The sequence below is a fragment of the Arthrobacter ginsengisoli genome, from assembly GCF_031456935.1.
Taxonomy (GTDB): domain Bacteria; phylum Actinomycetota; class Actinomycetes; order Actinomycetales; family Micrococcaceae; genus Arthrobacter; species Arthrobacter ginsengisoli.
The window spans coordinates 115,344-173,014 of the sequence record NZ_JAVDVQ010000002.1 but is presented as its reverse complement, the minus strand read 5'-3'; the positions used below and the strand labels follow the sequence as shown (position 1 = coordinate 173,014).

Annotated in this window: 41 protein-coding genes and 1 tRNA gene (2 of these 42 cut by a window edge); 14 read left to right on the top strand and 28 right to left on the bottom strand. The window is 68.7% G+C overall.

Features of this window, described 5'->3' with window-relative positions:
- Window positions 1–1,853, bottom strand: partial view of a peroxidase family protein gene (locus J2X01_RS02905; protein ID WP_310050423.1) — the 5' portion only. Its footprint begins 3,199 nt before the window's first position; 1,853 of the gene's 5,052 nt are visible here — the first part of the coding sequence; the start codon lies at window positions 1,851–1,853; its stop codon lies off the left edge, out of view.
- 273 nt (window positions 1,854–2,126) lie between these two features.
- Between J2X01_RS02905 and J2X01_RS02900 the strand changes: the two genes are divergently transcribed.
- From J2X01_RS02900 to J2X01_RS02890, 3 genes are read left to right on the top strand one after another with little or no spacing between them, the layout of a single operon-like run.
- Complete coding sequence (locus J2X01_RS02900; RefSeq protein WP_310050422.1) at window positions 2,127–3,623, top strand: SDR family oxidoreductase; 1,497 nt, start codon at window positions 2,127–2,129, stop codon at window positions 3,621–3,623.
- A gap of 50 nt (window positions 3,624–3,673) precedes the next feature.
- Complete coding sequence (locus J2X01_RS02895; RefSeq protein WP_310050421.1) at window positions 3,674–4,171, top strand: DUF2505 domain-containing protein; 498 nt, start codon at window positions 3,674–3,676, stop codon at window positions 4,169–4,171.
- 3 nt (window positions 4,172–4,174) lie between these two features.
- Window positions 4,175–4,396 carry an SCO4848 family membrane protein gene (locus J2X01_RS02890; protein WP_310050420.1) on the top strand — a complete coding sequence of 74 codons (222 nt, stop codon included), beginning with the start codon at window positions 4,175–4,177 and terminating at the stop codon, window positions 4,394–4,396.
- Window positions 4,397–4,444: 48 nt separating this feature from the next.
- On the opposite strand, the gene sufU is transcribed toward J2X01_RS02890, so the two are convergent.
- The 11 genes from sufU to J2X01_RS02835 form a co-directional block, all read right to left on the bottom strand.
- Window positions 4,445–4,915 (bottom strand): Fe-S cluster assembly sulfur transfer protein SufU, encoded by a 471-nt coding sequence (gene sufU, locus J2X01_RS02885; RefSeq protein ID WP_310050419.1) that lies wholly within the window; start codon window positions 4,913–4,915, stop codon window positions 4,445–4,447.
- 12 nt (window positions 4,916–4,927) lie between these two features.
- A complete protein-coding gene (locus J2X01_RS02880) occupies window positions 4,928–6,235 on the bottom strand; it encodes a SufS family cysteine desulfurase (RefSeq protein WP_310050418.1) in 1,308 nt (435 codons plus the stop codon).
- Window positions 6,236–6,322: 87 nt separating this feature from the next.
- Window positions 6,323–8,932, bottom strand: coding sequence for a helix-turn-helix transcriptional regulator (locus tag J2X01_RS02875; protein WP_310050417.1), 2,610 nt, complete (start codon window positions 8,930–8,932; stop codon window positions 6,323–6,325).
- Between the two features lie 68 nt (window positions 8,933–9,000).
- Window positions 9,001–11,745: a helix-turn-helix transcriptional regulator gene (locus J2X01_RS02870; protein WP_310050415.1), complete on the bottom strand. Its 2,745-nt coding sequence runs from the start codon at window positions 11,743–11,745 to the stop codon at window positions 9,001–9,003.
- A 936-nt stretch (window positions 11,746–12,681) separates the two neighbouring features.
- Window positions 12,682–15,405 carry a LuxR C-terminal-related transcriptional regulator gene (locus J2X01_RS02865; protein ID WP_310050414.1) on the bottom strand — a complete coding sequence of 908 codons (2,724 nt, stop codon included), beginning with the start codon at window positions 15,403–15,405 and terminating at the stop codon, window positions 12,682–12,684.
- The gene (locus tag J2X01_RS02860) at window positions 15,383–18,118 is read right to left on the bottom strand and encodes a helix-turn-helix transcriptional regulator (RefSeq protein WP_310050413.1); all 2,736 of its coding nucleotides are present in this window, start codon (window positions 18,116–18,118) and stop codon (window positions 15,383–15,385) included. The genes J2X01_RS02865 and J2X01_RS02860 overlap by 23 nt, the downstream gene beginning before the upstream one ends.
- 190 nt (window positions 18,119–18,308) lie before the next feature.
- Window positions 18,309–18,896 carry an aminoacyl-tRNA hydrolase gene (pth, locus tag J2X01_RS02855; RefSeq protein ID WP_310050411.1) on the bottom strand — a complete coding sequence of 196 codons (588 nt, stop codon included), beginning with the start codon at window positions 18,894–18,896 and terminating at the stop codon, window positions 18,309–18,311.
- A 115-nt stretch (window positions 18,897–19,011) separates the two neighbouring features.
- Window positions 19,012–19,614, bottom strand: a complete 603-nt coding sequence (locus J2X01_RS02850) for a 50S ribosomal protein L25/general stress protein Ctc (RefSeq protein WP_310050410.1) — start codon at window positions 19,612–19,614, stop codon at window positions 19,012–19,014.
- 274 nt (window positions 19,615–19,888) lie between these two features.
- On the bottom strand, window positions 19,889–20,869 hold the full coding sequence (locus J2X01_RS02845; protein WP_310050409.1) for a ribose-phosphate diphosphokinase: 981 nt from the start codon (window positions 20,867–20,869) through the stop codon (window positions 19,889–19,891).
- A gap of 5 nt (window positions 20,870–20,874) precedes the next feature.
- Window positions 20,875–22,365: a bifunctional UDP-N-acetylglucosamine diphosphorylase/glucosamine-1-phosphate N-acetyltransferase GlmU gene (gene glmU / locus J2X01_RS02840; protein ID WP_310050408.1), complete on the bottom strand. Its 1,491-nt coding sequence runs from the start codon at window positions 22,363–22,365 to the stop codon at window positions 20,875–20,877.
- A 211-nt stretch (window positions 22,366–22,576) separates the two neighbouring features.
- A tRNA-Gln gene (locus J2X01_RS02835) sits at window positions 22,577–22,648 on the bottom strand.
- Window positions 22,649–22,862: 214 nt separating this feature from the next.
- On the opposite strand from J2X01_RS02835, the gene J2X01_RS02830 reads away from it, so the two are divergent.
- Window positions 22,863–23,462: a TetR/AcrR family transcriptional regulator gene (locus J2X01_RS02830; RefSeq protein ID WP_310050918.1), complete on the top strand. Its 600-nt coding sequence runs from the start codon at window positions 22,863–22,865 to the stop codon at window positions 23,460–23,462.
- A 477-nt stretch (window positions 23,463–23,939) separates the two neighbouring features.
- Here the strand turns inward: J2X01_RS02830 and J2X01_RS02825 are convergent, their stop codons facing one another.
- From J2X01_RS02825 to J2X01_RS02805, 5 genes are all read right to left on the bottom strand, one after another.
- On the bottom strand, window positions 23,940–25,769 hold the full coding sequence (locus tag J2X01_RS02825) for an ABC-F family ATP-binding cassette domain-containing protein (RefSeq protein WP_310050406.1): 1,830 nt from the start codon (window positions 25,767–25,769) through the stop codon (window positions 23,940–23,942).
- Between the two features lie 94 nt (window positions 25,770–25,863).
- The gene (locus tag J2X01_RS02820) at window positions 25,864–26,826 is read right to left on the bottom strand and encodes a 4-(cytidine 5'-diphospho)-2-C-methyl-D-erythritol kinase (RefSeq protein WP_310050405.1); all 963 of its coding nucleotides are present in this window, start codon (window positions 26,824–26,826) and stop codon (window positions 25,864–25,866) included.
- 81 nt (window positions 26,827–26,907) lie between these two features.
- The gene (gene rsmA / locus J2X01_RS02815; RefSeq protein WP_374724919.1) at window positions 26,908–27,831 is read right to left on the bottom strand and encodes a 16S rRNA (adenine(1518)-N(6)/adenine(1519)-N(6))-dimethyltransferase RsmA; all 924 of its coding nucleotides are present in this window, start codon (window positions 27,829–27,831) and stop codon (window positions 26,908–26,910) included.
- 166 nt (window positions 27,832–27,997) lie between these two features.
- On the bottom strand, window positions 27,998–29,173 hold the full coding sequence (locus tag J2X01_RS02810; RefSeq protein ID WP_310050404.1) for a resuscitation-promoting factor: 1,176 nt from the start codon (window positions 29,171–29,173) through the stop codon (window positions 27,998–28,000).
- Window positions 29,174–29,454: 281 nt separating this feature from the next.
- Window positions 29,455–30,342 carry a TatD family hydrolase gene (locus tag J2X01_RS02805; protein ID WP_310050403.1) on the bottom strand — a complete coding sequence of 296 codons (888 nt, stop codon included), beginning with the start codon at window positions 30,340–30,342 and terminating at the stop codon, window positions 29,455–29,457.
- A 276-nt stretch (window positions 30,343–30,618) separates the two neighbouring features.
- On the opposite strand from J2X01_RS02805, the gene J2X01_RS02800 reads away from it, so the two are divergent.
- From J2X01_RS02800 to J2X01_RS02790, 3 genes are read left to right on the top strand one after another with little or no spacing between them, the layout of a single operon-like run.
- The gene (locus J2X01_RS02800) at window positions 30,619–31,650 is read left to right on the top strand and encodes an AAA family ATPase (protein WP_374724918.1); all 1,032 of its coding nucleotides are present in this window, start codon (window positions 30,619–30,621) and stop codon (window positions 31,648–31,650) included.
- A 13-nt stretch (window positions 31,651–31,663) separates the two neighbouring features.
- Complete coding sequence (locus J2X01_RS02795; protein ID WP_310050400.1) at window positions 31,664–33,175, top strand: DUF58 domain-containing protein; 1,512 nt, start codon at window positions 31,664–31,666, stop codon at window positions 33,173–33,175.
- Window positions 33,172–35,766: a transglutaminase TgpA family protein gene (locus tag J2X01_RS02790; RefSeq protein ID WP_310050398.1), complete on the top strand. Its 2,595-nt coding sequence runs from the start codon at window positions 33,172–33,174 to the stop codon at window positions 35,764–35,766. Before J2X01_RS02795 ends, J2X01_RS02790 begins: the two co-directional genes overlap by 4 nt.
- 49 nt (window positions 35,767–35,815) lie before the next feature.
- Here the strand turns inward: J2X01_RS02790 and J2X01_RS02785 are convergent, their stop codons facing one another.
- Window positions 35,816–37,315 (bottom strand): NAD-dependent succinate-semialdehyde dehydrogenase, encoded by a 1,500-nt coding sequence (locus J2X01_RS02785; RefSeq protein ID WP_310050396.1) that lies wholly within the window; start codon window positions 37,313–37,315, stop codon window positions 35,816–35,818.
- A 188-nt stretch (window positions 37,316–37,503) separates the two neighbouring features.
- Window positions 37,504–38,415, bottom strand: coding sequence for a 16S rRNA (cytidine(1402)-2'-O)-methyltransferase (gene rsmI, locus J2X01_RS02780; RefSeq protein ID WP_374724930.1), 912 nt, complete (start codon window positions 38,413–38,415; stop codon window positions 37,504–37,506).
- A gap of 137 nt (window positions 38,416–38,552) precedes the next feature.
- Between rsmI and J2X01_RS02775 the strand changes: the two genes are divergently transcribed.
- Window positions 38,553–40,265, top strand: coding sequence for a dolichyl-phosphate-mannose--protein mannosyltransferase (locus J2X01_RS02775; RefSeq protein ID WP_310050395.1), 1,713 nt, complete (start codon window positions 38,553–38,555; stop codon window positions 40,263–40,265).
- A gap of 58 nt (window positions 40,266–40,323) precedes the next feature.
- Complete coding sequence (locus tag J2X01_RS02770) at window positions 40,324–42,147, top strand: AMP-dependent synthetase/ligase (protein WP_310050393.1); 1,824 nt, start codon at window positions 40,324–40,326, stop codon at window positions 42,145–42,147.
- Window positions 42,148–42,164: 17 nt separating this feature from the next.
- Here J2X01_RS02770 and J2X01_RS02765 read toward each other — a convergent pair whose 3' ends face one another.
- The 5 genes from J2X01_RS02765 to J2X01_RS02745 all read right to left on the bottom strand — a co-directional run bounded on the left by J2X01_RS02765 (window position 42,165) and on the right by J2X01_RS02745 (window position 47,473).
- Complete coding sequence (locus tag J2X01_RS02765; protein ID WP_374724917.1) at window positions 42,165–43,481, bottom strand: TIGR01906 family membrane protein; 1,317 nt, start codon at window positions 43,479–43,481, stop codon at window positions 42,165–42,167.
- 185 nt (window positions 43,482–43,666) lie between these two features.
- Window positions 43,667–44,929 carry a L,D-transpeptidase gene (locus J2X01_RS02760; protein ID WP_310050392.1) on the bottom strand — a complete coding sequence of 421 codons (1,263 nt, stop codon included), beginning with the start codon at window positions 44,927–44,929 and terminating at the stop codon, window positions 43,667–43,669.
- Window positions 44,930–45,126: 197 nt separating this feature from the next.
- The gene (ahcY, locus tag J2X01_RS02755; protein WP_310050391.1) at window positions 45,127–46,614 is read right to left on the bottom strand and encodes an adenosylhomocysteinase; all 1,488 of its coding nucleotides are present in this window, start codon (window positions 46,612–46,614) and stop codon (window positions 45,127–45,129) included.
- A gap of 123 nt (window positions 46,615–46,737) precedes the next feature.
- The gene (locus tag J2X01_RS02750; protein ID WP_310050389.1) at window positions 46,738–47,013 is read right to left on the bottom strand and encodes a Trm112 family protein; all 276 of its coding nucleotides are present in this window, start codon (window positions 47,011–47,013) and stop codon (window positions 46,738–46,740) included.
- 70 nt (window positions 47,014–47,083) lie between these two features.
- Complete coding sequence (locus tag J2X01_RS02745; RefSeq protein ID WP_310050388.1) at window positions 47,084–47,473, bottom strand: DUF3499 domain-containing protein; 390 nt, start codon at window positions 47,471–47,473, stop codon at window positions 47,084–47,086.
- Window positions 47,474–47,579: 106 nt separating this feature from the next.
- Here J2X01_RS02745 and J2X01_RS02740 point away from each other — a divergent pair, with 106 nt between their 5' ends.
- On the top strand, window positions 47,580–48,116 hold the full coding sequence (locus J2X01_RS02740; RefSeq protein ID WP_310050386.1) for a metallopeptidase family protein: 537 nt from the start codon (window positions 47,580–47,582) through the stop codon (window positions 48,114–48,116).
- Between the two features lie 51 nt (window positions 48,117–48,167).
- On the opposite strand, the gene J2X01_RS02735 is transcribed toward J2X01_RS02740, so the two are convergent.
- Genes J2X01_RS02735 through J2X01_RS02725 form a run of 3 tightly spaced genes read right to left on the bottom strand, consistent with a single transcriptional unit; the run spans window position 48,168 to window position 53,819 of the window.
- Window positions 48,168–49,847, bottom strand: a complete 1,680-nt coding sequence (locus tag J2X01_RS02735; protein ID WP_310050384.1) for a DUF5719 family protein — start codon at window positions 49,845–49,847, stop codon at window positions 48,168–48,170.
- Window positions 49,840–53,247 carry a glycosyltransferase family 2 protein gene (locus tag J2X01_RS02730; RefSeq protein WP_310050383.1) on the bottom strand — a complete coding sequence of 1,136 codons (3,408 nt, stop codon included), beginning with the start codon at window positions 53,245–53,247 and terminating at the stop codon, window positions 49,840–49,842. Before J2X01_RS02730 ends, J2X01_RS02735 begins: the two co-directional genes overlap by 8 nt.
- Before the next feature lie 29 nt (window positions 53,248–53,276).
- On the bottom strand, window positions 53,277–53,819 hold the full coding sequence (locus J2X01_RS02725; protein WP_310050381.1) for a WhiB family transcriptional regulator: 543 nt from the start codon (window positions 53,817–53,819) through the stop codon (window positions 53,277–53,279).
- 351 nt (window positions 53,820–54,170) lie between these two features.
- Here J2X01_RS02725 and J2X01_RS02720 point away from each other — a divergent pair, with 351 nt between their 5' ends.
- Complete coding sequence (locus J2X01_RS02720) at window positions 54,171–54,875, top strand: TIGR03089 family protein (protein WP_310050380.1); 705 nt, start codon at window positions 54,171–54,173, stop codon at window positions 54,873–54,875.
- A gap of 39 nt (window positions 54,876–54,914) precedes the next feature.
- Here J2X01_RS02720 and J2X01_RS02715 read toward each other — a convergent pair whose 3' ends face one another.
- The gene (locus J2X01_RS02715; RefSeq protein ID WP_310050379.1) at window positions 54,915–55,508 is read right to left on the bottom strand and encodes a GtrA family protein; all 594 of its coding nucleotides are present in this window, start codon (window positions 55,506–55,508) and stop codon (window positions 54,915–54,917) included.
- Window positions 55,509–55,720: 212 nt separating this feature from the next.
- Between J2X01_RS02715 and J2X01_RS02710 the strand changes: the two genes are divergently transcribed.
- The 3 genes in view from J2X01_RS02710 to J2X01_RS02700 are tightly spaced (at most 10 nt apart) and all read left to right on the top strand, a layout consistent with a single transcriptional unit that may run on beyond the window.
- Window positions 55,721–56,869, top strand: coding sequence for a 5-(carboxyamino)imidazole ribonucleotide synthase (locus tag J2X01_RS02710; RefSeq protein ID WP_310050910.1), 1,149 nt, complete (start codon window positions 55,721–55,723; stop codon window positions 56,867–56,869).
- Entirely contained in the window at window positions 56,866–57,474 is a 609-nt protein-coding gene (gene purE / locus J2X01_RS02705; protein WP_374724916.1) for a 5-(carboxyamino)imidazole ribonucleotide mutase, read from the top strand. Before J2X01_RS02710 ends, purE begins: the two co-directional genes overlap by 4 nt.
- A 10-nt stretch (window positions 57,475–57,484) precedes the next feature.
- Window positions 57,485–57,671: the 5' portion of an LCP family protein gene (locus tag J2X01_RS02700; RefSeq protein WP_310050377.1), read on the top strand. Its footprint extends 1,448 nt past the window's final position; the window shows 187 of its 1,635 coding nt (coding positions 1–187); the start codon lies at window positions 57,485–57,487; the stop codon falls past the right edge of the window.

Below are 57,671 nucleotides of genomic sequence, written 5' to 3'. Positions count from 1 at the left end.
GTGGGGTTCAGGAAGGCGTCCAGCAGCGGCATGCCGATGTCCGTGCCGTTGTTGGTCTTCCGGTCAATCGTTTCGGTCAGCATCGAGTGCCCGAACCGGTAGGTGGCGTGGGCGAACTCTGCCTTGATCGCGGGGTCGATTCCGGTGTCCGACTGGGTGAACACATTGAAGCCGTTGATTCCGGGCTGGATTTTGCGGGCAAAGTCCTCGAAGACGATGTGCTGGTATTCCATCTCCGTGACATAGCGTGCGGCCTGGAACAGGCGTTCACCGTTCCACTGGCCGTTCGGCAGCTTCCACTCGCTCAGGTCGACGTTCTGCGTCGTGAGGAGATCCTGCATGTAGCCGATCAGCCGGTTGTGCTCCGAGTGGAACACCTGGTGGATCGCCGTCAGGCCGATGTTCTCGTTGACGCGTCCGTCGCCGGCGACGAAGTGCGCGGCCAGCTGCTCATTGTCGTAGGTTCCCGGAGTGGCCAGTGGCTGGGCGACCGGGTTGAGATCGCCGTCGCCGTCGGCAGCCAGCGGAAGGCCGGTCTGGGAGTTGAACGGCGCCGCGTTGTGCGCGATGTCGTCGAGGAAGGCGATGCCGATGCGCTTGACGTTTTCCGGCGGCGCGACCGGGGCCGCCAGGTTGCCTTCAACCCTGCCCGTGGCGGTTTCGTACTGCGGGAGCCCGTTGGGTCCGCGCAGGAAGCGGCCGTACTGGTCGGTCGCGATCCTGGGGATGTCGGCCACGTCAAAGTCCGACAGGTCCAGGCCGAGAAGTTCCCGGGCCTGGCTCTTGATGTCCGCCCACGTGGCCATGCCGCCCGGCTCGCCTTCAATCAGCTCGCCGCTGGCGACCGGATCGCCGTTCTCGTTCAGCACGTATTCCCGCAGGAACACCTGGTGCGAGGGGTGGGACGCGTAGGTCTGGCTCTGGTCCACCCACGGCGAATCCGTGTTGGTGGCGTCCTGGACATCGTCGGCGTTGCCGAGGATGCCATCGGGGCCGGCCTGGTTCTCCGCCCGGTTCAGCAGCATGAAGTTCGTGCGCCCGCCCGGGACGTAGAGCGGATCGTCCTCGGCCAGCGGCATCATGACGACGTTCTTGGTCTTCTTGGTGAAGTCCACACCGTGGTCGAAGAACTGTCCGAACAGAGCGAACATGCCGTTGTACGGCGGCGAGAGCCCGAAGTCGGTTGTGACGTTCGGGATGTCGAGGGTCGAACCCTCCGGCACACAGTTTTCCGGCAATCCCGCACCATCGCAGGGCACCGCCGTCGGGCTGTCGTTCACCGTGCGGTGCGCCTGGCCGGAAGCGGCGACGGCGGCCGGGTTGGTCACCGTCTGGTCCACGATCACGTTGCTGACGAAGCGCGGGGTGCTGTCGGTGACGTTTTCATTAACCGACTTGTAGCTTTGCCCGCCGGAGGAGGTGCGCCACTGCGGATCCGAGAGCCGCGGGAACATCCGGCTTGCGGACCCGAAGGCATTCTGGCCCTGCACCAGGTTGTTTTCCGAGCCGTCCACGGTGCGGAGACCGTAGGGCAGCAGCGGGTTGGCAATCTGGTTCGGGCCGGTACCCAGGAGCGGCTGGCCGGGTACGTCATTGCCCTGGCCGTCCTCCTTGGTGGCGTGGTTTTCGGCGATCTTGATCTGCTTCAGGATGAAGCGCATGTCGCCTGCGTTGAGCGTGAATCCCTGGCCGGTCGGCGCCGCGGAAACCGCCGGCGCCAGCACGGACGGGACGACGCCGGCACTGAGCACGAGCGCGAGGGCACCGGCCGCGATTTTTCGCGTGACACCTGGTGCCAACCCGAGAGCCTGCGGGCCGCCGTCCCTCCTTCGGGTCTTACGATGTTTCGCCATAATCTGTTCCTCCATCGAGTCGCACCGGCTCCCCCCTCAACGTGGTCGCTCGGTTCACTGGATAGCCGAAGTGTGGCCCTGGGGCCTTTGGAATTTCTTGGGACTCCTGAGCCTGATCATGCGGAAGGATGCAGGAGGGGGCGGTTGGGCGGAATGTTATCCGCGTGACAGAAAAGGCAACGCGGGGCCACTGGGAGCCCGCCCCGGGGCGCGGGGACGAAAATTGCTAAGCTTGCTGTCCAGGCTGTGCTGCACACCTTCCGAGGAGACTTCATGAGCATCAATCCACGAACGGTGCTCGTCACCGGCGCCACCGGCTATATCGGCGGTCGGCTGGTCCCCCGCCTGCTGGAAGCCGGGCACAAGGTCAAGGTCCTGGTCCGGACCCCGGCGAAGATCGCCGGCGTGCCGTGGCTCGACGACGTCGAGGTTATCCAGAGCAGCCTCGACGACGGCGCGGCGCTGGGCGCGGCGCTAAGCGGCGTCGACGTTCTGTACTATCTGGTCCACTCCATGGCCACCGGGTCGGGCTTCGAGGCCAAGGAAAAGGCGATGGCAGAAACCGCCGCCCAGGCGGCGGCCGGCGCCGGCGTGGGCCGGATCGTGTACCTGGGCGGCCTGCACCCCGCCAACACCGAACTCTCCACCCATATGCGGTCCCGCGAAGCCGTGGGCAAGGTCTTCCTCGACTGTCCGGTGGACGCCATCGTCTTCCAGGCCGGTGTGGTGATCGGCTCTGGTTCGGCCTCGTTCGAGATGATCAGGCACCTGTCCGAGACGCTTCCGGTGATGCCGGCCCCCAGCTGGGTGCGCAACAAGATCGAGGCGATTGCCGTGCGCGATGTGTTGCACTACCTCGTTGGGGCGGCATCACTGGACGGCCCGATCAACCGCACCTTCGACATCGGCTCGCGCCAGGTCCTCAGCTATGCGGGGATGATGCAGGAATACGCCGCGGAGGCCGGGCTGCCAAAGCGCTGGGTCCTTGCCCTGCCCGTCCCCGCCCCCAAACTCGCCGGGCTCTGGGTGGCGCTGGTGACGCCCATCCCGCTGTCGATGTCCCTGCCGCTCGTGGAATCCCTCCAGCACGACGCGGTCTCCCGCGAACACGGCATCGATTCCTATATTCCGCTGCCCGACGGCGGGCTGACCCCGTACCGTCGTGCTGTGGCGCTGGCCCTGGGCAAGGAGCGCGACGGACAGGTCGAGACGACCTGGGCCAGTGCCGGGGCCGACGCCGATCCGCTCCCCAGCGACCCGGACTGGGCCGGGCACCGGGTGTACGTCGACGAGCGCACCTACTCCAGCGCGGTGGACCCGGGGCACGTCTGGACCATCATCGAAGGGATCGGCGGCCGCAACGGGTGGTATTCACTCCCGCTGGCGTGGCGCGTCCGCGGCTGGCTGGACAAGCTGACCGGCGGCGCCGGGCTGCTGCGCGGCCGGCGGCACCCCCACCTGCTCGCCGAAGGCGAAGTGGTGGACTGGTGGCGGGCCGAGCGGATCGAGCGCGGCCGGCTGCTCCGGCTGCGGGCCGAAATGCGGGCACCGGGCCGGGCCTGGCTGGAGCTGTCCGTGGAGCCGGACGGGACGGGCAGCCGCTACCGCCAGCGCGCGATTTTCTTCCCGAGGGGACTCAGCGGGCGCCTGTACTGGCTGGCCGTGCTGCCGTTCCACAGCCTGATTTTCCCCGCCATGTCACGAAACATCACGGCCGCGGCGAAGATGCTCCAGGATCTCGAATCGGATCCGGCCCGGCACACCGCGTAGGATGTTGGGAGCCCAAATCGAACAGTTCCACCCCACGGAGGACCCCCCCAATGGCATTGAGTGCATCCACCAACCTTCCGCACAGCGTTGACCGCGTCACCGCAGTGTTCGTAAATGAGGACTTCCTGCGCCACACGAGCGAACTCGTTGGCGGCACCCTGGAGTCATTCGCCGTCGACGGCGACACGGCCGGCGCCTTCAGCACCACGACCGTGCGGACCATTCCGACCACCCGGATGCCGGAAATGGCCCGGAAGTTCGTCGGCGAAAGCCTGAAGGTAACGCAGCTCGAGACCTGGGATGCCCCGGCAGCCGACGGCTCGCGGCGGAGCAGCATCACCCTGAAAGTTTCCGGTGCGCCTCTGGACGTCAACGCCGTCCAGCGGCTCGTCGCCGACGCCGGCAGCACCCGGATCGAGCTGGAGGGCACTGTCACCTCCTCCGTGCCGTTCCTGGGCGGAAAGATCGCCGAAGCCGCCGAGCCGATGGTGGGCAAGGCCCTGAACATCCAGTCCACCCAGGCTCAGGCCTGGCTCGAAAGCCACTAGCACATGGAGCTGCCGGCAATCCTGGCCGTCGTCCTGATCGTGGCCGGCCTCTGGTCCCTCGCCGTCTGGCCGCAATTCCTGCGGCGGGTCATGAAGGATCCACGGGCCCGTGACACGAACGGCAAAGCCACCCGCTTCCTCACCGTCCACGTCGTCCTGGTCAGCATTTCCATGCTGCTCGGGGCGGCGACGGCGGCGGTCGGGATTGCCGGCCTGCTCGGTTAGTACCAGCGGGCCTGCCCGGTTAGTACCAGCGGGCCTGCCTGGTGGGTACTAGCGGGCCGGGGTGCCCGGTGCTACTGCCTGGGCCAGGGCGTCTTCGGCCGCCACCCAGGAGATCATGGCGCACTTGACCCGGGCGGCGTATTTGGAAACGCCTTCGAAGGCTGATGCGTCGCCCAGGATTTCGGGATCCGCGGCGAGTTTCCCCCGGGACCGCAGGACTTCGCGGAAGTTGTCGATGACGTTGGTGAAGCTGCCCACGTCCATGCCTTCGGCAAGGTCGGCGAGCACCGAGGCCGAGGCCATGGAAATCGAACAGCCGGCCCCGTCCCAGCGCAACTGGGCGACCTTCCCGTCAGACACCGCGACCCGGACGGTAATCTCATCCCCGCAGACCGGGTTGAGCTGGTGGGACTGCCCGGACGAGGCCCCCGCCGGAACCGGCGCCTCCGTCAGTCCGCTGCCGGTACGCAGTTTCGCGTGTTCCAGAATGATCTGCTGGTACAGCTGTTCAAGGCTCATGCGGGAAAATCCTTAGGCTCCAAAGTAGGCTCTGACCCCGGCGACTGCCGCGAGGAAGGCGTCCACGTCGGACGTTGTGTTGTACAGGTAGGTGCTGGCGCGAGTACTCGCTGTCAGGCCCAGACGTCGGTGCAGCGGCTGCGCGCAGTGGTGGCCGACCCGGACCGCGATTCCCTTGCTGTCCAGGAACTGGCCGACGTCGTGCGCGTGCACACCGGCCACGTCGAAGGAGGCGAGCCCGATCCGCTCCTGACCGGCGGCCGGCCCAAGCACCCGGATGCCGGGGATCGATGCGAGACCTTCGACCAGGCGCTGCCCGAGCAGGGATTCCCAGGCATGGACGCGGCCCATCCCCGTTTCGGTGAGGTAGTTCGCCGCGGCGGCGAGGGCGATGGCCTGGGAGACCTTTTGGGTGCCGGCTTCGAAGCGCTGTGGCGACGGCAGGAACGCGGCCCGCTCCATCGTCACCGTGGTGATCATCGATCCCCCGGTGAGGAACGGCGGCAGCGCGTTCAACAGTTCGGACCGGCCGTACAGCACGCCGATGCCGGTGGGACCGAGCATCTTGTGTCCGGACAGGACCGCGAAGTCCACGCCGAGGTCCTTCACATCCAGCGGCAGGTGCGGCGCGGACTGGCAGGCGTCCAGCACGGTCAGGGCACCCGCCTGCCGGGCCATTCCCACCAGCGTCTTGACCGGGTTGATGGTGCCCAGGACATTTGAGGCGTGGCTGAAGGCCAGGACTCGGGTAGCCCCGGTGATGATGCGTGCGGCGGCCCCAAGGTCCAGCACGCCGGCGTCGTCGACGGGAATGAACCGCAGGGTCGCGCCGGTCCGCTCGGCGAGCTGCTGCCACGGGATGAGGTTGGCGTGGTGCTCCATTTCGGTGACCACAATCTCGTCGCCGGCGCCGAGGGTGAATCGTGCCGCCGCCGACCCTGCGCCCGGCAGGGACGCGTTCAGGAACGCGTAGCTGAGCAGGTTCAGGCCCTCGGTGGCGTTGGAGGTCCAGATGACTTCGTCGGAGCCAGCTCCCAGGAAAGCCGCAAGGGTTTCGCGGGCGTCCTCGAAGGACTCCGTCGCCTCGACAGCCAACAGGTGGGCTCCACGGTGAACGGCGGCGTTCCGCTGTTCGTAGAATTCCTGCTCGGCCTCAATGACGCTTACCGGGTTCTGCGAGGTTGCCCCGGAATCGAGGTAGATCAGGGGTTGACCGCCTACGGACCGCGAGAGGATGGGGAAGTCATTGCGGATCCGCAACACCTCGTCGTCGCTCAGTGCGGGCAGGGTCCGGGACTCTGACGTCGCCACAAAAGCCACGCTGGCCTCCTCAAATCGGATGAAATGGACTACAGTCCATCATCCCACGGAACGGCACCCCCTGGATTTGGCCGGTCATTGGGCAGCTCAGGGCCGGTGTGAATCGCCGCCCGTATCGATGAGGTCGACCCGCCGGCTGACGCCCAGTTTGGCGAAGACCCGGTAGAGGTGTCCTTCCACCGTCCGCTGGGACACGCAGAGCCTGCTGGCGATCTCGGCGTTCGTGGCACCGCCGGACACCAGATCCAGGATTTCGGTCTCCCGGGCGGTAAGTTCGGCATCCTGCTCAGGGCGGACGAGGTCAATGTGCGCAGCCATCCCGGCGGCAGTCATCCGGTTCTGGATCTTGCGCTGGACGGCCAGGAGTTTTCGTTTGTCCGTGGTTTCGGCCAGGCACCGTTCGGCCTGCTGCGCCGCTTCGAGGGCCAGCAGCACGTAGCCGGCACGCAGTGCCTTGTCACTGAGGTGGACCAGTTCGGCGTCGTCAGCATGCAGCACGGCGAGCGCGTAGTCGTGCAGCATGCCCGCTTCGCGCCCCTCGACCGCGAGGCTGCTGAGGGCGAGACCGTCCGCGGCTTCGGTGTCTCCGCGGCGCACGGCAAGCCGTCTGATGTCCGTCTCGATCCCCCGCAGTCCCTGCCGTTTGGCTTCCGCGGCCAGGCCGGTGAGCCTCTTGGCGACATCCCCGGCCCCTTCCGGCGCTCCGCCGGCCGCGGTGGAGTACGCGTCCGCGAGCAGCGGAACCGCCCCCTGTCCGCGGTATCGGAACAGCCGGAAGGCGACCGCATGCTCCTCAGCCTCCCGCACATGGCCCACCACGGACTCGGCGTATGCTGCCACGGCATGGGCCAAGGGCAGTAGCTCCCAGGGGTCGGCGATCGTGAGTTCCTCAACGCTGTGAACGAGTTCGGCGATGCCCTCGGGCATGCGCCCCTGACGGACGCGGGCGAGGCCCCTCATCAAGTGCAGGATGCCGCCGCTGAGCAACAGCCTCGAGGTGTGATGGGCCTCGTACTCGTTGAGGGCAGCGGCGAGCGCCTCCCATTCCCCCGCCCAGTTCAAGCTCAGGCTGTAGCGCACCAGTTGGTCTTCGTAGACGAGCGGCAGGGCCATGCCCCAGCCTTGGGCCTCGTGCCAGGCCTCGCGGGCCAGCCCAACGCCCTCTGCCACCCTGCCCTGGGCGCAGAGCAGCTCGGCGAGCAGCGACTCTGCCGGAAGCTTGATCTCGAGCCGCTCCCCGGCGGCCGCGACCAGCTGGTTTAACCTGCCCTCACGGTCCGTCTGGCCGCCCTTCAGCTGGCTGCCGGCCATCCCCGCCGCGACCGCAACCGGGGTCGGATCCAACCACGACGGCCCCCCAGCGGCGCCGCTGTGAGACGCCGGCTGGCCGTTCCGCAGCCGGCCGGACAGCAGAGCCGCCAGATAGCGGGACCCTTGGTTCGCGAGGGGTTCAGCGAGCTGCAGGAATTTCGCGGACTGCTCGCGGTCACCCAGCAGATACCGCGCATAGGCCATCTGCAGCCGGGCCTCGGGAATCATCGCAACGTCGGAAATTGCCTCCGCGGCCCTCAGCGCGACCGGCGCATCGAGGGCGGCATTGGCCGTGCATGCCGCTTTCAGCAGCTGTTCCGCCGGGACGGCGGCTCCGCAGTCCAGGGCCCACCGAACCCGGTTCAGGAATGCGTCCGGGGGCACAAAGGTTCCCGAGGGCAGTGACACAAAGCTGGCACGCAGGCCCGCGCTCCTGCCTGCCGGAATCCACCGGCGGATGATCTCGCCGATCAGGGGACTCGCGGGACGCACCGTCCGGTCAGCGCCTCGTGACACGCTGATGATACCGGCCCTTTCCAGGGCGTCGACAGCCTTAGGGCCACCGAATCCCAGCAGCTGGCCGAGTGGAAGCGGGCCGGCCAAGGCAACGATGGCGGCAGCTGTCCGTTCCTCGGGTGACATCGAACGCAGTTCGTGGCCGATCAGGTCAGCGCCCGGGATATCGGACAGGCCGGGACGTGAGAGCAGGAACCAGATGCCGTGGCGCAGCCCCAGGGCCCCGGTTTTGCGGGCATGTTCGATCAGCGAAAGCAGCATGTACGGGTTCCCGGCGGAGGCATCCGCGAACATCGCACTGGCCCAGGGCGAGACGTCGGCCCGGAGTACCTGCTCGCAGAGCTGGTGCACCTCGGCCCGGGTCAGCGGCTCCAGGTCAAACTTTGCCAGGATCCCGTCATCCCAGAGGGCCAGGAATTCCTCGGGGATAAGCAACCCCGGCCGGCAGGTGGCCAGGACGCTGGCAGCTCCGGTGGCCACGGCCTGCGCAACAAGCTGCGTCGTCCCGCGGTCCAGGCACTGGGCATCGTCGATCACGAAGAGCGGCCTGCTGGGCTGGGACTTGATGTTGTCCGTCACGGCCGTGACGACGGCGGAAAACGAATCCAGGTCGTGCGCGGGCAGCTGGCCCAGATAGGGAGACAGCGCGCCGAACGGCACCGCCGCCAGGGCCGGGGTTGCTGCGAGTCGGATCACGGCGGTGTGCGGCCGGAGTTCCCGGATGACTGCCTTGGAAACGGCGGTCTTCCCGGTGCCCGGGTTGCCGACGATGAGGGCGCCGGACTTCCCGTCGTCGCGCAGGCACCGGACAATGTCCTTGATGACGGCGGAACGGCCAACCAGCGGTGCGGACTCAGTCAGACTTTCCACCCCGGACCTCCCTGCGCCCGCAAGCCGGCCCGCGGGCTGCCCCGGAGGATAGCAGCGGGCCGGGTCGGTCAGCCGAGCCGGGCGTGTTCCACTGGTCCGGAGATGACATCTTTGAGTTCCGACCTGCTCGCGACGTGGAGTTTCGCATACACCTGGTACAGGTGTCCCTCAACCGTGCGGACGGACACGTGCATCTCATCGGCAATCTTCCGGTTGGAGGTACCTGCTGCTGCCCTGACCGCCACCTCGGATTCCCGGGCTGTCAGCGTCGAGGTAAGCAGCGAGATTACGCCGTTCCGTGGGTTCCCGAACCGGTCCTCCAGGGATTGCTGAGTACGCTGGGCCATCCTGAGGGAGATGCGGTTTCCGGCATCGTTGGCGCAGCTGACGGCCTTTCTGGTCACGTCCCTGGCGAAGACCCCGTGTCCGGCCGCGTCGGCGTCCTTGGAGGTTGCCAGCAGTTCCTCACTGTCGGCGTCCTTCAACCCTCCGGCGAGCCGTGCGCACAGGCCGGCAAAGTGCCCGGTGACCTGGCCTGCCAGATCGCTGAGCTTCTGGCTGGCCTGGCGGTCGCCCAGCCGGGCCACGGCCGAGAGGAACTGGAGTCCGGTAGCAAGCGCGGAGGCTTCGCTGTCGATGTCGGCCTCGAGCTTCAGGGCGCGGAGGGCCTCGGTCTTCTGGCCGATTTCCGCTTTGGCGGACAGCTCGAAGTAGCGCGTGATCCGTTTTACCAGCCACGGTGCCCGGGGCAGCGGCTCTTCGACTTCGATCAGCAGGGCCGCCGCTTTGTCCTCATCACCCTGGAGTGCGAAGGCGTAGGCGCAGGCTGCGGCGGCGAGGCCGGCGACAGCATCCGGATCGTGCACGCTGAGCTGCCAGACCGCGGCCTGCAACCGCTCAAGTGCCTGGCTGAGGTGGCCGCGATGAAGGTCGATGATCCCCTGTCCGATCTCGAACATGCCGCCCAGCCTGGCCTGCTCGTCCCAGGTCTCCGAGGTGCCCGCAATGAAGTCTGCGGCCTCCCGGAACTTTGCCGACAGCAGCAGGAGCAGCAGGAACCGGCCCCTGATGTCGCGGATCGAGCCGTCGGACAGATCCAGGGCGGCAGCGGCAAGAAGGACCTGTCGGCCCAGCCCTACAGCGCCAAGGACATCGCCCGTGACAGCCCTGGCCTCACACAGCAGACTTGCCGCCATGATCTTGGCCTCGCTGCCCAGGTCGAGGGAATCCGCATGCTGGAACATTTGCAGGACGTCGCCGTACCGGCCTTCGAACACGGCCAGCTCGGCATAGGCCAGCCGCACCCGCTCAGCCACGGCCTCCGGCTCCGCCCGGGTGTCTCCGTTGTCTCCGGACATCGTGAGCCGCAGCTCGATTTCCTGCAGCCTGGCCAGGGCGCCAGCCGCCGCTGCGGGACTACGCCTGTCCAGCTCCGCCCACAGCAGCTGAAGCGAGGCCCACTCATCCAGCGCCAGACCGCCGCCGGCCTGCTGTTCAACTTCGGTCAGAATGCGGCGGGCTGCTTCGTCGTTATGCAGCGAGACATGCGCCCGGGCGGCTTCGACGGCGACTTCCGCCAGCTTCTCCCGTCCGGCTATTTCCCGGGTGAACCTCAGGGCGGAGTGCGGGTCGGAGGCCTTGTTCGCGAGGCGCGCCGCTGCCAGGGCCAGCCGTGGATCCACCTCTTCGCCGCAGTCCAGTGCCCAGGCGACCGCCGTGGAACCCGCGTATTCGTCCAGGTCCAGGTCCTGGAGCACGGCGCCCAGCCGACGGCGGAGCTCCGCACTGCGGCCGGGCGGAACGACGCTGGCGACGATTCCCGCGGTGACCGGGTTGGCGATGCTCACCATGGGTGGATGTTCATGGCTGACGCGGATGAGCGCCCGCTCCTGGAGGGTATCGATGTCCTGCGCCTTGGACACGTTCATCAGCGTCTGCAGAGGCAAGGCTCCGGCGAGCGACAGCAGTTCAAACACATCGCGCTGGCCCGGGCTAAGCCGGTTGAGGCGTGCCTTCAGCACATCCCGGATCTCACCGGCCAGCGCCACCGGGCGGTCCCCCAAAACCCAGGAATCCTCGTGGCGGACGATTGTCCCCAGCTTGATCTGCTCCCGTGCCAACGAGTGCAGGAAGAGCGCGTTGCCGCCGCTGGCATTCCAGAGGGCGCGCGCCGCAGTGTGGGAGAAGTGACCGCCGTATTCCTGGGCCAGGCTGTCCGCCGTCTCGCTGAAATCGAACGGGCCAAGGTCCACCCGGCGCAGCAGGTCGTCCTTCCAGAGACCCATGATGTCGCTGCCCAGATTGGGCAGGTCAACGCACGCGGCGAGCAGCAGGACGTGGCCTCCCGCACAGAGCTGGGCAACCATCATGGTGGAAAGTTCGTCCAGATCGTGGGCGTTATCGACGAAAAGTACGACGCTGCGGCCCTGGGCGCGGGTGTGCAGCAACTGGGTCAGCCCCCGCAGCACCATCAGCGGGTGCTCAAGGTGGGAGGCATCGAGTTCGTTAAGAAGGACGCTGAGGGCGCCGTACGGCAGCTTCGAGGAAATGGAGCTGCCCCGGACCTGTACAACCAGGAAATCATCACCGAGCTGTTCAAGGGCACGCTGGGCAATAAAGGACTTTCCGGCTCCGTGTTCCCCCACAATCACCGCCCCGCAGCCCGAGCCCGAGGTCAGGGCCGCCACAACGTCGTCGACTGTCTGGTGCCGCGTGTACTGCTTCTCGTGCCACCCCTTCCCCGGATGCTGGGTGGCTGAAATCACATCTGTTCTGCCGCTGCCCGCAGGCAGGCCGGCTTCTTGCTGAAACATGAGAGAGACCTTCGCAATCAAAGTATTGACTACCGATAGGTCCAACATATGGAAAGCGGGAATTTTCGGGATGCGTATGTGCTACTCGATTACGATCGCAGTAGTGGGCCCTGGGCTACGTAGGTGTACTCAGAATCTGGCGGCCGCGGGGGTTTCCCAAACCAAGTAGTGGGAATCGTCGCGCCGGGACCGGCGGCAGGAAGCTCTACTTTCCGCCGGCGGGACGGTCTGCTCCGCATCTGCGCCCCACGTCCGGGAGGGTCCACGTCCGGTGGGGTCCACGTCCGGTGGGGTCCGCGCCCGGGAGGGTCCGCGTCCCGGCCCGATGATGCCTTCCGGTTGCCGGCACAGTCTTGGCACGGCCGCCCGGCCTGCGGGCGGCCGAGCCAGGACTGGGACCGCTGAAACTTAGGGAGCCGACGGCGGCTGGGGGGAGGAACCTCGGTCTCAGAAGGTTCCGACGCCGTCGGCTCCGTCAAGGGGGTTCACGCCTCGGCGGGAACCATTTAGGGAGACCATTTTCGGACTGTGATTAGTATCTATTGCACCCGGGCGGACCATCGTTCCCCACGCCGGGGATCCTGGCAGCTTCATCGGAAGGGCTGTGCCGCATCCGCGTTGATGGCTCCACGTTCAAGATCCTTTGTCGGGTGGTTCCTGGTGCTGACTACAATCTAGCGAACCGGACGGCAATGGCGCACCGGTAGTCCGTACTCGAATTCGGAACGGGTAACGAACGAAATGCTGATCGAGGGTACTTGCCCCTGCGGCGGGCCTCCGACGCTGGCGCAGTCCGGCTACGCGGTGCCCGTACCCGGCCGCCCCCACGCCTACTTGCAGGCCCCCACTGGCTACGCACACCGGGGCCGGGATGTGCCGTGGATCCCGCAGCGTGCCGGGGATGCGCTGCGCAGCGGAGGTCAGCAAGGCCGCCCACTAGGAGGGGGACACTCCGGGCAGCTGGTCCCGGCCTTTGACGTTGAGCTTGGCGTAGCTGCGGTATAAATGGCCCTCGACCGTACGGATGGATACCTGCAGTTCAGCGGCAATCTGGCGGTCGCTGAGGCCCCGCACGGCCAGCGCCACGATGTCGCGCTCCCGGCGTGTCAGCAGACCAAGGGCGTCGCTCTCGGCCTCATGTTCCTGGCCGTCAACGCTGTCCGCCCGGTCCAGGCACCGCTTCCGCTGCGACATTGCCATCCGTTCGCGCAGGGTGTCCCCGGCAGACCGGTATCCGTTCGCGGCGGCATCATAGGCAAGAGCCGCGAAGCCCCAGAGCTCGGCTTCTTCGCAACTCTTGCCCGCTTCCAGATGGTCCGCGGGCAGGTCGGTGCTGATCGCCGCCGCGTAGCGACAGATCGCGGCGGCCCTGGGTCCCTCCAGCCCTTCCTCCAGTTCCAGCAACCGGGAAGCGGCATTCCGGTCCCCCAGAGCGAGGCAGAAGGCCAGGGAGTCAAACTCCAGACCGGGGGTGGAACCATCGCCAAGGGGACGGCCCAGCGCCCGGAGCTCGCCGATGGCACCGGGGTAGCTGCCCAAGCGGGCTTTCCCGTAGATGACTGCCATCTGTGAAATGATCCGCAAATAGCGTGACACCGCCCGCGGGGCTGCATCGTAGTCGGCCAGGAACGCCGCGGCGGCGTCCTTGGCACCGACTTCGGCGGCGGCGGCGAAGGCCATCGAGGCCGTCAGCGCGAAGAGCTGCTGGGGATCCGCGAGCCGCAGGGACTCCAGAGCGGCGCTGAGGGTGTTCAGCGCCTGGGCGGCCTTTCCCTGATACAGCAGGATGATGCCGTGCGCGGCGTGGACTCCGCCGCCAAAGGAGATCAGGATTGGTCCCGGCCCGGCCGCTATTTCGGCCAGGAGCACATCGGCCGCGTGCCAGTCACCACCATGGATCACGGCCGCAGCCGCCCGGGCCACAAGGAATTCCGCAAGGTAATAGAGGTCGTCGTGTCCGGTCCCTGCGGTTTCCAGGGCCTGGGACGCCGCTGCGAACGACTGCACCGCTTTGCCCTGCACCAGCAGGCGTTCCGATTCCAGGGCCAGCCTGAACGCCGCCTCAAGGGGGTTGGCCGGCGGGTCTGGCGGGCCGGCCTGTACTGCGGGATCCGTGCCGGCACCGTCCGGATACTCGCCGGCCAGCGCGAACACCATGGCGTGCATGGTGGCATACCGCTCCCTGACGGCCGCAAGGATTTCCCCGGCCTCCTCCGGGTTTTCCCTGGCCAGCCGCTCCCCGGCCGCCAGGAGGGCACCAGCGCGGTCCATGATGTCAGTCGGCGTATTGCCGAGGGCCGCCTGCACCGCCGCCCACATCAGTGTTCCGGTGAGGAGGACAGCAACGCTGCGGCCTTTGGCGAAGTCGGCCTCCAGAATGTCCCGGGCGGCCGCATAGTCCGAGGTATTGAAGTAGGTCCGTGCCGTCACGGACCGTGCCGCCACCTGCAGTTCAGGGTCCTTGACCAGGGCAGCGGCCTTACGCGCCAGCTCATCCTCATAGAGGCGGCTGGCCAGGACGGCTGCCCGCAGCAGCTGCCGGTCGTCGACCTCTGCCCCACATTCCAATGACCAGCTCACCTGGCGCAGCAGGCCCTCCGCCGACGTCGGCTCGCTGTCCATGAGCCGCAGGAGGCTCTGCCGGAGCTGGAGGCTGCGCGCCGGCGAAATCAGGTTGCGCAGGGTGTCCGCGTAGATCGAATGCCACAGCCGCAGTTGCGGGTGCGGCGCCGGCGTCACCCGGATCAACTCGTGTTCGATCAGCGCAGCCACCGGGACCACGCCCACCGTTGCCTCGATGAGTTCCCGTGACACCGGCTCGGCCAAGGCGATCAGGTTCAGGGCCTGGCGTTCGTCAGGCGAGCGCCGGAGCAACTGCCGCCGCACAACGTCCTTGAGGCGGTCCCCGTGGCTGTTGAGGGTGCGCGCGAGCAGCCACACCCCGTTGCGCTGCAGCAGCGAGCCGTCGTTCTTCGCGTCGTCGATCAGCCCGTTGAGCAGCAGGGGGTTGCCCTCTGAAGCTTCCCAGAGGATCTCGGCGACGTTCGGCAGGATCTGCGATCCCAGCGTGCGTTCCAGAATCTCGGCCGTCTGCTGCTGCGTCAGTGGGCGGAGGTCAAGGCGTTCCGCGATGCCTTCAAACCACAACTGCAGCAGTGGCTCCGGTAATCCTGGCCGGGTCGCCGAAGCCACGAGCAGTTTTGCCCAACCCGCGGCAGCGAGTTCCACCAGGATCCCGGCGGTCGACTCATCCAGGTCGTGGGCGTCGTCCACGATGAGCAGCAGGGGCTTCTGCGAGGCGCGCCGCTCTTCCTCCAGCCGGGACCAGAGGGTCCTGAGTACCGCCAGCTGGGAGGTGGCCTCCTGCACGGGCAGCCCGACAATAAAGGGACCCAGCACGCCGTACGGAACATTGGCCAGCGACGGGCTGCCGTGGATCCGGACGGGCGTGACCGCTGACTCCAGTTCGGCCACCACGGCGTCCAGCAGCGTGGATTTGCCGATCCCGCTGTCCCCGAGCAGCAGGACCGCGACGTGGGTTCCCCCCTGGATGGCCTCCACCGCCGACCGCAGGTCCTCCAGTCGTCCGACCAGGGGTGTGGATCCCTCTCCTGCGTCAGGTGCGGCTGCGCGTTTCCTAGATGAGTCCAAGCAGATCACTTCGCGAAGAAACTCCCAGCTTGGTAAACACCTGGTAGAGGTGCCCTTCCACCGTTCTCACCGAGATGCCGATGGCCAGGGCAATGTCCTTGTTCGAGACACCATTGCCGGCGAGGGTGGCTATCTGCCGCTCCCTGTCTGTGAGCAGCGGCCCCTTGTTCCTGGGCATGATCGGCAGGGCCGGTACCGCATCCGAGAGGCTCTCAAGGATGGCGTGGGCGGCACTGGCCTTTCCGCTCAGCCCCGCGGCTTTGGCGAAGTCAAAGGCGAGGGCAGCGCATCTGGCCTGGACCGCGTCGAGTTCCATGGCCGCGGACTGGGCGGCTGCCTCCAGCATGATCGCGGCATCCTTCTTGCGGCTGCCCACAGCAACGGTCCGCGACAGCTCCGCCAGCGGCCCCTGCCGCAACCCGGCGACGTCCTCCAGGAACTGGAAGTCCTTGGTTGTGCCGTTGACCGTGGCGCCGAACATGAAGATACCGGCCAGGGTGTACCGGCCGGCCCGGTAATGTTCCTCGGCGGAGCGCACCAGCCGGTCTTTCGCCTCCGGATCACCCAGCCAGCGCGAGGCCATGTCCATGCAGAAGTCCGCGGAGCTTCGGACCATGAACCGGGCCGGGCCGTCCGCTGACCGCGCCCGGTCCAGGTAGACGGTGGCCTGAACGGAGTTGCCGGTCTGGGCGTAGGCGAAAGCAGTGGCTGCGTAGGCCTGCCGCAACGAGTGCAGGCTTGCCCGGACTTCGAGCTGCGCGATCGCGGCCAGAAGCGGGTCGAGGGCCATGTAGCCGCGGCCCGCGTAGACGTACGCGAGCCCAACGGCCAGATCCGTGGGTGCGCTGCCGGAATGCAGCCCGTGGCCGGCCCGGCCGCTGGCGTCCTTGAGCATGTCGATGCTCTGGCGCCACTGTCCGGACAGCAACAGCACGTTGAAGGATCGCCAGGCGAAGTTTTCGCGGATCCGCGGAACGTTGGACCACTCCCCCAGCTGACCGCCGATGTCGCGCATCAGCTTTCGGGCGTCGATTTCCTTGCCCGTCATGCAGAGGGCTTCCATCAGGATGATCCCGGACCGGAGCCGGTGGATGGGGTTGTTCTCCTCGGCGTCGGGTGACGCCGCGGCCCTGAGCCGGTCCATCATCGGCTCATAGTCGCCGATGAAGGAGAGATAGTTGAATTCGCAGAGATCCAGGCACAGACCGGCCCGGGTCAGCTCTTGCGACGGCGCCGTCCCAGCCCGGGCCTGGAGCCGCAGCCGGGCCTGCCGGATCAGCTCGGGTACTTGGCCGGTCCGGTCCTCCAGCCACGACATGCAGTCCGCTTTCGCGGCGATCAGTTCCGCGTATGCCTCCGCTCCAAGGGTGCTCAGCTGGGCCTCGGAGACATCGTCCAGGGCGGCCATGGCCTGCAGCGGCAGCCCGAGCTGAAGGTACGCTGCTGACTTTTGCAGCTGCCCCTCGGTCCATTCCGGGTCCTTCGGGGTCAGGCTGCTGGCGCATTTGAGCGCAAACTTCGGGTCGAAGAGTTTGACGGCGGCGCCGGCGGCGGCAACGGCGTGGGCGGGAGCCAGCGGGGCGTCGCAGTCGTGGGTCCAGGCTGCGTAGGCCAGCAGGTCCTCCACAGTCAGCTCATTCAATTCGTCCTGCTGGTGCCCCGGCACCTTGTCCCGCAGCTCCAGACGGCGCTCCACGCTGAGCCAGCCGCGGACGATGTCGCCCAGATAGCGGTCACCGAGCGACACGCGGTGCCGGTCGGTCCGGTCGACGACGATCTGGCCCGCGTCCTCCATGTCCGCAATGACTCCGGGGCTATACATCCGTGCGAGCCGGGCCAGTGGCAGGGTCCGGGCGCAGGACAGTACCTCGATGAGCTCCCGGGCCACCGGTGTCTCCCGGGCATAACGTGCCCGGACGATGTCTTCCAGCGCGGTACGCCCGTCAAGGACCACCTCATCCACCAGGGTCCAGACGGATCCGGACAGAACCAGGTTGCCGCGTTCGATCTGCTCCGAGACAACGGCCTGCAGCAGGGTGGGGCTGCCACCGACGAGCTGGTGCAACTGGCTCGCGAGCGCGCTGGAAACCCGGTGCCCGAGCGCTGCTTTGAGCACCTCGAGCGTTTCGACCTCCGTGAGGTTGGCGAGCCGGACCTCGGCGAGCTGCCCGGAGGTGATGAGCCAGTAGAAGTCCGGCGGCAGGTCGGTTGTGCGCTGGGCAGTGGCGACGAGGCGTGCGGTCCGGGTCTGCAGCAGATTGAGCAGGACGCCGGTGCTCAGTTCGTCCAGGGCACCGGCGTTGTCCAGCAGGATGACGCACTGGCGTCCGGCGGCGTCGTCACGGATCAGGGACGTGATGCCGTGCAGGATGGCCGTGGGCGAGCCAAGGGAGCTTTGCGGCAGGCGGGCGAGCGTGAATGCGAGGCACCCGTAGGGGGTCGCCGAGCCCGGTCCCGCGCTGCGGAGCTGAAGGGTGTAGACATCGGGTCCGAAGCCCGCGATCGCAGTGCGTCCTACCTGGGTTTTTCCCACGCCGCGGTCACCGGTGATGACCACGCCCATACGGTCCTCCGCGAGCAGGGCGCTACGGACCCGGTCGGCGTCGGCATTGCGCGCGAGACCTGACCACCTGTGCCGGTCCAGCGGACCGGTTGCAGGTTCTTCTTCGGCGGGTGCCAATGTAGTGGAAACATTCCCCCAGCCCAGCGAATCCCTCGACATCTAGTTTCCTTCGTACCGCTTTGCGGACAGCAAAACCGAGACCGTCCGCCTAGAAGTAGCGTATCCCTATCCCCCGACATGAGAGTAGAGCGATCATATCCGCATTTCAGGAAGCATGGAAAGCAATTCGCGGGCGGGGCGTCGGCGCGTCACGCAGCGGGCCGTAGTGGATGCGGCGGGGGCATTCCGCCTAGGGTGCCTTTGCAGGGTGGAACTCCTGCTGGGCCGCAAGCAGTCCGACCCGGACCAGGGCTTCGACGGCGTCGGCCGCGGTGTCGATCAGGAAGGGCAGTTCCTTCTTCTCCGGGCCGGAAAAGTCCTTCAGCACGAAGTCTGCGGTGTCCATCCGGCCCGGCGGGCGGCCCACACCGACCCGCACCCGCAGGTAGTCCTTGGTGGCGAAGGCCTTGGAGATATCCCGCAGCCCGTTGTGGCCCCCTTCGCCGCCGCCGAACTTCAGCTTCACCGTATTAAAGGGGATATCGATTTCGTCGTGCACGGCGATGACGTGACCGGGCTCGACGTCATAAAACCTGGCCAGGGCCGAAACCGGACCGCCGGACACGTTCATGTAGCTCAGCGGCTTGGCGAGCACCACCCGTGGTCCGCCGATGCCGAACCGGCCTTCGAGGACCTGGGCCCGGGACTTGTGGGACTTAAAGCCGCTGCCGATCCTCGAAGCGAGTTCGTCGAGGACCATCTGTCCGACGTTGTGCCGGTTGTGGGCGTACTCGGCCCCCGGGTTGCCAAGGCCTACGATCAGCCAGGTGTCAGTCATGGATCAGTCTTTCGCTAAGGCGGGCCGGTTGCGGGCTGAGGGGGCGGGCGCAAGGCGGCGGAGACGACGGCGGCCGGGCCCCTGAGGGACCCGGCCGCCGGAGGATTTGCCGGAATTACGCAGTTTCGGTTGACACCGACGAACCTTCGGTGGTCTCGGCGGATGCTTCTTCCTCGGAGACCTCGGTGGCCTCGGAGATGTGCACGACGAGGGCCTCGGCGTCGGCCAGCAGGACGGAGCCGCCCGGCAGGACCAGGTCGGAAGCGTGGATGTGCTCGCCGGCGGTGCGGCCCTCGATGCTGACCTCGATGGCGGTCGGCAGGTGGGTAGCCTCGGCCTCAAGGGAGACGGTGGTCATTTCCTGGTTGTACACGTTGCCCGGGGCGAGCTCACCGGTCAGGTGCACGGGAACGTCCACGGTGACCTTCTCGCCCAGGCGGACGGTCAGGAGGTCGAGGTGCTCGATGATCTGCTTGATCGGGTTGCGCTGGATGTCCTTGACCAGGGCGAGGTGCTGTTCGCCGTTGATGTCCAGGGTCAGGAGGGCGTTGGCAACGCGGACTGCCAGGGTGGTGGACTTGGCCGGAAGGGTGATGTGCATCGGCTCGGCGCCGTGGCCGTAGATGACGGCCGGGATGAGGCCTTCCATGCGGGCCCGGCGGGCAAAGCCCTTGCCGAATTCGGTGCGTACTTCTGCTGCGAGCTTCTGCTCAGCCATGGGTATCTCCTCGTGGAATAGCGGGTGTTCAGCAAGGGCGGAGGTCTGTTTGCGACCTTCAACGCCGGGTGGCCGTGAGGCCACCCTTCCGAAGGGAGATTCAGACCCAGTCGATAACGGAGACCAGCAGTCCGGTGACCGATTAATTTTTCATTAATACGGATTACCGGCGCTCTCCCTCGCCAAGGTTTCGGTTCAACGGTACCAGTGCGGGGCCGGTTTCATGAAAACGGTCCCGCGCTGGCGGACGCTGGAGTGGGCTTAGCCCGGGGTGTCAGGCGTTGCCGTCGAACAGGCTGGTGACCGAGCCGTCGTCGAACACTTCGTGGATGGCGCGGGCGATCAGCGGTGCGATGGACAGCACGGTGAGCTGCGGGAAGCGCTTGCTGACGTCGATCGGCAGGGTGTTCGTGACGACGACCTCGCGGGCGCCGGACTCGGACAGCCGCCGGGCCGCGGGGTCGGAGAAGACGGCGTGCGTTGCGGCGATGATGACATCCTTGGCGCCGGCGTTCTTGAGCACCTGGACGGCGCCGGAAATGGTCCCGCCGGTGTCAATCATGTCGTCGATCAGGACGCAGGTGCGGCCTTCGACCTGGCCGACAACCGTCTTGGAGATGGCCTGGTTCGGGACGGTCAGGTCGCGGCTCTTGTGCACGAAAGCCAGCGGCGCACCGCCGAGGCGCTCGGCCCACTGTTCGGCGACGCGGACCCGGCCGGTGTCCGGCGAGACGACCGTGACGTTGTCCGACCCGACGCGGGTGCGGATGTAGTCCGCGAGCAGCGGGATGGCCATCAGGTGGTCCACGGGGCCGTCGAAGAAGCCCTGGATCTGCGAGGTGTGCAGGTCCACACTCATGATGCGGTCGGCACCGGCGGTCTTGTACAGATCGGCGATCAGCCGCGCGGAGATGGGCTCGCGGCCGCGGCCCTTTTTGTCCTGCCGGGCGTAGGGGTAGAACGGGGACACCACGGTGATGCGCTTGGCGGAGGCCCGCTTGAGCGAATCGATCATGATCAGCTGTTCCATCAGCCAGTTGTTCAGCGGGGCGGGGTGCGCCTGGATGACGAAGGCATCGGTGCCCCGCACACTCTCACCGGCCCGGACGTAGATCTCGCCGTTGGCGAAGTCGTAGGCATCCAGGGGCAGCAGCTCGGTTCCGAGCTCCTTGGCGATTTCCCTCGCCAGCTCAGGATGCGCGCGCCCAGCGGCAAGCACCAGCTTCTTCTCGCCGTGTGCCGTAATTTCGCTCATTTTTGCTAGCCCTCTTCTGTCGATGCCGGAGTACTGGAGGAAGTTATGGTGGCGCCGGACGCCTGGGCGAGGGACGCGGAAATCGAGTCGGGCCGGTTCGTGAGGACCCAGCCCTCGGAGTTCTGCTGCTTGGCCAGGGACAGTACGAGGGCACCGGGCGGCACGTCGCGGCGGATCACCGCACCGGCGCCGCTGTAGGCGCCGTCGCCGACCTGGACGGGAGCCACGAAGACGGTGTTGGAGCCGGTGCGCACGCCGGAACCGATGACCGTGCGGTGCTTCTTCTCGCCGTCGTAGTTCGCGGTGATGTTTCCGCAGCCGATGTTCGTGTCTTCGCCGATCTCGGCGTCGCCGGCGTAGCCGAGGTGGGACAGTTTGGAGCCGCGGCCGATGGTGACGTTCTTGGTCTCGTAGAAGGCGCCGATCTTGCCGGTCTCGCCGAGGACGGTGCCGGGGCGCAGGTAGGTAAACGGGCCGACGCTCGCCTTGGCACCGATCACGGCGCCGGAACCGTGCGTTCGGACGACCTTGGCGCCTTCCCCGACCAGGACATCGCTGAGGGTCGTGTCGGGGCCGACGACGGCGTCCCGCGCCACCGTGGTGGTGCCGTGCAGCTGGATGTTGGGCAGCAGCCGCACGTCCGTCTCGAGGGTCACGGTGGCGTCGATCCAGGTGGTGGCCGGGTCGACGACGGTGACACCGGCGCGCATCCAGGCCTCGACGGTGCGCCGGTTGAGTTCGGCGCCAAGGGCCGAGAGCTGGACCCTGTCATTGGCGCCTTCGACCTGCCAGCGGTCTTCCGTGACGACGGCGGCGACCCGGCCGCCGGCGGCACGGGCCAGGCCCAGGACGTCGGTGAGGTATTTCTCGCCCTGGGCGTTGTCGGTCGTGACGTGGGCCAGCGCGTCGCGGAGCACTGCGGCGTCGAACGCGTAGATGCCGGAGTTGATCTCGCGGATCTCGCGTTCGGTGTCCGTGGCGTCCTTGTGCTCCCGGATGCCGGTGACGGATCCGTCCGCAGCCCGGAGGATGCGGCCGTAGCCGGTGGCATCGTCCAGGACGGCGGTCAGGACGGTCACGGCGTTGCGCCCGGCCTCGTGGCTGGCAACGAGTTCGGCGAGCAGTTCTCCGGTGAGCAGGGGCACGTCGCCGTAGGTGACGACGACGGTTCCGCTGAGCAGCGCCCGGGGGTGGCGCGCGTCCAGCGCGTCGAGGGCCGCTTCGACGGCGCGGCCGGTTCCGGGGATGTCGTCCTGGTCGACGATCAGGGCGTCAGGGTCGACGGCGGCGATGTGGTCGGCCACGAGGTCGCGTTCGTGCCGGACGACGAGCGCCAGTTCCTGCGGCCGGATCGTGCGGGCCGCGTGCAGGGCGTGCCCGACGAGGGACCGGCCGCCGATCTCGTGGAGGATTTTCGGGGTACGGGATTTCATCCGGGTACCGGCACCCGCAGCTAGGACGATGACGGCAGCTGGGCCGGTCTTCTCGGGGCTCACGTACGGGCTCTCCTTGTTCAGTGGCTTAGCTCATGCCGCTGCCCGGTGGATCTGGGTGGCCGGCGGCTGAGGCCTGGTGGGGGCGCCCCGGTTGCCGGATCCGCGCGGCTTGGCCGGACAAGACTCCGGTCACGGCGCCAGGTTCATCCTACTGGACTCACACCGGGCCGCGCCCGCCGGGTGCCGTTTCCGGCCCCTCGACGCGCAGCGGTTCCGCCCATAGGACTCGAACCTATACTCCACGGCTCCAAAGGCCGGGGTGCTGCCATTACACCAGGGCGGACCGTGCCAGGGCGGTAAGCCTGTGGCACGAGAGTCAATTCTGCCATACTGCGCTGCCCGGGGTGGCGACCGCTGCGACGGGGCGCCGCCGCGCCCTCCCGGCGGGTGATCTGGGGCATGATGGTGCTGTGAGCAACGGCATAGGCGTACCTGGCGGGGCGGAGGGCCGCAGCCGCAGACCCGTACGGTCCGCCGACTACGTTCCCCGGATCCGGATGACGGGGCCCCAGCGCCGCAGCCAGCTGATCGGCGTCGGCCGGGGACTCTTCGCGCTCCGCGGTCTCGACGGGACCACGATCGAGGAGATAGCCGCTGCCGCAGGCGTCTCGAAACCGGTGATCTACGAGCACTTCGGGTCGAAGGAAGGCCTGTACACGCAGGTCGTCGAATTCGAGTTCCGGATCCTGCTGGGCTCCATCAACGACGCATTGTCCGAGGAAGCCAAGCCGCGTGTCATGGTTGAGAGGGCCGCCCTGGCGCTGCTGAGCTACATCGAGGACCGCGCCGAGGGGTTCCGTATCCTCATGCGCGATGCCCCGCCGGCGCAGCCCGAGGGAGCCTTCTCCACGCTGCTCTCCCACGTCACGGCCCGCGTGGAGTATATTCTGGCCGACGAGTTTGCCCGCCGCGGGTTCACCTCGGCCGACGGCGCCATGTACGCGCAGATGCTGGTGGGAATGGTGGCGATGACGGGCCAGTGGTGGCAGGACAGCCGCACACCTGACAAGCGCGAGGTAGCCGCCCACCTGGTCAACCTCGCCTGGAACGGCCTCACCGGCCTGCAAAAGGACCCGGAACTCCGCAGCGACGACTAGTGCCGGGGCTGGCCAGCCCCGCCTGCGGCAGCGGCGGGCCCGGGCCTGGGTCTCTGGCGCCCGTTACCCCGCGGGACAGGGCCTGGGGCTCTGAGCGCCCCCGCGGGACATGCCCTCCCCTTGCCAGAAGGAGTGGACATAACACCAATATGTCCACGCGTTGCCTGCCCCAAGGGACATGTCCAGAGGGAATTGTGTCAACCAGGGGACATGTCCAAAGGGAACCAGGGACATGACCTGAGGGAATTGAGTCACCCAAGGGACGGAGCCTGGGCTCTGGGCGCCACCGCGGGACATGCCCTCCCCTTGCCCCGCTGAGTGGACATAACACCAATATGTCCACCCGTGGCCTGCCCCAAGGGACATGTCCAGAGGGAATTGAGTCAACCAAGGGACATGTCCAGAGGGAATTGAGCCGAGCGGGGGGCATGTCCAGCCATGCCTTAACAGACTGGGCATGTCCCCCGGCCCGTGCGCCTATTCGCCGAGGACTTCGAGGGCTCCCAGCCATTCGAGTTCGAGGGCTTCACGTTCGACCGCGAGGTCCTTGAGTTTCTTGTTGAGTTCGGCGAGTTTACCGGCGGCGGAAGCGTCGGCGGCCGCGGCGGTCATCTGGGCGTGGATCTTGTCTTCCTGCTGCCGGAGCTTGCCCAACTGCCGGTCGATCCGGTTCTTGGCCTTGCGGGCGTCCCGCTTTTCGGCTTCCGAGGGTCCGGCCGCGGCCGGTGCGGAGCTGCCGCTGGCTGCGATGACGGGGTTGCCGCCACCGGTGAGCGTGGAACCGGCCAGCGCCGCTTCGCGCAGTTCCAGATACTGGTCCACGCCGCGCGGCAGCGCCCGGATCTTGCCGTCGCCCAGGAGCGCCATCTGGTGGTCCGTGACGCGCTCCAACAGGTAGCGGTCGTGGCTGACGACGACAAGCGTGCCCGGCCAGCCGTCCAGCACGTCCTCGACGGCGGCCAGGGTGTCGGTGTCGAGGTCATTGGTGGGCTCATCGAGCATCAGCACATTCGGCTCGCCCACGAGCAGGCGCAGCAGCTGCAGCCGCCGGCGTTCGCCACCGGAGAGGTCCCTGACCGGCGTCCACTGCTTCTCGTTCGTGAAGCCAAGCTGCTCCACCAGCTGGCCGGCGGTGAATTCCTTGCCGCCGACATTGAACGAGCGCTTCTCCCGCTCGATCACTTCGATGACGCGCAGGTCCGAAACGTCGTCGAGCTCCTTGACCTCCTGGGTGAGGACCGCGGTGACCACCGTCTTGCCGCGCTTGACCTTCCCGGAGCTGGGCTGGATCTCGCCGTTAAGCAGTTTCAGCAGGGTGGTCTTGCCGGCGCCGTTGACGCCGACCAGGCCCAGCCGCTCGCCGGGCGCAAGCCGCAGCGTGATGTTGTCGAAGAGCTTTTGCCCGGCGTCGCCGCCGAGGAAGTCCAGCGAGACATTCTCGAGGTCCAGGACGTCCTTGCCGAGCCGGGCGGTGGCCATCTTGCTCAGCGCAGTCGAGTCGCGCGGCTCGGGGACGTCGGCAATCAGGGCGTTGGCTGCCTCGATCCGGAATTTGGGCTTGGCCGTGCGGGCCGGGGCACCGCGCCGGAGCCAGGCCAGCTCCTTTTTCACGAGCTGCTGGCGCTTGCTTTCCACCACGGAGGCGGAGCGGTCGCGTTCAGCGCGGGCCAGCACGTAGGCTGCGTAGCCGCCGTCGAACGGGTCCATGATGCCGTCGTGGATTTCCCAGGTCTTGGTGCAGACTTCGTCGAGGAACCAGCGGTCGTGCGTGACGACGAGGAAGGCGCCCTGGTTGGCCCGCCAGCGGGACTTCAGGTGCCGGGACAGCCACGCGACGCCTTCGACGTCGAGGTGGTTGGTGGGCTCGTCGAGCATGATGACGTCGTGGTCCTCGATCAGCAGCTTGGCCAGCGCCACACGGCGCTTCTGCCCGCCGGAAAGCGCGTGCACATTGGCGTGCCAGTCGACGTCGGACACAAGCCCGCCCATCACCTCGCGGATCTGGGGATTGCGGGCCCATTCATAGTCGGCCTGGTCCCCCACGATCGCAGCCCCGACGGTGAGGTCGCCGTCGAGCACGTCGCTCTGGTCCAGGTAGCCGATGTTGACCTCGCTGCGCTTGGTCACGCGGCCGGAGTCCGGTGTGGAGCGCATTGCCAGCAGCCGCATCAGGGTCGACTTGCCGTCGCCGTTGCGGCCGACCATGCCGATCCGGTCGCCCTCTTCAAGGCCGAGGGTGATGCCGTCGAGGACGGTGCGGGTTGCATACGAGACCGTGAGGTTCTCGCCGCCGAGCAGGTGTGCCACTGGGAACTGCTTTCCTGGAGAAAATAATGTCGGTCAGATTGGACAGGCCGGATCGATCCAGGCCATATACGCCGTGCGGATGACGGCAATCCTATTAAAGGAGCGTATCGGAGATGATGCGCGCCCCGTGAACCGGGCCGTGCACGGCCAGGGCGTCGAGGCCGTGGTGCCGGAGGTCTTCGGCAAGTCCCTCGGCAGCCGCCGGGCTGTGCGACAGCAACGCGACGGTCGGCCCGGAGCCGGAGACGATTCCGGCGATCGCACCCAGTGATTCACCGAGTCCGAGGGTGTCCCGGAGGCTGGGCGCCAGCTCAATCGAGGCGCGCTGAAGATCGTTCACCAGCACCCGGCTCAAGGCATCGGCGTCGCCGCTGCGCAGGGCCTGGAGGATCATCGGGTCCACCGCGGCGGGTTCCTCGACCGCTCCCCTTTCGTCCGCCCGCAACCGGTCCAGCGTCCGGTAGACCTCGGGCGTGGGCAGGCCGAAGTCCGCGGTCACCAGGACCCAGTCGGTCTGGGCCTTGACGAGCGCCGGGGAGAGTTCGTCGCCCACGCCGAGCCCGACGGCGGTTCCGCCGAGCAGGGAGAACGGCACGTCGGCGCCGAGTTCCGCTGCCAGGTGGGCAAGTTCGTCGCGCGAGAGCCCGCTGTTCCACAGCGCGTCGCAGGCAAGGAGGGTGGCTGCCGCGTCGGCCGAGCCGCCGCCCATGCCGCCGGCCACGGGCACCCGCTTGGTGATCTCCAGATGGACTCCGGTGGAGTGCTCGGAGACATCGGTCATGATCGCGGCGGCCTTGTAGGCCAGGTTGCGCTCATCCAGGGGGATGTCGACGCCGTCCAGATCGAGGGTGCTTGCCGGGCTGAGGCTGACGGTGATTTCCCCGGTATCCGTGCTGGTCGCGGCCACCTCTTCGTAGAGGGACACCGCAAGGAAGACACTGGCCACGGAGTGGTAGCCGTCCGGTCGCAGGGGTCCGACATCCAGTGAGACGTTAACCTTGCCGGGAGCCTTGACCCGGACAGTCCTCGCGGAAAAGCGCCCTCTCACTGCGTTCATGGCTCCACGCTATGGCATGGCAGCGTCCGGGTCCAAGCACGGCCCGGGTCCGGCTTCACCTTTCCCGGGCCGCAGCCGGGTTCACGGGACCGGCTGCTCGTGTGCTTCCGCGATCCTGGCAAACGCCGCGATGTCGATCACTTCGCCGCGCGCGCTGGGGTCGACGCCGGCGGCGCGCAGGCAGCGTTCAGCCTCGGCGGCGCCCCCGGCCCAGCCGGCCAGGGCTGCGCGAAGCGTCTTGCGGCGCTGGGCGAAGGCCGCATCGATAACGGCAAATACCTGTTCCCGGGTGGCCGTGGTGACGGGAGCCTCCCGGCGGGTGAACGACACGAGGCCGGAATGGATCTTGGGCGCGGGCCAAAAGACGTTCATGCCAATCACCCCGGCTTTGCGCATGCTGCTGTACCAGGCCGCCTTGACCGAGGGAACGCCGTAGGTTTTGGACCCCGGCCCGGCAGCAAGCCTGTCCGCCACCTCGTCCTGAACCATGACCAGGCCGTGGCGGAGGCTCGGGAAGCGCTGCAGCAGGTGCAGGACCACCGGGACGGCAACGTTGTAGGGAAGGTTCGCCACGAGCGCGGTCGGCTGCACCGGGAGCTCGGTGACGCGCATGGCGTCGGCGAGGACGAGGTGGAAATTCCCGACGGCGTCCGGCCGCCACTGGGCGACGGTTTCGGGGAGTTTGCCGGCGAGGACCGGGTCGATCTCGACGGCGACGACCGAGCGGGCGGCGTCCAGCAACCCCAGGGTGAGGGACCCGAGCCCGGGGCCAACTTCCAGGACCGTCTCGTCCGGGTGGATGTCCGCAGCGGTGACGATCCGGCGGATGGTGTTGCCGTCGATGACGAAGTTCTGGCCCAGGGTTTTGGTGGGGCGGACCCCGCTCTCCTCTGCCAGCCTGCGGATGTCCGAGGCGCCCATCAGGGGTGCAGGGGCGTTTGCCGGCCTGTTGTTCGGGGCGGTGGTTGGCGTACTGCCTGGCGCGGCGGGGGTCGGTTCGGTCACCTAGGTATCCTATCCCGCCGGCCGGCCCGGGCACGGCGAAGGCCGGGTCCGTGAACCGGACCCGGCCTTCGCCGGGCGTCCGCAGCCGTGGTCAGCCGCTGCGGTCGCCGTGCCATGTCATGTCCCCCGCCCCCAGCAGGAACTGCGGGGCCTGTCGGGGGCCGGGTTAGCTTGAGGCTGCCCAACCGCAGCCCCAGGGCTGCAGGCCACGCTGCGCGTAAACGCGGTTGGCGATGTCGATCTGCTGGGCCTTGCTGGCGAGGCTGGCGTTCGGGGCGTAAGCGCCGCCGCCGGCTCCGAGCCAGGTCCGGATGTCGAACTGGAGTCCGCCGTAGTAGCCGTTGCCGTTGTTGACGGACCAGTTGCCGGTGGATTCGCACTGCGCGATCTTGTCCCACATGGCTTCGTTCATCATGGCCGGGGCTGCTGCGCCGGTGTTGGCGCCGGCCTGGGCTGCCGGCTTGGGCTTGGTGCCGACCGTGACCTTTTCGGTGACCGGCTGGGTGCTGACGGACTGGGACACCAAGGTGCGGGAGGCCTCGCGGCCGTCGACGAGGACCAGTTTGAAGCTCTTGTTGATGGTGCCGGCCACTCCTGCCTGGGTCACCTTCTTCTCACCCTTGACCATGGAGGCGTCCTCGGTGGTGAGGGTTTCGAAGGACACGGCCTCGGTCGCCTCTGCCGTTTTGCTGGCGTCCACACGGGAAACCTTGATCACCATGTCATTGACCACCGGTGCGTTGCCCGGCTGCGAGACGCGGTCGCTGGCACCCAGCGTGATGCCGGCGTCGGCGAGGACCTGGGCGACGTCGGAGGCGGTTGTGGTGGCCTTGTCGGCCTTGCCGTCAGCGACGATGCTCACGGTCTTCGGCGTCGAGATGGAAACGAAGGAACCGGAGACGGCGAGCTGCGCGTCCTTCGGAACGGACAGTTCCGAGGCGCTGGCCACGCCGAGTTCCGTCACGAGGCCCTCGACGGTGGGCGAGGTGGTGCTGATGGTCCGCTCCGCGCCGTCCAGGCTGACCTTGACGGCCTTGGCGAGGTTGACGTTGATGACGGAGCCGTCCTGTACATGGGAGTCGGCAGCAGGCGTGACCCGGTCGGCGGACTGGAGTTCGAGGTTGGCGCCCTTGACGACCTGGCCGACGGTACCGCCGAAGGTCTGGACCGAGCTCACTTTGCCGTCGACGTTGAGGGTGACCGTCTTGTTGTTGCCGACGAAGGCGACCAGTCCCAGCACGAGCGCCACGACCACCACGAATTGCGTGCCGACCTTGACGAAGCTGAGCTTGCCATCCGATGTAAAGAACTTGACCACGATTGCCCGTATCTTTTGGACCATCCGGGCACGGGGAAAAGTGCACGGTTCCACCCGCCGCAGACAGCCCTGGGGCAGCACCCGCAAGGGTGCATGAAGTCCACGGCAGCTGTGTGCACTGCCACACTCACAAACGAGAGCGCGCCCATGGTTCGTTCGCCACGTTGCGCGCCCTGCAGGAGTGAATTATCCGAAGGCCTTCCCCGACCCCGGCTAATAGTTGTCCACTGTAACCGGAGCGTTATAAAGCAGCCAACAAATTCTGCATACCCGGTATTTATCAGGCGGCGTTGTTTTTCGTCACATCAGTCCCAGGATCCGTATGCCTGCACCGAATTTCCGGCGATCCGGGAACACAGTTCCGAGAGTTCCCATCCAGTCAATTCGGCTATCGCCCGGACGGTATACGGCACCATGTAGCTCGCGTTCGGACGTCCCCGGTGCGGATGTGGCGTGAGGAACGGCGCGTCCGTCTCAACCAGGATCCGTTCGGGTTCAGCGATGGCCAGTGCAGCCCGGAGATTGGCCGCGTTTTTGAAGGTCAGCGTCCCGGCGAACGACATGTACCAGCCCTCGCTGTTGCAGATCCGGGCCAGCTCCTCCCCGCCGGAGAAGCAGTGGAAGACCACCCGCTCGGGGGCGCCTTCCTCCCGCAGCACCTGAACGACGTCGTCGTGGGCGTCGCGGTCGTGGATTTGCAGCGTCAGCCCCAGTCGTTTGGCAATGTCGATGTGCCGCCGGAAGGAGTGGCGCTGATGGGCCAGCCCCTCACCCTGGGTGCGGAAGAAATCCAGGCCGGTTTCGCCGATCGCCCGGATCCTTGGGTGCGCCGCGAGGGCCTCGATCTCGGCCAGGGCCTCGTCCAGTTCGCCGCGGGCCGCATAGCCGGGCGCGTCATTGGGGTGGAGGGCAACGGCGCCCAGCAGCCGCGGATCCAGCTCCACCGCCTGCACGGTGAATCTGGAGGATTCGAGGTCGCATCCGACCTGAACAGCACCCTGGACCCCCACGGCTTCGGCGGCATCCAGGGCGTCACCGATGCTGACTAACAGGTCGTTGGTGGCGAAATCGAGGTGCGTGTGGTTGTCCATCACCGGCACCGGAAGCGGTTCCGGGGACGGCGGGAAGCCCTGTTTTCCGGTGCCATCGCTGCCGGGCGCGCGGAACGGAACGGGAGTCAGCGGATTGGTCATCTGTCCACCTTAACCGCGGGCCCCTGGCTTGATGAACCGGACCCGGTCCGGGATTTAACCTGCCTGCGCCATTTAGTGGCCGGCAGCGACGCGCAGATTTCCCCCGCGAACTCTCTGTCAGGGTCGGCAGTTGTGTTAGTACTCTGTTATAAACACCGGCTGCAGGCAACGGAAGGTCGGGAACCCACCAGGGCTGAGAGGCTACCGATGGACTACCACCGCATCTCCCTAGACGAAGCTCTCCCCGGAGGCCAGGGCCACAGGGAAGACTCCGCCATGGCCGGTCTCCCGGTGCCCCGGCGCCCTGCCCCGCCGCCCGCCGCCCTGACCGCGGAGGAGTTCCGTTCCGCCAGCGAGCGCATCCTGACCGCCATCAACACCGTGATCGACGGCAAAGCAGAAGCGGCCAGGCTGGCCCTCACCGTGCTCCTGGCCCAGGGCCATCTGCTCCTCGAGGACGTCCCCGGGGTCGGCAAGACCCTGCTCGCGAAGACGCTGGCCCGGACCATCGACTGTTCGGTGAGCCGCATCCAGTTCACCCCGGATTTGCTCCCCTCCGATGTCACCGGCGTGTCCATCTACAACCAGGCATCGAGGTCCTTCGAGTTCCGGCCGGGGGCGGTGTTCGCCAACATCGTCATTGGCGACGAAATCAACCGCGCCTCGGCCAAGACCCAGTCTGCCCTGCTGGAATGCATGGAGGAACACCAGGTCACCGTGGACGGCACGTCCTACAAGCTCGACGAGCCCTTTATGGTGGTGGCCACGCAGAACCCGATCGAAATGGAGGGCACCTACCCGCTCCCCGAGGCGCAGCGTGACCGCTTTATGGCCCGGATCTCCATGGGCTACCCGGACAAGGACGCCGAGATGGAAATGCTGGAAACCCACCAGGCAACGTCGCCGCTGACCCGGGTCACCGCCGTCGTCACCGCCGGCGAGGTCGCCTCGATGATCGCCACGGTCCGGCAGGTCTACGTCTCCCAGTCGATCAAGGAGTACACCGTATCCCTGGGCCGGGCAACGAGGGACAGCGGGATGTTGCGGCTCGGCGCCAGCCCGCGGTCCATGCTCCAGTTGCTGCGCGCAGCCAAGGCCACCGCGGCCCTGGAAGGCCGGGATTTTGTGCTGCCGGACGACGTCGTCAGTGTGGCCGAAGCCGTGCTCGCGCACCGGATCATCCTGGACCGCAAAGCCGCGGGCAGCGGCGAAACCGCCCAGAGCGTTATCCGTGCCATCCTGGCGAAGCTTCCGGTCAGCCCGGAAATGGCTGCGGCGCCGGCCGCCACCCTGCCGAACCGCCGCTAGGGGTGGCTCGGCCATGGCGCTGATGTCCCGGTTCCCGCGGCATATCTTCACCAGCCGCGGCTGGGGGCTGCTCGGCGCCGGAGCGGTGTTCCTGCTGGCAGCCCAGGTGCTGGGACGGCGTGACCTGCTGGCGCTGGCCATCCTGTTGTTTGTCCTGCCGCTGCTCTCGCTGGCCGGAACCCGCTTGCTCAAACCGAATTTCCAGGTCTACCGGGAGTTCAGCCCCGGCAGCGTCGAAACGTCGGCGACGACGACCGTCCGGCTGGCCGTCGCAAGGACCGGAACCGGCACCGGCCACGCGCTGATGGAGGAGCGCCTGCCCGCCCGCTTCGGGGAATCCCCGGTGTTCCGCTTCCCGGCGCGCTCGGCCGCCGGCGGAACCAGCCGCTATGAATACCATCTGCGCTCCGGAAAGCGCGGCCAGTTCGTGATCGGGCCGGTCACGGCCGAGTTCAGCGACCCCTTTGGGCTGTCCCTGCACCGCCACGCCATCGACGACGGCGACCTACTCACCGTAACGCCCGCCGCCGTCGACCTTCCCGTTACCGGGCTGGCCGGCGCCAGGGGGCACGACGGCGTCACCTCCACGCGGATCCGGGCCAACCCGAGCGACGACGACGTCATGACCCGGGAGTACCGTCACGGCGACCCGATGCGCCGCGTGCACTGGGCGGCGACGGCGCGGCACGGGGAGCTGATGGTCCGTCAGGAGGAGTCCGTCACCACTCCGGAGGCAACGATCATCCTGGACCAGCGGTTCCCGGCCTTCACCCGCGGCGGCTTCGCCGCCGGTTCGGGCCCGCGTGCCGCCCAGCACCCCGCGGGCGCCGGGTCGCGCGGGACGGAGGACCGCGGAGCCGGCCACCGCGGCGGCCCCGGTTCGGACCACGAGCCCCTGACGAGTGACACCTTCGAGTGGGCCGTGACGGCCGCCATGTCCATCGGCGCGCATCTGGCCGAGCGGAACTACTCGCTGCGGTTCCTCGACGCCGCCGGCGAACCGGCATTCCAGCATTCACCGTCCGCCCACGAACCGGACGCCGAGGAGTACGCCGGCGCGGCCGGGCTGCAGTCCGTCGCGGAAAGCCTGGCGGCGATCCAGCTGACCGGGTCCCACCACCTCCGCCGGGACCCGAGGGAGGCCGTGTCCCCCCGGACCCCGGGCCGGCACCCCGCCGGCGGGGACGCCGGCCCGCAGCCGTTCGACGACCGGCTGATGGACAAACTGGCAGCCCACCGGCTGCGCGGGCCCGTCCTGGCGATCCTCGGCAGCCTCACGCCGGCCGAGGCCCGGGCGCTGGCCCCGGCCGCCGGTTTTGCCGCCAACGCATTTGCCTTGCTCATCACGGAGCGGGCCCGGGACCTCGACGATGTGCTGGAGACCCTCCGGCTGGGCGGCTGGCGGGCGGTGGCAGTCTCCCCGTCGACGCCTCTGCCCGCAGCGTGGACGGCCTTCGACGAGGGCGGGACCGCGCCGCTGGCGGCCGCCGCCGACGTGCGGCGCGGAGCGGGGGTCCGGCGATGACGCTGACACCCCAACGCGGCTCGGGCGTTCACTCCGGCCGCCCCGGCCCGGAAGCGCGGGCCGGTTCGGCGGTCCCTGCCCCGGGTTCCGTTCCCGGCAGGCAGAAGGCCCCGGCAAAGGTCGGCGGGCAGCCGTGGCTGATGGCCCTGGCGGTCGCAGTCGCCGTCGCCGGTGCAGCACTGAGCCTCAACGGGGTACTGCGGGGCTGGGCCTGGTACTCCCCCGTCCTCTCCACGGTCCTCACAGTGGCCTTCACCATGGCAGGGCTCCGGGCCCTCCGGTGGCGCAGCATTTTCGTGACTGCTGGTGCGCTGGCGGCGCTCGTGCTGATCCTGACCTTCACCTTCTTCCGCCCGCACAGCTTGTTGGGCTTCATCCCCTCCGGGTCCACCATGACGCAGCTGGGCCGGTATTTGCGCCGGGCCAGTGAGACTGTCCTCGCCGAAAGCGCCCCGGTGGCCCCGAACGCCGGCATCGTCCTGCTGGTCTGCGCTGCCCTGGGACTGCTGGTGATCCTGGTCGATGCCCTCGCCTATCCGCTGGCCCTGCCGGCCACGAGCGGCCTCGGGATCCTCGCCATCCTCATCGTTCCCGCCATGATCAAACCGCAGAGTGTCGGCGCGCTGGGTTTCGCGGCAGCCGCCGCGGGTTACCTGCTGATCCTGGGCTGCAGCCACTGGTTCGCGCCCGACTCACGGACCGGAGCGGACACCGCCCGCAACCCGGGCCAGTTCCGCCGCGGTGCCCTGACCGGGGCCGTGGCGCTGATCCTTACCCTGTTGCTCCAGCTGGTGATCCCGGGATTCGACCAGGGAACCTTCCCGCAGGGATCACGGCTGAACCCCTTCGGCTCGGCCACCGGGCTCAACCCGATGATCAGCCTGGGCAACAACCTGCGCAGCCCCACCGGTGACGGCCGGATCACCTTTGCCACCAACGCCGCGAGCACGCCCTACCTGCGCTCGGTGACCGTGGACAGTTTCAACGGCGACACCTGGGCGCCGGATGACCGCGATGACACCCGCCGGCTGGGCACCGGCCGGATGGATTCGGGCTTCGAGTCCGCCGCCACGGAAGTCCGGGTGGTCACCGCAGTCAACACCGGGCGGTTCACCAGCCCCTACCTGCCGGTGCCCTTCGCCCCGGAGGCGGTCAACGGCCTCACCGGCCGCTGGAGCTGGGACCCTGCCACGCTGAGCATCAAGGGCGTCGACGCCAATTCCCGCGACCAGCAGTACGTGGTGCTCTCCGTGGCGCCGCAGCTCACCCCGGACTTGCTGGCACAGGCCACCGGTCCGGTGCAGGGCGTCCCCGACCAGTTCGTCCGGCCCCCGGACAACGTCCCGGAGATCGTGCGTAACACCGCCGAGGCCGTGACCGCGGGCAGCAACACCCCGTACGCACGGGCCATGGCGATCCAGCGGTACCTGCGCTCGGTCGATTTCAGCTACTCGCTGCAGTCGCCGGTTCAGGGCGGCTATGATGGCAACGGATTGTCCGTGCTGGCAGACTTCCTGACCCAGAAGAGCGGATACTGCATCCACTTCGCCTCAGCCATGGCCGTCATGGCCCGGCTGGAAGGCATCCCCAGCCGGATTGCCGTCGGCTATGCCCCGGGCCGCCCCACCGGCGCCACGGTCTCGATCGGGGGCCAGGGTGCCCTGCCGGAATATGAGGTCGATGCCCGTGACGCCCACGCCTGGCCGGAACTGTACTTCCAGGGACTGGGCTGGATCCCCTTCGAGCCAACCCCCTCGCGCGGAGTGGTGCCGTCCTACGCCACGGAGGCCGCAGCCCCCAGCGGTGCCAGCACCAATGAAAACAACGACGGCCTCATTCCAAGCAACAGCGCCACCGGGCCGCTTCCCGGCGGCACGCCGCTGCCGCTCCCGGGCGCTGCCGCCCCGGCCGACGCGGTGGCCAGGTTGCTGCCCGCGCTGTACAGCGCCGGCGTCCTGCTGCTCCTCGGGCTGCTGCTTGCGTCCCCGCACCTGGCCCGCACCGCCCTGCGCCGCCGGCGGCTGAACGGTCCCCGGGCCGACCGTGCCGCGGGCTTGCAGGCCTGGGCGGAACTGCGCGACCTCGCCACCGACTTCGGCGTGCCGCCGCAGAGCAGTGAGACTCCCCGCCATTTCTCCGACCGGCTGCGCTTGTCCCGGGTGCTCGGAGAACCGGAGGGCACGGACGCGGACGCCCACGGGGCTGTCCGTTCACTGACTGCCGAGTTCGAACGCCGGCAGTACGGCCGCCCGCCCTCCGGGCCAGACGGCGACGGAACCGCGGACCGCGCCGCCGGCAGTTCCGCCGTTGCTGTCGCGGCTGCTGTCAGCGCCGGCCCGGGGGAATCAGCCGCCGACCGGATCGCAGCGGTCCGTGCTTCGCTGCGCGCCCATGCCGGGCCGCTCCGGCGGTTCCGCGCGGCCTGGCTGCCGGCCTCCACCCTGGCCGGGTGGCGGCGCGGCGCCACGGCGCCGTTCCGGGCCGCGCGCCGCGCGGCCCGGCGCACGCGGCGCGGTCTGGCCGGCGTCTGGTCGCGGACCCGGAGCGGACTGCACCGGCTGCGCCGGTCGCACTGGCCGCGCCGGAGCTGAACCGATTCGGGGCTGAACCGCTCCGGCGCAGCCCGAGCCCGGGCGGTTCCTAGCCGGCGTACGGGTCGGCGATGCCGATGTACTGCGTGTACAGGTATTCCTCGATGCCTTCGAGGCCGCCTTCACGGCCCAGCCCGGACTGCTTGACCCCGCCAAAGGGTGCGGCGGCGTTGGAGACCACGCCGGCGTTCAGGCCCAGCATGCCGGTCTCCAGCCGTTCCCCCATCCGGAGGCCGCGGTTGAGATCCCGGGTGAAGACGTAGGCCACCAGGCCGTAGTCGGTGTTGTTCGCCAGCCTGACCGCCTCGTCCTCGGAGGAGAAGGTGATGATCGGGGCGACGGGTCCGAAGATTTCCTCGGACAGGATCCGGGTGCCCTCGGTGACACCCTTGAGGATAGTGGGCTGGTAGAAGTAGCCGGGGCCCTCGACGGCGGCGCCGCCGATCACCGCGACGGCGCCGGCGGACACCGCGTCGGACACAAGCTCGTGGACCTTGTCCCGGCTCTTGGCGTCGATCAGCGGGCCGACCTTGGAGGCTGCCTCGGTGCCGCGGGCGGTCGTCATGTCCGCCATCTTCGCGGCGAATTTCTCCGCGAACTCGTCCGCGACGGATTCGTGCACAATGAACCGGTTCGCGGCTGTGCAGGCCTCGCCCATGTTCCGCAGCTTCGCCAGCATCGCCCCGGCAACGGCGGCGTCGACGTCGGCGTCTTCAAACACGACGAACGGCGCGTTGCCGCCGAGCTCCATCGAGGTCCGCAGCACGTTTTCCGAGGCATCGGCGAGCAGCCGGCGGCCGACCTCGGTGGACCCGGTGAAGGAAAGCTTGCGGAGCCGGGAGTCCTTGATCAGCGGGCCCGTGGTGGCGCCGGCCGTGGAGGTCGGGATGACGTTCAAGACGCCGGCCGGCAACCCGGCCTCCAGCATGACGGCCGCGAACAGCTGCGAGGTCAGCGGGGTCAGGTTCGCCGACTTCAGCACCATGGTGCAGCCCGCGGCGACGGCGGGGGCGACCTTGCGGGTCGCCATGGCCAGCGGGAAGTTCCACGGCGTGATCAGCAGGCACGGGCCCACCGGCTTCTTCGTCACCAGCAGCCGGGACTTTCCGTCCGGGGACATCGAGTAGCGGCCGAAAGCCCGGACGGCCTCCTCGGAGAACCAGCGCAGGAACTCGGCGCCGTAGCTAACCTCGCCGCGGGCCTCGGCCAGCGGCTTGCCCATTTCCAGCGTCATGAGCAGCGCGAAGTCCTCGGCGCGGGCGGTGACCAGTTCGAAGGCCCGCCGCAGGATCTCGCCGCGCTCCCGCGGGGGAACCTTCGCCCAGGACTCCTGCGCTGCGGCTGCGGCGTCCAATGCCGCGGCCCCGTCAACAGGGCCGGCGTCGGCGATGCTCAGCAGGACCTTGCCCGTCGAGGGATCCTCCACGTTGAAGGTCTTGCCGGAGGCGGCCGGCTGCCACCGGCCATTGATCAGCAGACCGGTGGGTACGGAGGCCAGCAGGGCGCTTTCGCGCTCCGCGGTAACAATGGGCTGGGCGGTTACGGTCACGGTTGACTCCCTCGTCAGCGGTTCGGGTGGGATCGCGTGCAGCACTGTTCGAATGCCGTTGGAACTGCACTGGATTTACTGTCACGCTACTGCCGCAATCTCCGGACTGTCTACGCATGTCCGCACCACGTCCGGCCGTCTGCGCTGTGCAGTTGCACAACGTTTTGGGCGGACCTGCGGCTGGCCGCCTATCGGGCGGCGAGCACCGCGGAATAGAGCTCCCGTTTGCTGACTTTGGCGTCTTCCGCCACGGCCGCAACGGCTTCCTTGAGCCGGATTCCCTGCGCAATGAGCGCGTTGACGTCCGCCACGTGGTCTTCCGGCGTGCCCGGTTCGCGTTCGGGGGCGCCGCCCACGACGACGGCAATCTCGCCGCGCACCTCGTTGGACTCGGCCCACTCCAGCAGTTCGCGGAGGCTGCCGCGGATTACTTCCTCGTAGGTCTTCGTCAGCTCCCGGCAGACGGCGGCGCGCCGGTCCGCGCCGAAGCGCTCCCGGAGCGCCCGGAGCATGGGTTCGAGCCGGTGCGGGGCCTCGAAGAAGACCATGGTGCGCCGCTCGGCGTCGAGGTCGGCGAGCCGGGAGGCGCGTTCCCCGGCCTTGCGCGGCAGGAAGCCCTCAAAGCAGAACCGGTCGGTCGGCAGGCCGGACAGCGCAAGCGCGGTGAGCACGGCGGAGGGACCGGGCGCGGCAGTGACCGTCAACCCCGCGGCGACGGCCCCTTCGACCAGGCGGAAGCCGGGGTCCGAGACGGACGGCATTCCGGCGTCGGTCACCATAACGAGGGTCTTGCCGGCGCGTACCTGGTCCAGCAGCTCACCGGTTTTGGCGGCCTCGTTGTGCTCGTGGTAGCTGATGATCCGGCCGGCCACGGTGATGCCCAGGTTCTGCACGAGGCGGTGCAGCCGCCGGGTGTCCTCCGCGGCAACGATGTCCGCCGTCGTGAGCAGTTCGATCAGCCGGTACGTGGCGTCCCCGACGTTGCCGATCGGGGTCGCCGCCAGCACGATCCGGCCCGGTCCGCCGCTTTGCGGAACCGCGGCCGTGCCGGGGCGTCCGTCGGGCCCGGGACCGGGGCCCTCCGCGGCGTCGTCCGGCAGGCCGTCGCTGGGAAGATTCGGGGAATTGCTGAGTTTAGGGTCCACACAACCAGCCTACTGCCGGCGCGCGGTGCGGGCCGACGAACCGGCCGCGGACCAGGCCGGCCTGGCGGCCGGGCCCAGCCGCAAAAGGTAGCATGGGCAACGTGACGCAGACCCCCGCGCGGCCTGTCGAAACCGGTTCCACCGGATCGGCGGCCCCAGCCACCAGCACCGGACGCAGCCTGGAGGGCCACCGCTGGGTCAGCCGCCCGGCGGACGCGTTCACTCCTGATGCCCTGAAAAGCCGCCTGATCGGCAGCATCCAGAGCTGGCGGGACTATCCGCCCTCGCTCCGGCTGTGGTTCTGGCTCATCCCGGTCATCACCGCGGCCCTGGGCGGAGTCCTCCGCTTCGTCCGGCTGGACACACCCCGCAGCCTGGTCTTCGACGAGACCTACTACGTCAAGGACGCGTACTCGTTCCTGGTCAGCGGCTACGAACGGGCGTGGCCGGACAAGGCCAATGACGCCTTTGCCGCCGGCAATCCCGGTGTGCTGCTCGCCGCCCCCGAGTACGTCGTCCACCCGCCGGTCGGAAAGTGGATGATCGCCGGCGGAATGTGGCTCTTCGGTTCGGACAATCCGTTCGGCTGGAGATTCGGTGCGGCCCTGACCGGCACACTGTCCATCTTCCTGCTGGCCCTGATCGCCCAGAAGCTGTTCCGCTCGCTGACCCTCGGGGCGGTGGCCGGCCTGCTGCTGGCGGTGGACGGCCATCATCTGGTGATGTCCCGGACGTCCCTGCTGGACATCTTCCTGATGTTCTGGGTGCTGGCCGCGTTCGGTGCCCTGCTGATGGACCGCGACGACGGCCGGCGCCGGCTGGCCGTGCGGCTCGGCCGGCAGGCCGCGGCCTCCCCAGACGGGCGTCCGGGCCTGCTCCGGCTGGCCTCGGGTCCCTGGCTCGGGATCCGCTGGTGGCGGCTCGCCGCCGGTGTGTGCCTGGGACTGGCCGTCGGCACGAAATGGTCCGCGCTGTTCTTCCTGGCCGGCTTCGGGCTGCTGACGGTCTTCTGGGACCTGAGCGCGCGCCGGATCGCGGGCATCCACGGCTGGATCAGCGGCGGGATCCTCAAGGACGGGATTCCGGCGTTCCTCAGCATCGTCCCGGTGGCCGCCCTGGTGTATGCCGCGTCCTGGACCGGCTGGTTCCGCTCCACGAACGCCTACTTCCGGAACTGGGCGGAGACGGTCCCCTCGGCGGAATGGGGCTGGCTGCCGAATGCCGTCCGGTCCCTGGCGCACTACCATCTCGAGGCCTACAAGTTCCACCAGGGGCTCAGCTCGGAACACCCATACGAGGCCAGCGCCTGGAGCTGGCTGGTGCTCGGCCGGCCCACATCCTTCTTTTACGAATCCCCCAAACCGGGCAGCCCGGGGTGCGATACCGCCAGCTGCACCACGGCGATCCTCTCCGTCGGCAACCCGCTTCTCTGGTGGGGCGCCGCCGTCTGCCTGGGCGTCCTGCTGTTCTGGTGGGCCGGGCGGCGCGACTGGCGTGCGGGGGCGGTCCTGGCCGCCGTGGCCGCCGGTTACCTCCCCTGGTTCCTGTACCCGGAACGCACCATGTTCTTCTTCTACGCCGTGTCCTTCGAGCCCTACCTCGTGCTGGCCCTCGCGTACTGCCTGGGCCTCGTTCTGGGGCAGCGCTCCGATCCGCTGTGGCGGCGGCGTTCCGGGCTGTACCTTGTGGCCCTCTTTGTGGTCACGGCCGTCATCGTGTCGGCGTTCTTCTATCCGGTCTGGACCGCCGAGACCATTACCTACCAGGATTGGCGGTTCCGGATGTGGATGCCGTCCTGGATCTAGGGCAGGATTGCAGGGGACGTCCGCCACCGCCAGGCGGATCCGGAACGGAGAAACGGCTGTGAGAGAAGCAAGCACCGCACTGCTCGTCGAGCTCGACCCGGGCAGCAACGTGACGGACCTGCTCCTGGAGCAGCACGCCAAGGATCCTGTGCATGCGCTGTACTCCCGCAAGGGCCAGGCCGGCTGGGCCGACGTCCCCGCACAGCAGTTCCTGGACCAGGTCCGGGCCCTGGCCAAGGGCCTGATTGCCGGCGGCATCACCCCCGGGGAAACCGTGGCGGTCATGTCCGGCACCCGGTACGAGTGGACCGTGGTCGACTTTGCCATCTGGTTCGCCGGCGGCGTCCCCGTCCCCATCTACGAAACGTCCTCCACCAGCCAGATCGAATGGATTCTGCACGACTCCGGTGCCCGGCGCATCTTCGCCGAGAACGAGGCCACGGCGGCCCTTGTCCGGGAGGTCCTGGACGGGTCAGCCCTGCTCGGTGACGCCGTGCTGCCCGTCGTGCGGATGGACTATGGTGACGCGGCGCCCAACCTCGCCAGCCTGGCCGCAGCCGGCGGCGGGGTCGGCGACGCCGAGCTGGAACGGCACCGGTCCGCGGCCGGCCTCGCGGACGTGGCCTCGCTTGTCTATACCTCAGGCACCACCGGCCGGCCCAAGGGCTGCGAAATCACGCACGGGAACTTCGCCCTGGTCGCCAGGAACATCGTGCTGTTCCTGCCCGAGATCCTCCGGCAGCCCCGCTCCCGGACCCTGATGTTCCTCCCGCTGGCCCACGTCCTCGCCGTCCAGGTAATCTGCCTGAGCGCGGGGACCACCGTGGGCCACACCGCCAACGCCAGGGATCTGCTGGAGGACCTGGCCAGCTTCAAGCCCACCTTCCTGCTTGTTGTGCCCCGGATCTTCGAGAAGGTCTACGCCGGCGCGGCCCACAAGGCGGCCCTGGCCGGGAAGCAGCGCCTGTTCGGCGCGGCCGCCGCCGTCGCCATCGCCCACTCAAAGGCCCTCGACGACGCCGCCCGGGGCAACGGCACCGGCCCCGGTTTCGCCACCCGCACCAAACACGCCCTCTTCGACCGGCTGCTCTACCCCAGGCTGCGGCAGGCCTTCGGCGGCCGGCTGGGCTACGCGGTCTCCGGGGCCAGTCCGCTCAGCCCCCGCGAGGCGCACTTCTTCCGCGGCGCGGGCATCCCCGTCCTCGAAGGCTACGGCCTGACCGAGACCACTGCACCGTGCACGGCCAACACCCCGACCCGGACCAGGGTGGGGACGGTTGGCATCCCGGTGCCCGGAACCACCGTCCGGGTCGCCGAGGACGGCGAGATCCTGGTCAAGGGCATCGGCGTTTTCAAGGGGTACCACAACAACGCTGCGGCCAATGCCGAGGCGTTCGTGGACGGATTCTTCCGCACCGGCGACCTCGGATCCCTGGACGGGGATGGCTTCCTGACAATCACCGGCCGGAAGAAGGACCTCCTCGTCACCGCCGGAGGCAAAAACGTGGTCCCCGGGCCGCTGGAGGAAAAGCTCCGCGAGCACGAACTTGTCCTGCAGGCAGTAGTGATAGGCGACGGCCGGCCGTTCGTCTCGGCCCTGCTCAACCTGGACCCGGAGGGCCTGGAAAACTGGTGCGCCGCGCACAAGGTTCCCGCCATGAGCCCGACCGAGGCCACGGGCCACGAACAGGTCCGGGTGGCCCTGCAGGACGCCGTGGACGAGGCAAACGCCCTCGTCTCCCAGGCCGAGTCGATCCGCAGCTTCGAGGTGCTGGACGCCGACTTCACGGTGGAATCCGGGCACCTGACGCCGTCACTCAAACTCAAGCGTGCCGCCGTCGTGCGTGACTTCCAGGCGCAGATCAACCGGATCTACGGCTGATCAGCCGCTGGCGCAGCTTAGACGGTGCTGGAGTAGCCGCGCGTTGGGGCGCCGGCCGAGCCAGTTCCCGGCGACCCGGGGTCCGCTGCGCCGGACGCTGCGGACCCCGTGCCCTCTGACCCGGAGGTTCCTGACCCGGCACCGTCCGTGGCGGAGGAGCCCGCTGCGGGGCTTCCGGCCGCCGGATCCGGTTCGGATCCGGCGCCGGCAGTCGCCTCGGCGGCTTTGCCGGCCCGGGCCCGCCGGAAGCGCGACCGCTTGGCGGGGGCAGCTTCCGTGGCGTCCGTGGCTTCGTCGTCGCCGGCCGGGTCCGCAACCGCTGCGCCCCGTTTCGGCAGGCCGCGGCGCCTGCGCGTCGGCCAGGTCAGGATGAGGGTGACCAGGGAGGCAAGCAGCACCAGGCCGGCCACCACGATCCCGCCGTCGACCCAGAACTGGGACGGGAAGAGCCGGATCAGGGTGTCCTGCAGCGAGAACGTCCAGGTGCCGCTGGCGAAGAAGACGTTGTGGAACTGGGCGAAGAACTGTTCCCAGCCCAGCACGGCCAGCACGCCGAGGCTGAGAATGATGACCAGGGCGATGATGGACCCGGCAAACAGGCCGCGCCGCACTCCCCCGGGACTGCGGCGCCGCAAGTAGATGACGGCGATCAGGCTCAGCAGGATCAGCAGGATGCCCGCGCCGAAGGCGGACAGGATAACCAGTTTGACGTCGGCCATGTGGCTGACTTCGCCGTCCCCGAACAGCTTGTCCCCGCTGCGGTTGATGAGCTCGCCGAGGTACCGGGGTCCGGCCCAGTTACTGAGATAGTCCACAGCGTAGGAGCCGTAGGTCATCCGGTCGTCGGTGCTGAAACCGTAACCGTCGCCCGGAAAACCGGGCCGGTTGTACTCCACCCAGAGGAACAGGGGGCTGGCGACGGCCCGGACGGCGAGCACCAGCAGGATCACCGGGAAGCACACGGCGAGCAGGACCTGCATCACCCGCGGCGCCACCGGCTTGGCGTTCAGTGCGTGTTCACGCTCGGCGTTCCGGCGTTGCACTTCCTCCTCCGGCGGCCGGATCTGCAGCGCCGACGTCGGCAGCGGCTCGCTGAAGTGGCTGCCCGTGTCCCCGGGCGCCGGTTCGACGGCGGCTTCCGCGGCCTTGCGGTCGGCCCGCGACAAGGGCTCCGCACTGCCGCCGGCACCCGTTCCGGCCGCACGGTCGGAGGCCGCGGCGGCGGGTGTGGCCGGGCCCGGCTTCATCCAGTCGAAGGCGGGCTCCTCTGCGTCGTCGGGCGGATCCTGCTGCGGATCCTGTCGGTTCGGCGGGGTGGGACTTGAGTCAGTCACTGCGGCTTCGCTTCCGTAGGCGTCCGCGCCGCCAGCCGGGGCCTGGCAACGCTACATGTCTGCTTCCGAGCCTACCGCCAGAGCCTCGGAGTGGGCGAGGTGCCACACCCCCGGGGCGACGGGATTCAGGCGACAGAGGCGGGGCCGGCATTTTCCGTGCCGCCGGCGACCCGCTTCGCTTGCGCTCAGCGTTTGGCGTACTGCGCCCAGGGAATGTTCCAGTCCCCGAATCCCTCGAGCGGTTCCACGGCGGGGGCTCCGGTGTTGAGGGTCTGGACGACGTCCCCGGTCCTCATGTTGTTGAAGAACCAGGCGGCGTCCGCCGGGAGCAGCCCGACGCAGCCGTGCGAGACATTGACCCGTCCCACCGCGCCCCACGCCGATTCCAGCGCCTGGTGGACGTACACCCCGGAGCTCGTCAGGCGGTTGGCGTATTCCACCGTCAGCGGCGGGTAGTAGCCCTTGTCACCGGGTTTCAGCCCGATGCTGCCGGCGTTGAAATCGGAGTGGCGTTCCTGTTCCATGATGACGGCGAAGCCGGTGGGCGAGAGCCACTCTTTGTTGCCCAGGGTGACCTTCGCGGTCTTGACCAGCTGGCCGTCGAAATACACGTTCATGGTCTTGGTGATGTCGTCAACGACGGCGAGGCGCTGCGGCCCGACCTTGAAGCTGACCTTGGTGTCGGAGTTGCCGATCATCTTGTTGCCGTAGTCGACGCCGAAGAGCTTCAGGTCCACGGTGATCTCGCTGTTGGAGGCCCAGAAGGCCTCGGGGCGGATCCGGACCCGGCGGTCCGAATACCAGCGCCACGCCACGGCCTGGCCGGAGGACGCTGTGACCGTGACGGCCTTCTCCATGGCCTCCTTGTTCAGCACCGGCTCGCTGAAGACAATCTCGATGGGCTGGCCGGCGCCGACCGTGGTGCCGCTGAGCGGATACACGGCGGCGTCCGCTTCGTTGGCTTTGGCCACGGTGGAGAAGGTCTGCGCCTTTTTGGTCTCGCGTCCGGCCTCGTCCACGATGGTGAAACTGTATTTGTACTTCGTGTCGAATTCCAGCGGATCCTCGGCGGTCCAGGTCGAGCCGTCCGGGCTCGTGGTCCCCGGAACGCGGTCGCCGCCGGCGGACGGGGCCAGCACGACGTCCTTCACGACGCCGTTGACGGCCTTGACCGAGGGTGGGGCGGCCGGGTTGACGCCCTTGGCGCCGTCGGTCGGGGTCACGCCGAGTTCCACGAGTTTCACGACGGGGGCGGCGAGGCCGGACACGTTCCGCATCGGCGCGGAGGCCTCGGAGGGAATGTCCGCATGGGCCCAGCCCGGCGATGTGGCGACGCCGATCCCGCCGGCTCCGACGACTGCGCAGATGGCAAGGACTGCCAGCATTTTCCCGGTGTTGCGGGGACGCTGTCCCGGCTGCCGGCGCCGGCGCCCGCTGTCTTCAGTCATGGCCACTTCCTGTGTTTCTTATGCCGATGAGCCCACGTCTGAGCCCACGACCTCCCTATGCCCAGCATAAGCGAAGCCGCGGGCCGGGCCGGCCACGGTTGCGCCACGATCAGGTCACAGCAGGGGCCCCGGACCACGGTCCGGGGCCCCTGCAAGGCTGGCACTGAGGGGAGTGGTCCGCCGCCGCCTTCGGTTCCTTAGTAGCGGTAGTGGTCCGGCTTGTAGGGGCCGGAGACCTCGAGGTCCAGGTACTTGGCCTGCTCCTTCGACAGTTCGGTCAGTTCGACGCCGAGGGCGTCGAGGTGCAGCCGGGCAACCTTCTCGTCGAGGATCTTCGGCAGCACGTAGACCTGCTTTTCGTACTCCCGTTCCCCTGCCGGCTGGTCGCGCTTGGTGAAGAGCTCGATCTGCGCGATCGTCTGGTTGGCGAAGGAGTTGCTCATCACGAAGGACGGGTGTCCGGTCGCATTGCCGAGGTTCAGCAGGCGGCCCTCGGACAGCACGATGATCGAACGGCTCCCCTCACCCGTGGCCTGGTCCGCCGCGAAGACCCACTCGTGCACCTGGGGCTTGATTTCGACCTTCTTGATGCCGGGAATCCGGGCCAGGCCGGCCATGTCGATCTCGTTGTCGAAGTGGCCGATATTGCCCACGATCGCCTTGTCGCGCATCCCGGCCATGTGTTCGGCCATGATGACGTCCTTGTTGCCCGTCGTAGTGATGAAGATGTGGCCCTCGCTGAGGACGGACTCCAGCTTTGCGACCTGGTAGCCGTCCATGGCTGCCTGGAGTGCGCAGATGGGATCGATTTCGGTGACGATGACCCGGGAGCCCTGGCCGCGGAAGGCCTCCGCCGCGCCCTTGCCCACGTCGCCGTAGCCGCAGACGACGGCGACCTTGCCGCCCATCAGGACGTCGGTGGCCCGGTTGATGCCGTCCGGCAGGGAGTGGCGGATGCCGTACTTGTTGTCGAACTTGCTCTTCGTGACCGAGTCGTTGACGTTGATGGCCGGGAACAGCAGCTTGCCCTGCTCCGCGAGCTGGTACAGCCGGTGCACGCCGGTGGTGGTTTCCTCCGTGACGCCGAGCAGGCGGGAGCCGGTCCGGGTCCACTTCTGCGGATCCGCCTGCAGCGAGGCGCGCAGCACCTCGAGGAAGACCCGGCCTTCCTCGGACTCGTCATCGGCGGTGGCCGGGACGGCCCCCAGGGCTTCGAACTCGACACCCTTGTGGACCAGCATGGTGGCGTCGCCACCGTCGTCGAGGATCATGTTCGGGCCGAGGTCCGGGTTGCTGTCCGCGCCGGGCCAGGTCAGGATCTGCTCGGCGGTCCACCAGTATTCCTCCAGCGTCTCGCCCTTCCAGGCGAACACCGGAACACCCCGGGGGTCTTCGACGGTTCCGTTGCCAACCACAACGGCGGCGGCGGCTTCGTCCTGGGTGGAGAAGATGTTGCAGGACGCCCAGCGGACCTCGGCGCCGAGTGCCGTGAGCGTCTCAATCAGCACCGCGGTCTGCACGGTCATGTGCAGGGAGCCGGCGATCCGGGCGCCCTTGAGCGGCTGGCTGGCGCCGAACTCCTCGCGCAGCGACATCAGTCCGGGCATTTCGTGTTCGGCGAGGCGGATCTGGTGACGGCCAGCCTCGGCCAGTGAGATGTCCGCAATCTTGTAATCGAGGGTCATATGAATCCTTTGCTGTTGCCGGCGGGCGGGTCCGGGACCTGGTTGCCTGTGACGCCGGGGAACGTGCTTTTTGGTGACGGGAAAGTACTTCGGTGCCGAACGGCGAAGAGATGGGCCGGCAGCCTAGCCGGCGGTGCGCCCGGCTGCGTCGGACTGCCCGGCGTCGGGCTGGACTGCAGCGGACAGCCCGGCGTCGTGCTGGAAGGCGGGAGCCGCGGCGGCGGCCGGGAGCAGTTCCGGCGGCAGCAGCAGCGGGATGCCGTCCTCGATGGCGTAGCGCAGTTTCTCGCCGGAGTGGCCGGCCGCGGTGCTGACGAGTTCCTCGCCGTCCTGCACCAGCGGCGAACCGGTCACGGGGCATCTCAGGACAGACAACAGTTCGGGACTGATCTTCGGCATGGTGAACGCTCCCTGGTGGACGCCGGTGGCTTACGGATTTTGCAGTTCCCAGCCTACCGCCAAGTGCAGCCTAGGACGGTTCGCGCAAAACGCGCAGATGCCCCCGCCGGGTGCCCTCGGCCGCGGGCGGCGCCGCCAGGGTCGGGTGGACTCCGCGCTGCCCCTGGCCGGATTCCGCCGCGGCGGGCCGTGCGGCCGCCTGGCGGACAGCATCGGCGAGGGCGACGAGGTCATCGGGTCCGGGACCTGCGGGGGTGGCGGGCATGGCCAGCCGCAGCACCTCCCAGCCCCGCGGGACGGTCAGGGATCCGGCGTGCTGGTCGCACAGGTCGTAACAGTGCGGCTCGGCGTACGTCGCCAGCGGCCCCAGGACCGCGGTGGAGTCTGCGTAGACGTACGTCAAAGTCGCCACCGCTGAATTGCGGCAGGCTGACCTTGAACAAAGACGAATTGCACCCACGACACCACAGACTACTCCCCCGGACCGCCGCTCGCCGCCCGACGCGCGGGCGGCGGGTCGCGCAGCCCATATCGCGGAAACCATGCGGCGGGTTTAGAGTCGAGATATGCAGTCACCGCACCACGATCCCGGTTTTACGGTCCGCTTGGCTGACGCCGGTGCCGGACCCCAAGACGCCGGTTCCACACCGACCGGCTCCGGGCGGGCCACGGCGCCCCGGGGCTTCCGCCAGCGGCGGCGGAACCGGCACGGCCGGGGACTCCGCGGCGAACTGATGCTGCCCACGCTGCCCGGCTACCGCACCCGCTCGGACCGCTTCGACGATTTCGTGCTGGACTCGGCCGAGCGGCTGCACGACATCTGGGGCAAGCCGCTGGACGGCGTCCGCTTCGCCGTCGACGAGATCCCGCCCGGGCTCGAGCAGCTCGTGGCGGACCGCACGGCCGCCCCGATGGGTTCCTACTCCCCCGCGACGCCGGACGAGGGGCCCGTGATCACGCTCTACCGGCGTGTCGTCGAGCAGGCCTGCGGGAGCCGGGAGGACCTCCAGGATCTGGTCCATGACGTCGTGGTGGAATACACGGCCGAGATGCTGGGCGTGCCGCCCGAGTCACTGGACCCGGTCTACCGCCGCCGCTACTAGGACCGCGCCGCCTCCCGGGGTGGGATCCCGCTGCCGGAACCAGCGGCACGATCAGTAGCCGAGCGTGACCGGGACCTGCTCCTGGCCCGCTGCCCCGGGGGCAACGGCCATCGTTGAGACGTCCGCCCGGTCCTCGTGCTGCAGCAGGACCGCGCCGTAGGCGGGATCCCCCGCGGCGGACACGAGGTAGCCGACGAGCCGTGAGCCCTCGACCTCGGCCGGCACCTTGATGGACGCTGTGGTGCCGCCGGCGATGTCGGCGGCCGCGGCCGCGCGGACCTTGCCGTCGGCCGTGATCGGCGTGTAGGTAATGGTGGCGCGGCCCTCGGGGGCGCCAAAAATGAGGTAACGCTCCCCCGAGCCGGGGACCGGAACAACGTGCTGGCTTCCCAGCCTCGCCGAGGCGGCCGACCAGGCGAAGTCGGAGGCCTCGTCAGCCTTGAGGCCCCGGGTCACCCGGGCCGCGGCGGTGAAGGAAACATCCGAACTGGCCGCCACGGTGTAGAGGCCGGCCGGCACGCCGGCCAGGGAAACCTCGGTGACCGATCCGGCCTTCGCCGTGACCACGCCGCCGCCGGGCAGGGCCTTCTGGCCGTCCCGTCCGAACAGCTTGACCGCGACGACAGCATCGGCGGTCCCGGGCACCGTGATCTGCAGTGCCGGTCCCGCGTCGCCGAAGCCGGACTTCCGGGTGAGGTCCGCCAGCGCGGTCGGATCCTGCGTGTCGACCCCGGAGATGACCTGGCGTAGGGCCGGAGCCGCGGCAGGGGCGATGAACTCGACTCCGCCGGGCGTCAACCCACGCAGCACGCTCTGCTGGATGACCGCGGCCACCGGGCCGCCGGCGCTGCGCACCCGGACGCTGAGCCGCTCCTGCCCGGGGGCGAGGCCGGCCAGGTTGACGGCGCGGGTGGTGCCCGGCGCGACGAGGAGTCCGCGGCTGCCCGGGGCCTGGATCTGTCCCTTGGCCCCGAAGAGCTCGAGGCTGACGGTGGCCGGGCTGGAAGAGGCGTTGCTGAGGTTCAACACGGCGGTCCGGCCAAGCGCGGTGTTCGCGCCGACGAGCCACTGATCGTTGCCGGGCTGCTGGCAGGCTGCGGCCGCTGACCCGCGGAGGTCCCCGTCCTCGGCCTCGTAGCGCATGACGGCCGCTGCGGAAGCCTGGCGGTCCGCTTGCGCGTCGGCGCTCAGGACCGTCACGGCGTCGACGCCGGGCCGGGACGCGACGCCCGCGGTCGGCACAGCGCTGGCGGGCTTGGGGGTGGCAGCGGCCGGGCTTTCGTCCCCCGGTGCGGCCGTGGCGATGTCAACCAGCGTGCTGCCGGTGAGCGCGGCGAGCCTGCTGCCGGGCAGGGTACCGGCGGTGGATCCCAGCACCAGGGCGGTGACGTCGCTCGCGGCGGTGGCGGATTCCGGGCTGAATTGCGGATCGGTGCCCACGGGCGAGCCTTCGAGCAGCCGGGCCGGGCCCGGGCAGACGCCGATGCTGCTGCCGGCAGGGACCGCCGACAGCGGGGCGGCGACCGGACGGCTGCTGCCGGCGCCCTGCGGGGCCAGTGCGGTGGCGGACACGAGTCCGCCGCCGGCCGCGACGAGGACGACTGCCGCGAGGACGCCGGCCAGCCGCCGGGACCTCGGCGCAGACGCCGGGCGCGGAGGGCTGCCGGCAGGGCCTGCCGCAGCGTCGGGCGTGGCTGCGGCGTCGTTCGCGGGGTTGTCGTCCCTAGGCATGCTGGTGTTCCTTACGCAGGGAGCCTTCGTCCCGGGAGAGGCCGGTGTTCGGCCGGCGGGCAGGCATGGGGATGGCAAGCAGGGCGGTCAGGCCAATGACGGCGGCCTGGGCGACGCCGGTCCAGATGGCCCACGGCGCCTCGTAGCGGAGGCTGAGCTGACCGCCCTCCGCGGGCAGGGTGAAGGCCTGCGCCCAGCCGGAGGTGGTGGCGGTGAGGCGGCGTCCGTCGAGCCAAGCGCTCCAGCCCGGGTCGGCGCGTTCGGCCAGCACCACAAGCCGACCGTCCGGCCCGGCGGGCACCGCGACATCGGCGGAGACCGCCTGCGACGGGACCAGCCCGACGGTGGCGCCCGCGCTGTCGACGATCCGGACGCGGTGGGCGACGTCGGCGGCCTGGATGAGCGGCTGGTTCAGCGGGCTGATCCGCCAGAGCCAGCCGACGTCGGTCTTCCCGACGGCGACGAGGCCGGGGACGGCGTCCATGCGGCTCGCCGTCAGCTGCGCCGCCGTGTCGGCGGCCCGCAGGACCACGAATCCAACGCCGAGCCGCTCAAGCTCCGGCCGCGGATCAACGCCCTGGCCGGCCACGATGGCGGCCACGACATTGCGCAGGGACGCCACGACGGCGTCATCCTCACGGACCGTCTCCTGCCCCGGTCCACCCATGATCGGGCGGGCCGTGGCAATGGTGGACAGCGCGTCCAGCGTGGTCCCGGCGCCGCGCATCAGCGCGGCGTCAAACGCTCCGTTGTCGCCGGTGGCGATGACGAGCGTGCGCGACTGTTCGGGCCCCTCACCGCGGTCGATGGCGGTGGCAGGGAGGGTCCGGGATTCGGCCGGCTGCACAAGTTTCCGGGCGCCCAGCGAACCGGAGCCAGGATCGGTGCCCGCCGGGGCGGCGCCGGCCGATGCGGTGCCTGCCGGTTCCGTGCCGGCAGCAGCGGCGGACGGGGTGTCCGGCTGCAGGATGTTTTGCGCGGCCCACACCGTCAGGCCGGCCAGCGGGCCGGCCAGCAGGAGGACCATGGCCGTCACCGCGGTGCCGCGCAGCAGGATTTTGCGGCCCAGCGTTGCTGCGGACCCCCGGCCGGCGGAATCCAGCAGGCCCGCGGCGCCGATCAGGGACGCCCCCAGGAGGGCGAACGCCGCGGCCGATACCGCGGGTCCGGTGAAGGGGGTGACCAGGACCTTGGCGCTGACCCCGGTGGCGACCTGGCTGCTGAGCCAGCCGCCGGCCAGCAGCAGCAGTGCCGCGGCCCAGAGTGCGCGGGCAGTCCGCGACGCCCGGCCGGGCAGGAACAGGGCAACCGCCGCGAGGAGCAGGACGGGCAGGCCGAGGAGCAGGGCCAGCAGGAGCGCCCACGGCACGGCCGAGTGTGCGGCAAAGACGGACAGGCCGGTGAGGCCGCCGTCGGCCGCAAAGCGCAGCGGCTGGCCCAGGGCCTGCTGCCACAGCGGTGCGGCGTCAAATCCCAGCGGCACGCCGGGGTCCGCGAGCAGGGCGCGGGGCCGGTCAATGGTGGAGAGCAGGAACGGCACGAACAGCGCAAGGCTGGGCAGCAGCGCCCACCAGACGGTGCGGCCGCGGCGGCCCAGGAGCGTCCCGCACAGTGCCACGAGGACGACTGCGGGGAGCAGCAGCGAGGGTGCGGCCGCGGTCACAACGGCCAGGGCGAGGCCGGCCGCCGCGGCAGCGGTCCAGGAGGGCGTGCCGTTCACGCCGGGCTTAACCGGTGGCGCCTCGGTGAAGCGGCGCTCCCCGGGGGCCGGGACGGCATAGCGACCGCGTCCTTCGGCGGTTCCGGTGGCGCGCAGCAGGGCGAGCACCAGCAGCGGCAACACGATGTGGACCAGCAGCGCACCGACGCGTCCCTGGTTGAGTGCCACCTGCAGGGCCGGCGCGCCGGCCCAGACGAAGGCGGCGGCCAGGCGGAGCAGCCGGCGCTCCGTCAGCGCCCCCGCCGCGACCCAGGCGCCGACGGCGGACAGGGGCATGGCCAGAATCAGCAGCCAGCCGAGGGCACCGTTGGCGTTGCCGGCGCCGAGCACGCCCAGGACCCAGAGCACGTAGCCGAAGGGGCTGCCGTGGCCGGGAAGGCCTGCGCCGAGAGTGACCCACCAGCCGGAGGCATGGTTCCAGATCTCCCCCAGCCGAAGCGAGACCGGAATCATCGCGCCGCCGGAGACGGACTCGGCCCGGAACAGGTTCAGCAGGCCGATCAGGGACGCCGCTGTGGTGACCAGGACGGCCAGCAGCGCACCGTTGCCGGCCCAGCCCCGTTCGGAGGTGGTGAGGGCGGCGAAGTCGTCGGCCGAGTCGCCGGTGGGTTGTTCGGCCAGCGGGTCGTGCCCGGGCAGGCTGTCCCCGGAGTCGTCCGCCCCGAGGGCCTCCATCAGGGAGCGGCGGTGGGACCAGACCTCCCGCCGCGGGGTCTGCAGCCCCTTGATCACGGACCGCCGGATGCGGCGCGTCCGGGCAGCGTTCTGCCGCCCCCGGATCACGGCTGCGGGACGTCCGAGTGCGCCGAAGGTTGCCAGCAGCTGCGAGAAGCCGTGCCCCGGATCCTTGACGGCAATGCTGAGGACCAGCTTGAAGATGCTGCCCAGCAGCGCGCCGGCCGCGTGCAGCGGCACTTTCCAGACAGGGGCGTGCTTGAGCCGCAGGTGGACCTGGGCCTTCCGGGCCGCCGTCGCGTTGCCCAGGGCATGCGGGCGGTGCGGGACGTGGAACATTCTGGCACCGGGGACCACCACCACCCGGTGGCCGGCCAGCCGGTTCCGCCAGCAGAAGTCAACGTCGTCGCCGCTGCCCGGCAGGGCGGGGTCGAAGCCGCCGAGGTCCTCCCAGACGTCCCGACGGATCAGCATGCCGGCAGAGTTAACGGCGAAAGTGTCGCTCCGCCCGTCGTACTGTCCCTGGTCGAGTTCGTCGGCATCGATGAGGGTCAGCCGCTCGGCCCAGCGGCTCGTGGAGAGCCCGACGTCGATCAGCCGGCGCCCGGAATGCCAGTCCAGCTGCTTGCAGCCGGCCACGGTAACGGAGGGCGCGCGTTCCACTGCCTGGAGCAGCTCGGCAAGCGCCTCGGGGGCGGGGGCTGCGTCGTCGTGCAGCAGCCAGATCCATTCCGGCGCGGGGCCGGCGGCGGGGCCGCGGCCGGGTGGGCCGCCGTCGCGCCAGGGGGCGAGCGTGCTGAGTCCTGCCTGCACCGCGCCGCCCATCCCACTGCGGGGCTGGTTGTGAACGATGACGTTGGCTGTGCCGAAAGCCTGTTTGAGCAGGACTGCGGAATTGTCGCGGGAACCGGTGTCAACCCCGATGCAGGTGTCCGGTTGCCGGGTCTGGCCCGCCAGCGCAGCGAGGGTCCTGGGGAGAAAATCACCGCCGTCGTGGGAAACCACGACGGCGGTGACTCGTACTACCTGAAGAATTAGATCGCTCGCTTCCTAAGCCGGCGCCGCTCGCGCTCGGAAAGGCCACCCCAGATTCCGAAACGCTCGTCGTTCGACAGGGCGTATTCGAGGCACTGCGAGCGGACGTTGCACGCCCCGCAGACCTTCTTGGCGTCGCGCGTGGAGCCACCCTTCTCGGGGAAGAATGCCTCCGGGTCGGTCTGGGCACAGAGGGCGTCCGTCTGCCAGCCCAACTCGCCTTCATCGTCAAAGTCCTGCCGGGAGGGCAACCCGATCCACACCGGTTGCGAGGTGGTGCCGGCATGGAGGGTCTGGAGTTCCATCGGCGGGTCGTGAAGGTCGTTGTCCTGGTCCGGACCGGACAGAAGTTCGTCGTGCGCGGCAAGGAAAGCGGTTGCCTGGTCCTGCAGTGAGTCCTTGGTGTGTTCGTTGAAGCGTTCTGCTGCGTCCGGATCCGCCGGATCCACATACCAGTCGCTCGGCACCCCGCGTGAACGGTATTTGGCTGTGGCCTGTCCAGCAACGACGGCCTCTTCATGGATACGCTCTGCTAGCCCCATTGGCGTTTCCTCTCTGATTTTGCAGCCTTTGACTGACCCTTGGACACTCGGTTGTGTGCCGGTTTCTGCCCGTTGGCCTTCGATAACTAATTACACGTGTGTAAGTCTCCGGGAGTCAAGCCACGGCCGAGATAATAATCAATTTGATACCTAAATCCCGGGCACGCCACGCCCGGGATTTTTCCACCCCCGCCCCGGGATGGCGCGGAATAATCAGGGTACTGAGCACTTCGGAGAAGTTTTACCGAATCCACGGGGAACTTCCCCGCCCGGACCGGCGATGCGGACCGGCCCCTCCGGACCGGCCTATGACGGAGATCACACAGGCCGTCGCCGTGGCAAGATGAAGCCATGAGCATCCCGGCAATCGAACTGATGACAGCCCTGCGTTCCGGCCAGTCCACCTCCCCCCGGCTCACCTGGTACGGGCCCGGGTCCGAGCGGGTTGAGCTCTCCGGCCGGGTGCTGGACAACTGGGTGGCGAAGACTTCCAACCTGCTGCAGGACGAGCTCGACGCCGAACCCGGGACGCGGCTGCGGCTGGACCTGCCGGCCCATTGGAAGTCCCTGATCCTGGCCCTCGCGGCCTGGCAGCTCGGCATGGAGATCGTGTTCGACGACGCCGAGGCCGAACTGCTGGCCACCGGCGATCCGGGCCCCGGGGCGGCGCAAGGGGCGTTTGACGCCGTCCTGGCGGTGGCGCTGCCGGCGCTGGCCATGCGGTGGCCGGGTGAGCTGCCCACCGGCGTCGTGGACTACGCCGCTGAAGTGCGCTCCCACGGTGACGTTTTTATGCCGCACGTGGATCCGGAGGCGTCACGGCGTGCCGTGCTGGGCGCCGCGGGGACAGCGCACACCCACGGCGAGCTGCTGGACGGCTTTGCTGCGGCGCAGGGCGAAGGAGTCCGGCTGCTGGTTGCTGCGGGCGACGGACTGGAGCCAGCCCTCGCCCGGGCCCTGGGCGCCTGGCGGAGCGACGGTTCGGTGGTGCTGGTGCACCCCGCCGTCGTGGTGACGGAGAAGCTGCTCGCCGACGAGCGCGTCAACGGCAGCTGAGCGCCGCACCGGGAGCACGGGTTCAGTGCTGGCGCAGTCCTAGGCCGGCGGACCCGGCAAATCCGGGTCCCTGACGGCGCGGCGCTCGACCGCGGGGCCCGCGACCGCGGTGCTCTCTACCGCGGGGCCGGGGTGGGTGTGCGGATGCAGCTCGATGATCTCGTGGTCATGGGAGAACTCGGGCTCTTCGTCAAGTTCCTTGTTAAAGACCAGGAACCGGTAGGCGAAGAAGCGCACCACCGTGGCCACCAGGATGCCTACGACGCCGGCGGCGAACAGCATGTTTTTGTCCGTGACGCCGAAGCTGTACTTGGCCAGGGCGGTGAATCCGGTGGAGATGGCGATGCCGATGCCGTTGATCAGGATGAACATCGCGAATTCGCGGAGCACGTTGTCCTGGCGGCGGTGCCGGAAGGTCCAGAAGCGGTTGGCAATCCAGGAGAAGACGGTGGCGACGCTGGCGCCCACGAAGCGGGCCTTGGCCTCGCTGTCGGTCATCGGACCGTGCATCAGGTAGTACGTGAGTCCGTTGTCAATGATGAACGCGACACCGCCCACCGCCCCGAATTTGGCCACTTCGCGCCAAAAGAGCGAAGCGAGCCCGCGCAAGCGCTCGGTAAGTGTTGTAATCATGACCCTCCGTGGCCCTCTTGATCTGTCGGCCATTGGGCCAAGGGCCCATTTTAGCGCCGATTCCCGGGAACCCGCCCCGCGGAAAGCCGGTGGTGACCGCGCGGAACCCGCACCGGGACGTCCAAAGGCCGGGATCCGGCATGGTTTTCGGTAGGCTGGGACATGTGACTTTTCCTGTGATCGGTGTAGTTGGCGGCGGCCAGCTCGCCCGAATGATGGCCCCGGCGGCCACCGCCCTGGGCTTCGAGCTCCGCGTCCTTGCCGAAGGTGAGGACGTCTCAGCCGTCTCAGCCGTGGCCAATGCCCCGGTCGGTGATTACACCGACCTGGATCATCTGCTCGAGTTCTCCCGCGGCCTTGACGTCCTTACGTTTGACCATGAGCACGTCCCCACGGAGCATCTCCGCGCCCTGCAGCGGGCCGGCGTCAACGTCCACCCCGGACCCGATGCGCTGGTCAACGCCCAGGACAAGCTGGTGATGCGGGCCGCCATCGACCGGCTCGAACTGCCCAATCCGCGCTGGGCCGCCGTCGACGACGTCGCCGGGCTGGTTGCGTTCGGCGAGGACACCGGCTGGCCGGTCGTGCTGAAGACCCCGCGCGGCGGCTACGACGGCAAGGGCGTGCGGATCGTGGACTCCGCCGCGGACGCTGAGGATACTGCGGACTGGTTCGAGGCGATGTCGCCGCTGCTCGCGGAGGCCAAGGTGGAATTCAGCCGCGAACTGTCGGCCCTCGTGGCGCGGACCCCGGACGGTGAGGCCCGGGCCTGGCCGGTGGTCCACACGATCCAGGTCAACGGCGTCTGCGACGAAGTCATCGCCCCGGCCCTGGACATTCCGCTGGAGGTCGCGGCCGCGGCGGAGAACGCGGCCCTCCGGATCGCCAGCGAGCTCGGCGTTACCGGTGTGATGGCCGTGGAATTGTTCGAAACCCCGGGCGTGGGGAAGGGCTTCCTGATTAACGAGCTCGCGATGCGCCCGCACAACACCGGACACTGGACACAGGACGGCTCGGTGACGAGCCAGTTTGAGCAGCACCTGAGGGCAATCCTCAACCTGCCCCTCGGGGCGACGGACCTGCTGGGACCCGTCGTCGTGATGAAGAATTTCCTGGGCGGCGAGAACCAGAACCTGTTCTCCGCCTACCCCGCAGCCCTGGCCAGCGAACCCGCAGCGAAGGTCCACTGCTACGGCAAGGCCGTCCGGCCGGGACGCAAGATCGGGCACGTCAATCTCGTCGGCGGTTCCGCGGCCGACGTCGGCTCCGTCCGCGAACGCGCCACCACCGTCGCCAACATCATCCGGAACGGGCGGGCACCGTCCCGCACCGGAGCGGCAGCCCTCGAGGAGAACGCATGAACGCGAGCAGCACCGCCCCGCCCACGGCCGGACAGTTCCCGGCAGCGCCCGACGCCGACGCCCCGCTGGTCGGGCTCGTGATGGGCTCGGACTCCGACTGGCCCGTTATGGAGGCCGCCGCCGAAGCCCTCGCCGAATTCGGCATCCCGTTCGAGGCCGACGTCGTCTCCGCCCACCGGATGCCGCTGGAAATGATCAGCTACGGCCAGACGGCCCACGGGCGCGGGCTGCGTGTCATTATTGCCGGCGCCGGCGGCGCCGCCCACCTGCCGGGCATGCTCGCCTCCGTCACGCCGCTGCCGGTCATCGGCGTTCCGGTGCCGCTCAAGACCCTCGACGGGATGGACTCCCTGCTCTCCATCGTCCAGATGCCCGCCGGCGTCCCGGTCGCGACCGTCTCCATCGGCGGGGCCCGGAACGCCGGCCTGCTGGCCGTCCGCATGCTGGCCTCGGGCACGGATCCCCTCGCGGCCCGGCTCCGCGCCGACCTGGTCGACTTCGCCCAGGAGCTCAATAACGTCGCCACCCGGAAGGGCGCGAGCCTGCGGCACAAGGTGAGCGAAGTGTTCGCCGACGCAAACGTCGTCACCCGGGGCAGCCGTTAGGGATCGCCAGATGACCAACAGTTACGCCCCCTCCCGTCAGCCGGCGCCGCGGAACCGGACGGCTGCGCCGTCCCTCACCGATCCCGTCCGCTATCCGGCGGGAGCGGCCGACCCGGTCCTGACCAAGCGTGCCTTCCTGCTGGTCCTGATGACCCTGCTCGTGCCCGGCAGCGCCCAGACCGTCGCCGGCAACCGGC

Excerpts from the sequence above, each read along its gene's own strand:
- J2X01_RS02900 (WP_310050422.1), top strand. The coding sequence starts at position 2,127 with ATGAGCATCAATCCACGAACGGTGCTCGTCACCGGCGCCACCGGCTAT.
- J2X01_RS02895 (WP_310050421.1), top strand. The coding sequence starts at position 3,674 with ATGGCATTGAGTGCATCCACCAACCTTCCGCACAGCGTTGACCGCGTC.
- J2X01_RS02890 (WP_310050420.1), top strand. The coding sequence starts at position 4,175 with ATGGAGCTGCCGGCAATCCTGGCCGTCGTCCTGATCGTGGCCGGCCTC.
- sufU (WP_310050419.1), bottom strand. The coding sequence starts at position 4,915 with ATGAGCCTTGAACAGCTGTACCAGCAGATCATTCTGGAACACGCGAAA.
- J2X01_RS02870 (WP_310050415.1), bottom strand. The coding sequence starts at position 11,745 with ATGTTTCAGCAAGAAGCCGGCCTGCCTGCGGGCAGCGGCAGAACAGAT.
- J2X01_RS02860 (WP_310050413.1), bottom strand. The coding sequence starts at position 18,118 with ATGTCGAGGGATTCGCTGGGCTGGGGGAATGTTTCCACTACATTGGCA.
- pth (WP_310050411.1), bottom strand. The coding sequence starts at position 18,896 with ATGACTGACACCTGGCTGATCGTAGGCCTTGGCAACCCGGGGGCCGAG.
- J2X01_RS02850 (WP_310050410.1), bottom strand. The coding sequence starts at position 19,614 with ATGGCTGAGCAGAAGCTCGCAGCAGAAGTACGCACCGAATTCGGCAAG.
- J2X01_RS02845 (WP_310050409.1), bottom strand. The coding sequence starts at position 20,869 with ATGAGCGAAATTACGGCACACGGCGAGAAGAAGCTGGTGCTTGCCGCT.
- J2X01_RS02830 (WP_310050918.1), top strand. The coding sequence starts at position 22,863 with ATGACGGGGCCCCAGCGCCGCAGCCAGCTGATCGGCGTCGGCCGGGGA.
- J2X01_RS02820 (WP_310050405.1), bottom strand. The coding sequence starts at position 26,826 with ATGAACGCAGTGAGAGGGCGCTTTTCCGCGAGGACTGTCCGGGTCAAG.
- J2X01_RS02810 (WP_310050404.1), bottom strand. The coding sequence starts at position 29,173 with ATGGTCCAAAAGATACGGGCAATCGTGGTCAAGTTCTTTACATCGGAT.
- J2X01_RS02805 (WP_310050403.1), bottom strand. The coding sequence starts at position 30,342 with ATGACCAATCCGCTGACTCCCGTTCCGTTCCGCGCGCCCGGCAGCGAT.
- J2X01_RS02800 (WP_374724918.1), top strand. The coding sequence starts at position 30,619 with ATGGCCGGTCTCCCGGTGCCCCGGCGCCCTGCCCCGCCGCCCGCCGCC.
- J2X01_RS02795 (WP_310050400.1), top strand. The coding sequence starts at position 31,664 with ATGGCGCTGATGTCCCGGTTCCCGCGGCATATCTTCACCAGCCGCGGC.
- J2X01_RS02790 (WP_310050398.1), top strand. The coding sequence starts at position 33,172 with ATGACGCTGACACCCCAACGCGGCTCGGGCGTTCACTCCGGCCGCCCC.
- J2X01_RS02775 (WP_310050395.1), top strand. The coding sequence starts at position 38,553 with ATGGGCAACGTGACGCAGACCCCCGCGCGGCCTGTCGAAACCGGTTCC.
- J2X01_RS02760 (WP_310050392.1), bottom strand. The coding sequence starts at position 44,929 with ATGACTGAAGACAGCGGGCGCCGGCGCCGGCAGCCGGGACAGCGTCCC.
- ahcY (WP_310050391.1), bottom strand. The coding sequence starts at position 46,614 with ATGACCCTCGATTACAAGATTGCGGACATCTCACTGGCCGAGGCTGGC.
- J2X01_RS02750 (WP_310050389.1), bottom strand. The coding sequence starts at position 47,013 with ATGCCGAAGATCAGTCCCGAACTGTTGTCTGTCCTGAGATGCCCCGTG.
- J2X01_RS02740 (WP_310050386.1), top strand. The coding sequence starts at position 47,580 with ATGCAGTCACCGCACCACGATCCCGGTTTTACGGTCCGCTTGGCTGAC.
- J2X01_RS02735 (WP_310050384.1), bottom strand. The coding sequence starts at position 49,847 with ATGCCTAGGGACGACAACCCCGCGAACGACGCCGCAGCCACGCCCGAC.
- J2X01_RS02725 (WP_310050381.1), bottom strand. The coding sequence starts at position 53,819 with ATGGGGCTAGCAGAGCGTATCCATGAAGAGGCCGTCGTTGCTGGACAG.
- J2X01_RS02720 (WP_310050380.1), top strand. The coding sequence starts at position 54,171 with ATGAGCATCCCGGCAATCGAACTGATGACAGCCCTGCGTTCCGGCCAG.
- J2X01_RS02715 (WP_310050379.1), bottom strand. The coding sequence starts at position 55,508 with ATGATTACAACACTTACCGAGCGCTTGCGCGGGCTCGCTTCGCTCTTT.
- J2X01_RS02710 (WP_310050910.1), top strand. The coding sequence starts at position 55,721 with ATGATGGCCCCGGCGGCCACCGCCCTGGGCTTCGAGCTCCGCGTCCTT.
- purE (WP_374724916.1), top strand. The coding sequence starts at position 56,866 with ATGAACGCGAGCAGCACCGCCCCGCCCACGGCCGGACAGTTCCCGGCA.